The following is a 55,800-nucleotide window of genomic DNA, read 5'->3' on the forward strand; positions in this document are numbered from 1 at the left end:
CAGCGGCCGGACGGTGACGCTCACCTACAGCAACGGCCAGAAGAAGCAGATCGCCATCCCGCAATCGACGCCGATCGTGAAATTCGCAACCGCCAAACCGGCGGATCTCAAGCCGGGGACGGCGGTGTTCGTCACCGCCTCGCGCGGCAGCGACGGCAAGCTCGTTTCGCGCCGAGTGGTGGTCGGCAATCATGGCGTCGCCCCGCCGATGTGAGGCGAAGAAGCCGGCGAGTTCCAAAAGACCACGATAGCGCTTCGCGCCCTGCGCGTCCGACGGGGCGCGCGGGACCGTCATGGTTCAGTCGGAAACAATCCAGCAACAAGAATCTATAGTCCGGAAAAATTGTCAAAAAAAACCAGGAGGATAGTCCCGATCGCGAGGCTTGGGTCACCGATTTGGTCCGGTGAATCTCGGAACGCCCGCGAAAGGAAACGAAGTCATGAAGAAGTCCCTCCTGTCCGCGCTCGGGCTGGCTCTGGCCCTGGCGTTCACGATGCCGATCCTTGGCGCGACCAGCGCCGACGCGGCTCCGATGAAGAAGCATCATCACCATCGTCATCATCACACGCATCACCGCCGCGTGCATCATCGCCATCATCGTCACCACCATAAGAAGATGGCCCCGAAGAAGGTCTGATCGTTCCCCTTTGCCGATGGGAAGACAGACCTTCTTGTATTGACCAAGCATGCCTTCCCATCGGAATCTTTCGCTGCACAGGGCAGCGCTTGCCTCGAGCAGCTACCGGCCTTGATGGGACGCGCGGTCGCGTTCGATCTTCTGCGTTGCAGTCCAACCACAATCTGCCCGACGAAAAAAATCGTGCGGGACTATGAACCTTCCCCATTGGAGGCCGCACCAAGCGGTCATGGACGCCACGAAGGCGCCCCTCGGCCCAACCGGGACGCCAGGAAGGCGATCCCAACAACCAATGGAAAGAAATGCTCAAATGACCAACTTCAAGCGTATCTCGCTCGCCGCCGCCCTCGTCGTCTCGGCTTTCGGCTCGGTCTCAGCCCCTGCCTTTGCCGGCACGCATCCCACCGGCGACGGCGGCGCCGTCTGCAAGGGCTCGGGCTCCTGTCTGGTGCTGCAGCTCGACTGCAAAGGCACCTATACCGACGCGACCGACAAGAACGGCACCGTCTACGGCAAGTGCAGCCAGGTCATGAAAGTCGATCCGAAGAGCCGGATCAAGCTCGCGAACTGATCGCTCCCATGGCACGGAGGTGGCGTAGACGCGCCGCCTCCGTTTCGTACGCCTCCAAGATCAGCGCCGGCTGATGAGTAGGCCGGCAAGCAGCCCGACCACGACCAGCCCTACCGCTGCCGCCGTGGCCGGATGATCACGCGCGGTACGCTCGAGCGCCCTGCCCTTGTGCCTGATCGCCGGCAGCACCTCGTGGAGGCGGTCGGCGAGCTGCGAATAATAGTCGGACGCGGCCTCGCGGCCATCCTCGTAATAGGCATCGCCGCGTTTGGCCAAGGTTTTCCTGAGATCGTCGAGTTGCCGCGAGAGCGCCGCAAACTGCTTGTCCAGATCATGATCGGTCGCGAACAACGCCATGCCAACTGTCCTTCTCCTGCAGAGGAGGCCTAACGCGTGGGCTTGACGGCAGTTCCGACCTTCAGAGCCGCTGACGGCTCAAGCCCGCAGGACCGGCAACCGGAACTCAACGCACCTGGTCGAGCAGGCGCTTGCACTCCAGGAGGTCGAAGAGCGCCTCCTGCAGCAAAGCCCGGTTGTCACGCGACAATTTCGAGGAGTCCGGCTGTACGGGGCCTTCGTCGTCGCTCTTGCCGAGGCCGAAGAAACGGCGGCTGGGTTTCACCTTGGGCTGGCCGACAAGCGCATCCTCGTCGCCGCGCGGCTGGGCAGCCGCCGTCAGCGGCACCTGATCGGCCTGCCGGCGCTGCGCGATCGCCTCGACCGCGGCCATGTCGCCATTGCCGATGGCGACCAGGAAGTGATTGCCGTTCTCGCGCAGCAGCTTCTGCACGCCCTTGATCGTGTAGCCTTGGTCGTAGAGCATGTGCCGGATGCCCTTGATCAGATCGACATCCTGCGGCCGGTAGTAACGGCGGCCGCCGCCACGCTTCATCGGCTTGATCTGGTTGAAACGCGTTTCCCAAAAGCGCAGCACATGCTGCGGCAGGTCGAGATCTTCCGCGACTTCGCTGATGGTGCGGAACGCATCGGGGCTCTTGTCCATGGGCGAATCCTCACGCTGGACGACGATCCGGCATTTATGCCGAATCGGGTCTTATTTCAGCGATTTATGAAACAATATTCAAGCCCGGCGTCAAAGCCGATGGCGTTTTTCAACCGTATTTGCCGTCGCGCTATTTGCCGCCCTTGGCCTTGCTGTTCTGGTGCGAGCGCAGGATGCGGTTCTTCAGCACGTTCGACGATTTGAAGGTCATCACGCGGCGCGGCAGGATCGGCACTTCCTCGCCGGTCTTCGGATTGCGACCGATGCGCTCATTCTTGGAGCGGACATGGAAGGTTGCGAAGGAAGACAGCTTCACCGTCTCGCCGCGAACGATGGCTTCGCAAATTTCATCCAGAACGGCCTCGACCAGCTCGGCCGATTCAGTTCGCGACAAACCAACCTTGCGGTAAACGGCCTCGGCTAGGTCGGCACGCGTAAGTGTCTTTCCCCCCATGCGACCGTCCCATCAGCTCAAAAAACGTAAATCGATACAGGCAACGGCAGAGCCTAAGTAATTGATCCGGCAAGGTCAAGGACCGAACCCGTGCGTTCGGCACTTACCAGCGGAGCAACACCGCGCCCCAGGTGAAACCTCCGCCCATCGCCTCGAGCAGGACAAGGTCGCCCTTCTTGATGCGACCATCGGCGACGGCCACCGACAAAGCGAGCGGCACGGAGGCAGCCGAGGTGTTACCGTGCAAATCGACGGTGACCACCACTTTCTGTTCGGCAATCCCGAGCTTCTTGGCGGAAGCGTCAATAATCCGTTTATTGGCCTGATGCGGCACGAACCAGTCGAGGTCTTGCGCCGTGATGCCGGCCTGGGCGAAGGTCGCCTCGATGACGTCGGTGATCATGCCGACCGCGTGCTTGAACACCTCGCGACCTTCCATCCTGAGATGGCCGACGGTGCCCGTGGTCGACGGGCCGCCGTCGACGAAGAGCTTGTCCTTGTGGACGCCGTCCGAGCGCAGGCTGGCCGCCAGCACGCCGCGATCGGCGATGCCGCCCGCCCCTTCCTGCGCTTCCAGAACGACCGCGCCGGCGCCGTCGCCGAAGAGCACGCACGTCGAGCGATCGCTCCAGTCGAGGATGCGCGAGAAGGTTTCGGAGCCGATGACCAGCACGCGCCTTGCCAGCCCGCCGCGGATGTAGAGGTCGGCGGTGGCGACCGCATAAACGAAGCCGGAGCAGACGGCCTGCATGTCGAAGGCAAAGCCGTGATGCATGCCGAGCCGGTTCTGGATATCGACGGCGGTCGCGGGGAACGTGTTGTTGGGGGTCGATGTCGCCAGCACGATCAGGTCGATGTCGGCAGGCGTCAGACCCGCGCTGTCGAGCGCGGCGCGCGCCGCGGCCTCGCCCAGCGAAGCCGTCGTCTCGTCATCGGCCGCGACGTGGCGCTGGCGAATGCCGGTGCGCTGGACGATCCACTCGTCGGAGGTCTCGACCATGCCTTCGAAGTCGGCATTCTTCATGATGCGGCGGGGCAGCGCGGCACCGTTGCCGCGCACGACTGATCTGATCAAGGTTCGTTCCTATTCCTCGGCGTCGACGGCGACGCCGGATTTCCTGTTTGCCTGGGCATTCGGATTGCGCGCATGGAACAGATCAAGGTCGGCCTCGATCCGGTCAAGCAGATTGTTGCGCACCATATCGTAGCCGAGCTCGATCGCCGCCGCGAAGCCATCCGAATCGGCACCGCCGTGGCTCTTCACGACAATGCCGTTCAGGCCCAGGAAGACGCCGCCATTGGAGCGGCCGACATCCATCTTCTCGCGCAGCCGGTCGAAGGCGCCTTTGGCGAAGACATAGCCGATCCTGGCCATCAGCGTGCGGCTCATGGCGGCGCGCAAATAGCCTGCGATCTGCCTTGCCGTGCCCTCCGCGGTCTTGAGCGCGATGTTGCCCGCAAAGCCCTCGGTGACGACAACGTCGACCGTGCCCTTGCCGATGTCGTCGCCCTCGACGAAGCCGCGATAGTTCATCGAGGCCATGTTGGCCTCGCGCAGCATGCGCCCGGCCTCCTTGACCTCTTCCTGGCCCTTGATCTCCTCGACGCCGACATTGAGCAGGCCGACACTCGGCCGCTCGATGCCGAACACCGAGCGCGCCATTCCGGTGCCAAGGATGGCGAAATCGACGAGCTGGTGCGCATCCGCGCCGATGGTGGCGCCGACGTCGAGCACCACGCTCTCGCCACGCGTCGTCGGCCAAAGCGCCGCGATCGCCGGACGGTCGATGGTGGCCATGGTGCGCAGGCAGAATTTCGACATCGCCATCAGCGCGCCGGTGTTGCCGGCCGAGATGCAGGCCTGCGCAGCGCCGTTCTTCACCGCCTCGACCGCCTTCCACATCGACGACTTCCAGCGGCCGTGGCGCAGCGCCTGGCTCGGCTTGTCGTCCATCCGGACCGCGATCTCGCAGTGGACGAACTCGCTGACCTCGGCAAGCTTCGGGAACTTGGCCAGTTCGGGACGCACGGCGTCCTTGCGACCATAGATGACGAAGCGGATGTCAGGGCGGCGGATGGCGACCGTCATCAGCGCCGGGATGACCACGCCTGGTCCGTGATCACCGCCCATGGCATCGATGGAAATCCTGATCACTCGGTGTTTTTCTCACGGTTTGCCTGGCTAGCGGCGTGCGCATGCCGAGGTAAGGGGGCTCGCGAAGGTTCGGCGAAAATAGCGGTTTTGGGCTGTCGCACAACCAACTTTTCCAAAATCCAGGCCGCCTTCAGGATTTTCCGAGCAGCGAACGCAGCTTTTTCTGGAATTCGCTTTCCTCCGGCTGATCCTCGCCGGTGGCGTCGAGCGAGGCACCGGGCTTGCGCGGATAAGGATCGATCGCCAGACCGAAAAACTGCTCGGCGAGCGCGCCGACATCGATCGTTTCGCCGGAAAATGTTTCCGGGCTGTCCGGCCCGTCGGCATCGAGGACGATCTCACCGCCGCCCTCGAAGCCTTCGCGTCCGAGCTTCGACTGCTCCGGCAGGAACAACGCCTCGACTGGCTCGTCGATATGGGCCGCGATCGGATCGAGCGTGACGATGCAGGCCTGCGTGATGTCGGCCTCGACGCGGCCGCTGACCTTGACGCCGTTGCGTTTCCAGGACGCCACCAGCAGCTCGGCGCGGTAGCTCTCGACCGAAAGCAGGTCGTATTCGGCGGCAAGCGCCGCGCGCTGCCGCTCATCGGCCTCTATCAAAACCGGCAGGCCCTTTTGCGGCAGATGGGCGACGTTGGCGACGAAGGATACGGGGCTTCGCTGTTCGGCGTGTTGTTTCATTCTCGCCTCCTTCACGCGGCTCCGGCGACCGGGAACACCACGGTGCCGGACACGATCGATTCGGTCGGCTGCGCGGCAAGCTGCCCGGACGCCGCGGAAACATAGCTCGCCAGCAGCGGCGCTTCCGGCCACTCGCCGGCATCGGGCCTGACATTACGGGCGAGCGCCGCAGCAAGGGCCACGCCGTCGTCGCCCCGCAAGGCCTCGTCGTAGGCCGCGGTGCGGCCATAGAACATCTTTGCCAGCTTCTTCATGCGCTTCGGCACGCCGACATCGCTGATGCCGAGCTCCCTCAGCGAATGATCGACGTCGAGGAAGAACTCGTCGATCAGCACCTGCGCGACCTCGGCGGCCGGCCCGCCCTCCCCGCGCAGCCGATGCTGGATGAGATACATATGCAGCGACAGCATCTCGAAGCGGCCGAGCGGCGTATCCGGCACATTCCAGTCGGAATAAAACACGATTTGCCGCGCCGCCGCCACGATTTGTTCGTAGAGCGCCTCGGTGATGGCGCGGTTGGCGTGACGTTCGCGGCCAAAAAGGCGCTGGAACATTGAGGGTGGTCTCCCGGGGACCTTTTGTTTGATTTGGCCTTGTTGCATCGGCATGCAAGCTGGTTTACCGGTTTTGCGGCCCAGCGCAAGTTGCGGGGATGTGATGGAGAATTGTTGTTGGGTGCGCTGAAATTCAAGTCGTTTCTCACGCCTGTGCCGGCGGGCGTGGCCTCTCTGCTGGTGGCGGTATCCGCGCTTTCCGGCTGCAATTCGTCCAAGATGTTCGGTGATCTCCATCCGAGCGAAACGCTGACGAAAGGCTACGTCATCGATCAGGCGGCAATCGACTCGGTGCCGGTCGGCTCGAGTCGCGAGCAGGTGCTTCTGGCGCTGGGCACGCCGTCGACGACGGCGACCTTCGACAACGAGGCCTTCTACTACATATCGCAGACGCGCAAGCGCTATGTCGCCTTCGACAACCCGCACATCATCGACCAGCACGTGCTGGCGGTCTATTTCGGCGCCGACGGCCGCGTCACCCAGATCGCCAATTACGGCCTGAAGGACGGCAAGATCTTCGACTTCATCTCGAGGACGACGCCGACGGGCGGCAAGGACCAGAACTTCCTCAGCCAGGTCATCAACGGCGCCAGCAAGCTGGCGCCCGGAATCCCGGGCGGTGGGGGCGGTACGCCCTGAACCCGGCTTCCGGGAATTCAGACAATCAAGACCCGCCGGAGCGATCCGGCGGGTCTTTTGCTCACACCGCGACCGGGCGATTGCCAAATGCTTGCTTGCACCCGAGCGTCCCACTATCAATCCTTGCGGGTATCGGGGCTGGACATGAGCAAAAGCAATCGCGCGGAGCCGCAGGGCTGGATGGCGACGGGAACGCCGGATCCGCAGACCGTGACACCGGACTGGCTTGCCATAGACCCTCCGACGATCGACGGCGTCTCATTCAAGGAAATCAGACCTGTCGCGACATCGACCGGCTACCTGACCGAAATCTTCCGCGAAGAGTGGAACCTCGACTTGCTTCCGGTTGGCCAGGTTTTTCAACGCACCTTGTATCCCGGCGCGGTGACGGGTTGGCACGCGCATGCCGTGACGCAGGACCGGCTGTTCTGCTCGATCGGCAGCGTCCGCATATCATTGTTCGACGGACGCAAGGCATCGCCGACTTTCGGTGCGGTCTGGCACAAGATCCTCGGCGCGCTGCGACCGGCCATCGTCATCATTCCGCCGGGCGTGTGGCACGGCGTCGTCTCGCTTGGCCCGGAAACGGCTTTGGTGCTCAACATGGTCGACAAGGCCTATTCGTTCGAAAGCCCCGACCATCGCCGCCTGCCGCCCGATACCGAGCACATCCCCTATAAACTGGTGTAAAGTGGAGCGGCCCGCCCAGCTCGCTTCGACCGCACCGACCGAGCCGCTCGTCTCGGTCGTGATTGCGACGCACAACCGCCCCGCGGCCTTACGGCAGGCCCTGAGAAGCGTCCTTGCCCAGACCTTGCCGGACTGGGAGACGATCGTCGTCGGCGACGCTTGCCGGGCGGAGACCGCGGCGACGGTCGCCGCATTCGGCGATGCTCGTATCGCCTATGTCGATCTGCCTGTGAATTTCGGCGAGCAATCGGGACCGAACAATATCGGTTTTGCCAGGGCTCGCGGCCGGTTGGTCGCCATCCTCAATCACGACGATCTATGGTTCCCGGACCACCTCGCATCGATGGCCGGCTGGATCGACGCGACCGGCGCCGATGTCGTCATCGCTCGAGGCGCCATCATAGAGCCGACCTCGATGAGAGGCGATCCTCTCAGAACCTCGATTTACGGGATGGGCAAGGACGGTTTCTACGATCCGGTGGTCACGGCGGGATACGGGTCGGCGCAGATGGTGAGGCGCGCATCGCTGAGCCGGCTCGGTCCCTGGCGCCCCGCCAGCGAGTGCTGGTGCGAAAGTTCGCAAGACTGGCTCTTTCGGGCCTGGCGCAAGGGCGCCGTCATCGCGACCATGCCGCATTTGACCGTTCTGAGCATCTTCTCGGGCCAGCGCCGCGGCAGCTATACCGAGGACACGGCAACCGAGCAGGAGGACCTTGCCAACGCCATGCGGATGCCCGATGACCTTCGCGTCAAAATTCTCGCGGCGGCCGCGGCTCCGCCGCGTCTGAAGAGATCGAGCTACCTGAAACGCAGGCTTTGGGCCGCGTGCGGCATCCATCCCAGGTCCCTCGAGTTTCGCCGCAAATACGGTCGTGGAACCTTTGTCTCCACGCTACGCGAAACCCGTGGCCTACCGCCCATGCCTGAGCGGGAACCGGGCGTGGATGATCTGCTTGCCGTCTACCGTGGGCGCGCCAAGCCGGAAGACAGGGGAGAATAAGTCCGCATACCCGACCGATGCCAAGACGGTAGCGTTCAATCGATCCTCACCCGAAATGCAAAACCCGCGGGGTCGCTGCCCGCGGGTTTCTCATTTGCAGTCGTGCGGCGGCTTACGAGGCGCCGTGCGCGAGCACGGCAAGCAACAGCAGCGCGACGATGTTGGTGATCTTGATCGCCGGATTCACGGCCGGGCCGGCGGTGTCCTTGTAGGGGTCGCCGACCGTGTCGCCGGTGACCGAGGCCTTGTGCGCCTCTGAGCCCTTCAGGTGCTTGACCCCGCTCTTGTCGGTAAAGCCGTCCTCGAACGACTTCTTGGCGTTGTCCCAGGCGCCGCCGCCGGAAGTCATCGAGATGGCGACGAAGAGACCGTTGACGATGACGCCGAGCAGCGAGGCGCCGAGAGCCGCGAAGGCCGAGGCCTTCGAGCCCGAGATCAAGAGCACGCCGAAATAGACGACGAGCGGCGCCAGCACCGGCAGCAGCGAGGGAATGATCATTTCCCGGATCGCGGCCCTGGTGAGAAGGTCGACGGCGCGCGCATAATTCGGCTTGGACGTGCCGGCCATGATGCCCTTGTCCTCGCGGAACTGCTTTCGCACTTCTTCGACGATCGATCCTGCCGCGCGACCGACGGCGGTCATGGCGATGCCGCCGAACAGATACGGGATCAGGCCGCCGAAGATCAGGCCGGCGACGACATACGGGTTGGAGAGGTCGAAGGAGATCTCGCCCATGCCCTGGAAGTAAGGGAACTTGTCGCCGTTGGCGGCAAAGAATCTGAGGTCGTTCGAATAGGCGGCGAACAGCACCAGCGCGCCGAGGCCGGCGGAGCCGATGGCATAGCCCTTGGTCACCGCTTTGGTGGTGTTGCCGACGGCGTCGAGCGCGTCGGTGGAGTGGCGCACTTCTTTTGGCAGGCCCGACATTTCGGCGATGCCGCCGGCATTGTCGGTGACCGGGCCGAAGGCGTCGAGCGCCACGATCATGCCGGCAAGGCCGAGCATGGTGGTGACGGCGATCGCCGTGCCGAAGAGACCGCCGAGCTGGTAGGTGGCGATGATGCCGCCGACGATGACGATGGCCGGAAGCGCCGTCGATTCCAGCGAGACGGCGAGGCCCTGGATGACGTTGGTGCCGTGACCGGTCACCGAGGCCTGGGCGATCGAGTTCACCGGCCGCTTGTTGGTGCCGGTGTAGTATTCGGTGATCACCACGATGAGCCCGGTCACCAGCAGACCGATCAGGCCGCAGATGAACAGGTTTTTGCCGGTGATGGCAAGGCCGCCGACATTGCCGATCTCACCCCAGCCCAGCACCGCCGAGGTGGCCAAGGCCAAGCCGACGATGGACAGCAGGCCGGTGACGATGAGGCCCTTGTAAAGGGCGCCCATGATCGAGCCGTTGGAGCCCAGCTTGACGAAGAAGGTGCCGACGATCGAGGTCAGGATGCAGGCGCCGCAGATGGCGAGCGGATAGAGCATGGCGGCGCCAAGCACCGCCGTGCCGCCGAAGAAGATGGAGGCCAGAACCATGGTGGCGACGACCGTCACCGCATAGGTTTCGAACAGGTCGGCGGCCATGCCGGCGCAATCGCCGACATTGTCGCCGACATTGTCGGCGATGGTGGCCGGGTTGCGCGGATCGTCTTCCGGAATGCCTGCCTCGACCTTGCCGACGAGGTCGCCGCCGACATCGGCACCCTTGGTGAAGATGCCGCCGCCGAGACGGGCGAAGATCGAGATCAGCGACGCGCCGAAGCCGAGCGAGACCAGCGAGTCGATGACGACGCGGTCGTTCGGCTGCAGGCCCATGGGGCCGGTCAGGACGGCGTAGTAGATGGAGACGCCGAGCAGCGCCAGGCCAGCCACCAGCAGGCCGGTGATGGCGCCGGACTTGAAGGCGATGTCGAGGCCGGCGGCGAGGCTGTTGGAGGCGGCCTGCGCGGTGCGCACATTGGCGCGGACCGAGACATGCATGCCGATGAAGCCGGCAGCGCCCGACAGCACGGCGCCGATCAGGAAGCCGATCGCGGAAGTGATGGAGAGCAGCCACCAGGCGAGCAGAAGCACGACGATGCCGACGACGGCGATGGTGGTGTATTGGCGCGCCAGATAGGCCTGGGCGCCTTCGCGGATGGCCGCGGAGATTTCCTGCATGCGCTGATTGCCCTGATCGGACGCAAGGACCGAACGTGTCGCCCAGATGGCGTACAGAACTGACAGCAAGCCGCAGGCGATGACGGCGGTAATGATGGTCATTGCCGGATTTTCCTCGATTGATGCCCAGAAGAACCCCTCCCTGGGCCGTTGGAACGGGGATGAAGGCCGCGCACGGAATCCACCCCTTGGCTGCGGTGTATGCGAAACAGGGCTCGGAACGTCAAGATATTGTTCGGTTTTTGCCCGGCTTTCGCCCGAAAGTGGAAGATGGCCGCATCCTTTCCCCTCCAGCCTTCGAATTAGATCGATTGAAATGACGCGAGGGAATTCAGCCCTGGCTGAGATCGCGGCCGATCGCCGATAGGCTACTCCGCTTCCCGCCCCATCCGGCGCGCGGCGTAGCGCTCGATTGCCGACAGGCCGTCATAGATCAGCACCGCCAGCGCGGCGACGATCAGGCCGCCCTGCAGCACGAAGGCCAAATTGTTCGAGATCAGGCCGGCGATGATCACCTCGCCCAGCGTCTTGGCAGCCACGGTCGAGCCGATGGTCGCGGTGGCGAGGCTGATGACCACGGAAAGCCGAATGCCGCCCAGGATCACCGGAGCGCTGAGCGGGAGCTCGACCTTCGTCAGCCTTTGCCAGCCGGTCATGCCGGCGCCGCGCGCCGCTTCCATGACGTTGCCCGGCAGGGTGGTGAGCGCGGTCAGCGCGTTCTCGAAGATCGGCAGCAGCCCGTAGAGGAAGAGCGCGATCAGCGTCGGCTTCTCGCCGAAACCGACCGCCGGCACCGCAAGCGCCAGCACCGCGACGGGCGGAAACGTCTGGCCGATATTGACCAGGCTGCGCGACAGCGGCAGGAATTCCGCCCCGGCGGGCCGAGTGACCAGGATGGCGAGCGCGACGGCGACGATCGTCGCGGCCACCGTGGCGACGAGCACGGTCCTTAGATGCAGCAGTGTCAGCGTCAGCAGGCTGCCCTGGTTGTAGATCGCTGGCGCGCCGTTCTCGGTCAGCGGCCGGAGCAGCGGCTCGAACCAGACCGGGCTGGCGATGAAAACCACCAGCAGTACAAGAAGCGTCAGCCTCAGCAGCGTAGGCGGCCAGGCCTTCATGCCGGCCTCGCGCGTTTCACCAGTCCTTCAACGGTGACGCGCCCGAGCGGCTTGCCGTCGGCGCCTTTCACCGGCAGCGCCGGACGGCCCGTCCACAGAAGCTCGGCGAGTGCATCGCGCTGGCTGGCGTCGCCGGGAATCGCCTCGCCCTCGGCGCCGCCGGGCTCCACGGCATCGCGCACGCGGCCGAGCGACAGGAGCCGGAACGGCCGTTCGCTGGAGCCGACGAGGGTTTCAACGAAGCCATTTGCGGGCTTCGCCAGGATCTCCGCCGGTTTGGCGTATTGCAGCACCTTGCCGGCATCCATGACGGCGATCTTGTCGCCCATATGCACGGCCTCCTCCATGTCATGGGTGACAAGGACGATGGTGGTGCCGAAGCGCTTCTGGATCGCCAGGAGATCCTCCTGCGCCTTGGTGCGGATGATCGGGTCGAGCGCGCCGAAGGGCTCGTCCATCAGAAGCACATTGGGTTCCGCGGCAAGCGCGCGCGCAACGCCGACGCGCTGCTGCTGGCCGCCGGAGAGCTCATGCGGATAGCGCGGACCATACGCCTGCGGGTCTAGCTGGTAGAGCGTCATCAGTTCTTCGACGCGAGCGTTGATGCGCTCCTTGTCCCAACCGAGCAGCAGCGGCACCGTGGCGATGTTCTGCGCGACTGTCCGGTGCGGGAAAAGGCCATGGCCCTGGATGGCGTAGCCGATGCTGCGGCGCAGCTCGTATCCGGGCAGGGAGCGATTGTCGGCGCCGTCGATCTTGATCACTCCGGAACTCGGCTCGACCAGCCGGTTGATCATCCTGAGCAGGGTCGTCTTGCCGGAGCCGGAGGTGCCGACGATCACGGCGATGGTGCGCGGCTCGACGACCATCGAGACGTCGTCGACAACGGCAGTTCCGTTATAGCGCTTGGTGATGCCTTCGATCTCGATCATGCGGGGTCCGCCCTGCGCTTGGTGGAGGTCATTTCGATGACCGCGTCGAGGATGATCGCGGCAGCAAAGGCCAGCGCCACGGTGGGCACGGCGCCGAGCAGCACAAGGTCCATCGCCGTCTGGCCGACGCCCTGGAAGACGAACACGCCGAAGCCACCGCCGCCGATCAGCGCAGCGATGGTAGCAAGGCCGATGTTCTGCACCAGCACGATGCGGATGCCGGTCAGGATCACCGGAAAGGCGAGCGGGAACTCGACATCGAACAGGCGCTGGCGGTCGGTCATGCCCATGCCGCGGGCGGCATCGTTGGCGGCGCGCGGCACGCCGGCAAGGCCGACCACTGTGTTCGCTACCACCGGCAGCAGCGAGTACAGAAACAGCGCAACGAAAGCGGGCGCGGTGCCGATGCCCCTGATGCCGGCCTCCGCGGCGCCCGGCACATGCGCGGCGATCCAGCCGAGCGGCGCAATCAGCAGGCCAAAGAGCGCGATCGACGGGATGGTCTGGATGATGTTGAGCACGTTCAGCACCCCTGCCCGCAGTGCCTCGACGCGGTGGCATAGGATGCCGAGCGGAACTCCAGCGACCACCGCGGCTGCCAGCGAGCCGAGCGCCAGCGTGATGTGCTTGGAGCCTTCCGCCCAGAAACTGTCGGCGCGGCTGGCATATTCCTTGAGGATGGAAAGGCTGTTCCAGCTTCCTGATACGAGCAACGCGCCGATGGCGAGCGCGGCGACGGCAAGAACGCCGACGCGCGCCAATGGCGAGAGGTTCAGCCGGGTCAGCACATCGGCCAGAAGCAGCGTGAAGGCGAAGATCAGCAGCCAGAAGCCCGAGGCCGGCGCGACGCGGGCGAAGGTGTTGCCGGCGGGCGTCAGGAAACCTCCGGCAACGCCGATCAGGACGGCAAGAGCGACCAACGCAACGACGCTGGCCGCCAGCCTTAGCAAGAGGGGCGTCCTCAGCAGGGCGACGATGCCGCCGACGAGCAGTATCGCCAGCAGCAGGACGCCAAGCGTGGACGGCAGCGCTTCGAGGATCGAGCGCGCCTGTCCGGGCACGATGCGGTTGGCGCGGAAGGTGGCGAAGGGTGCCGCGAAGGCGGCGTAGGCGACGATCAGGGCGATCACCACGCCGAGCTTGTCGAAGCGGGGGATCATAACCGGCCCGCGCGGCTATTTGGAGGGGCAAAATCAGAAAGGCCTCGTTCCGTCGCGCCCCCCTCTGTCCTGCCGGACATCTCCCCCACAAGGGGGGAGATTGGCAGCTTCGTCGCCGCCGCTCTCCAAGCACTGCTGGAGATATGCGAAAGCCTGCGCGAGGTCCGATCTCCCCCCTTGTGGGGGAGATGTCCGGCAGGACAGAGGGGGGCGCCTCGCAACGGCGTAACGTCGATCAACGCGAGAGCTGCCTACTTCAGAAACCCGTTCTTCTTGAGGAAATCTTCCGCCACCGCCTTCGCGGGCTCACCACCCAGTTGGACGCGGCCGTTGAGCTGCTGCAGCGTGGCGAGATCGAGCTTGGCGAACACCGGCTTCAGCAGCGACTCGATTTCCGGATGTTCCTTCAACACCTTCTCGCGGATGATCGGCGCCGGCTGATAGACGGGTTGCACATTCTTGTCGTCTTCGAGCACGACGAGGCCCGAGGGCTGGATACCGCCGTCGGTGCCATAGACCATGGCGGCGTTGGCGCCATTGGTCTGGTTGGCGGCCGCGGCAATGGTCGCTGCCGTGTCGCCGCCGGAGAGCGTGATCAACTGGTCCGGCTTCAGCTTGAAGCCGTAAGTGGTCTGGAATGCCGGCAGGGCCGCCGCCGAGTTGACGAACTCGGCCGAGGCAGCAAGAACGACCTTGCCGCCGCCGGAGACATACTTGCCGAAGTCCGACAGGGTGGTGAGCTTGTTCTCGTCGGCGACCTCCTTGCGCAATGCAATCGCCCAGGTGTTGTTGGCTGGCGACGGCGACAGCCAGACGATCTTGTTGGCGTCATAGTCGAGCTTCTTGGCGGTCTCGTAGGCCTTGGCGGCATCCTTCCAAACCGGATCGTCCGCCTTCTGAAAGAAGAAGGCGGCGTTGCCGGTATATTCGGGATAAATGTCGATCTCGCCGGCGGTGATCGCCTTGCGCACCACGGGCGTGGCGCCAAGCTGGATGCGATCGGTGGTCTTGATGTTGTTGGCGTTCAAAACCAGCTGGATGACGTTGCCGAGCACACCGCCCTCGGTGTCGATCTTCGAGGAAACCACCACCTGCGCGTAAGCCGAAGCCGAGGTGATGCCGAGCGCGATCGCTGCTACGGCGAGCTTTCTGATTGAAAACATGTGAAAATCCCTTGTTGTGAACCGATGGGTCGGTGGCCGCATATGAGCATGGCTTTAACGCGCCGTCGGGGTACACGGTTTCATAACTAGCGGGATGCACGCAATAATTTTGTTCCCGGCGCGAATGCCGCGCCGCGCCATGTCCAGACAGCGTAATGTCAGTTGGCTCTGCGCAAGCCCGGCAGCTTCAAGGCGCCCAGCGCGACGAAGCAGAGCGCGACAACCGGGAACACGACCCAGTTCAACATCGTCCAACCCCAGGCGTTGTAGATCGCGCCCGACATCAGCGACGCGAAGGCGACCGAACCGAACAGGACGAAATCGTGGAAGCCCTGCACCTTGCCCTTTTCGGACGGCCGGTAGCAGGCCGCGACCATGGCGGTCGCGCCGATGAAGCTGAAATTCCAGCCGAGGCCGAGCAGGATAAGCGCGGTCCAGAACTGCCAGAGCGCGAGGCCGGAAAGCGCCACCGCCCCGCAACCGATGAGCAGGACCAGCCCGATGGCGACGATGCGCTCGGCGCCGAAGCGGTGGATCAGCGAACCGGTGAAGAAACTCGGCCCGAACATCGCCATGACATGCCAGGAAATGCCGAGCGTCGCATCGTCGGTCGAGAGCCCGCAGCCGACCATGGCGAGCGGCGCGCCGGTCATGACGAAGCTCATCAGCGCGTAGCTGCCGACGGCGCAGAACAGCGCCGCGACGAAGCGTGGCTGGATGGCGATCTCGACCAGTGGCCGAGCGTCGCTTTGCTCGGTTGTCGCGACCCTGCCCGCCGGCATCGACATATGCAGGAAGGACAGGACAACCGCGCCGACTGCCGCCAGTACGAGGATGGAGGCGAAGGATCCGGCAAACATCACCGGAGCCAGAAGCTCACGGGTGTAGATGACGATCTGCGGCCCGAGAATGGCGGTGACGATGCCGCCCGCCAGCACGAAGGAAATGGCACGCGCCTTGAATTCAGGCGATGCGTTGTCGGCGGCGGCAAAGCGGAACTGCTGGACGAAGGCACCGCCGACGCCGATCACGCCGAGACCGAAGGCAAAGAGCCAGAAGCTCGCCTGGAAGAGCGCAAGCGTCGCGATCAGGCCGCCGAGCGCCGTGACGACGGTGCCGGCCATGAAGCCGCCGCGGTGGCCTAGCCGGCGGATGATCGCGGCTGCCGGCAGCGCGCCGAGCGCCACCCCGAGATTGAAGCCGGTGACAGGCGCCGTCGCCAGCGATTTGTCGGGCCCGAGCAGATAATGGCCGGCAAGCGCCCCGAGCGAAATGGCGATCGGCGCGGCGGAGCCGACGATCGCCTGGGCAGCCGCCAGGAGCACTGCCGTGCGGCGCGCTTCCCTACCGGGCCTGGCGACAACTGCCGTGGCGGTCACGATGCGTCCTTGCCGCGACCCTCGCCACGCACCCGGCGCGAGACACGGTCGAGAACGGCGTTGACCAGCTTCGGCTCATCTTCCTCATAGAAGGCCTTGGCGATGTCGACATATTCAGAGACGATCACGGCCACCGGCACGTCCTCGCGCTTCATCAATTCATAGACGCCGGCGCGCAGGATGGCGCGCAGCGTCGAATCCAGCCGCGAGAGCGGCCAGTCTTCGGTCAGCGCCTGTCGGATGACCGGGTCGATGGTCTTCTGGTTCTCGACGACGCCGGTCAGGATGGCGCGGAACCACTGCGCGTCGGCCTCGCGATAGAGCGCGCCGTCGACTTCCTTGCCCAGGCGGAAGGCCTCGTATTCGGCGGTGATCTCGAAAACGCCGCTGCCGGCCACATCCATCTGGTAGAGCGCCTGGACGGCGGCAAGACGGGCGGCACCCCGCTTGTTGGCTTGGCGCACCGCACCGGTGGAGGCAGGATCGCTCACGATTGGGCTCCGAATTTCTCTTTGAGCGCGATCATGGTCAGCGCCGCGCGCGCCGCGAACCCGCCCTTGTCGCCCTCCGTGCGCTTGGCGCGCGTCCATGCCTGCGCATCGTTCTCGGTGGTCAGAATGCCGTTGCCGATCGCGATCGCTTCCTGCACGGAAAGGTCCATCAGCGCACGGCTCGATTCATTGGCGACGATGTCGAAATGATAGGTGTCGCCACGGATGATCGTGCCGAGCGCGACGAAGCCGTCATAGTGCGTCCCACCTTCGCCGGCGCCGTCCAGCGCGAAGGTGATCACGGCCGGTATTTCGAGCGAGCCGGGAACGGTGACGACATCATAGGTGGCGCCGGCTTCGTCCAGCGCGCTGGTCGCGCCTTCGAGCAGCGCGTCGGCGAGGTCGTCGTGAAAGCGCGCCTCTACAATGAGCAGATGCGCCTTCGCCTTCGGACGAATGAACGCTTTGCCGTGTTCGGATATGCCAGCCATAAAAGTCTCCGGGGGGTTGCCGGTGACTTAGGCCGAAGCCGGATTGATCGCAAGCACAAGATTGGCAGTGGTGACGGCTTGCCTATCGCATCTTTGGGTAAGGCGCCGGGAGCGGATGGCCAGTACCGAGGCTTTCAGCCCAGGCGAGAACAGCTCCGTGGTCCACCACGCGGCCGGCATCTACATCGGCCATTGCTTCGCGCGTCAGCCGCTCTTGCCATTTGGAATTCTCACGCTCCATTGACCTCCCCTCCTCATTTGAACAACTCCGCGATATCGGCCATTGGCCGAAACAGCTTCATTGGCTGATCCGGAAATGGTAGAAAACTCTCGCGTTCGTAGAAGAGCCGCGCGTTCTCGTCCTTTGCATCGACAATGACGGCGAACGAGGCAATCTCGCTGCTGAGCGACCGAAGCAAGGCATCGGCAAGGAGGTATCGGCCGTAACCCCGGCCCTGTAGCCGTCGATCGACGGCCAAGCGACCGAGCAGCGTCGCTGGGATGAGCGGATAACGCGGCAGCTTGCTGACAATCTGGGCAGGCCATTCGCCGACATTCACCGCGGTGGATGAAAGCGTGTAATAGCCGGCGATAGCTCCATCCGGCATGACCAGCACGAACGGCGCTGCAATGTTCTTGCGGGCGTCTTGCCCCGCCTGCATCCGGAGATACCGATCTAGCGGTTCTGCGCCGCTCTCGAACAAGGTCCTGTCGTGCTGCGGGCCAAGCACCTCAACTCGTAAGGAACCCTCGGTCGAGCCCGTCACCTCAGGTGGCAGTGGCTTGGCGATACCGACGCACCGTATCGCGCAGACGATCGTTCACCGGCTTCGGATTGATGAGGGCATCCACGAAGGCCCTGCTGTCGCGAACAGACAGATCGAGCCGCTGGTGCTCCTCGATGGTCCGGCGCGCAGCTTCCTGGACGCTGGTCAGCACGAAATCCGTCACGGTGCGACCCTGAAGCGCCGCAGCATGTTCGATCAGGCTCTTCTGATCCGTCGTGATGCGTGCCTCCAGACGTTCGCCACGGGCGCGACTGCGAGGTGGATGGGTATGTGCCGTCATCGTCATATCTCCTGAAAACAATGTACGGCCAACAGCCGGCAGCTTCAAGCCCTGCTCACAGCCCCTCCTTAGCTGCCTCCGCCAGGCGCGCCGCGTAGCGGGCCATCGTATCGATCTCGAGGTTGACGCGGTCGCCGGCCTGACGCTCGCCCCAGGTGGTGACGCTCAGCGAATGCTGGATCAGAAGCACGTCGAAGCGGGTCCCTTCGACATTGTTGACGGTGAGCGAGGTGCCGTCGAGCGCGACCGAGCCCTTCGGCGCGATGAATTTTGCCAGATGCCGCGGCGCTTCCAGCGTGAAGCGCACGGCATCGCCCTCCTCCTTGCGCTCGACGATCTCGGCGGTGCCGTCGACATGGCCGGAGACGATATGACCGCCGAGCTCGTCGCCGATCTTCAGCGCCCGTTCGAGATTGATCCTGGTGCCGGATTTCCAGCTCGACGCCGTGGTCAGCCGCAGCGCTTCCTCCCAAGCCTCGACCTCGAACCAGCGGGCGTTCGAGCCATGCTCGGGCAACGCGGTGACCGTCAGGCAGACGCCGCCGCAGGAAATCGAGGCGCCGATCGCAATGGTTTCGGGGTCGTAGGCCGTGTCAATGCGCAGGCCGACGCCTTCGCTCAGAGGCTTTGCCGTCGCGACGGTGCCCACATCGGTAACGATCCCGGTAAACATCACAAATCCCTTATCCACTCGGCGTAGCTGTCCTCGCCGAAGCGCATCTGACGCAACTCGCGGAACCCTGCCGGGATATGGTCGGCGTCGATGGGCGATGCAATGCCGTCCTCGCCGATCGCTTCCGGGCCTTGGAACAGGACGATGCGGTCAACCAGCTCTTCCTCCAGGAAGGCTCTAGCCACCTTGGCGCCGCCCTCGACCAGCACGCTTGCCATGCCGAGCGCCGCCAGATCCTCCAGCAGTTCCGGCAGGGCCACTTCGCTCTCATACGTTTCCGTGCCGATGAAGTGCACGCCTACACGTTCGAGCGCGGTCCGCCGATGCGGATCTGCCTCGGGGCACGCGGCGACATAGAGCGGAACACGGTCAACGCCGGAAACAAGCTTGGACGCCTCCGGCAACCGGATCTGGCGATCGAGGATGATGCGCGCCGGCGAGCGGTTCTCCAGGCCGGGCAGCCGCACGGTCAGCGCCGGGTCGTCCTCGAGGGCAGTGCCGATGCCAACCAGGATGGCGTCGGCCTCGGCGCGCATCAGATAGACTTCGCGCCTGGCGATCTCGCCAGTTATCGCGACCTGGCCGGCGCCTCTCCTGCCGATCTTGCCGTCGCTGGAAAGCGCAAGCTTCAGGATAACTTCCGGGCGTTTTTTCAAAGATCGAATCAAATAGCCGGCCATCTGCTCCGCGGCTTCGGTGGCCAGCACCTTCTCCACCACTTCGACGCGGGCGGCGCGCAGGATGGCGTAGCCCTTGCCGGAGACGCGCGGATCGGGATCGCTTGCCGCGCCGACGACGCGCGCAATGCCGGCATTGACCAGCGCGTTGGCGCAAGGCGGCGTGCGACCATGATGGGCGCAAGGCTCCAAGGTGACATAAGCCGTAGCACCTCGCGCGAGCTCGCCGGCCTCGGTCAGCGCCTCGGTCTCGGCATGCGGCCGGCCGCCGATGGCGGTGACGCCCGTGCCGACGATCATCGGACCGGCGCCGTCGTCGCGCACGATGATCGTACCGACGGAAGGATTGGTCGAGGTGCGGCCGGCGTTGCGGCGCGACAGCCGGATGGCCGCGGCCATGAAACGGCGATCAAGGGCCGCCTGTTCGGCCTCGCTCAATCGGGATTCCGCCATGATCAGCCGGCGTCCTCTTCGGTCTTCTCCTCGTCGCCCTTCAGCTCGCCCAGCAGCTCGTGAAAATCCTTGGCCTCACGGAAATTGCGGTAGACCGAGGCGAAGCGGACATAGGCGACATCGTCGAGCGACTTCAGCGCCTCCATGACCAGGCGACCGACCTCGCCCGAAGCCACTTCCGTTTCGCCCGAGCTTTCGAGCTGCCGCACGATACCGGTCACCGCGCGGTCGATGCGCTCGGGATCGACATTGCGCTTGCGCACCGCGATCTCGACCGAGCGCAAAAGCTTGTCGCGGTCGAACGGCACCTTGCGGCCGGACTTCTTGATGACGACGAGGTCGCGTAGTTGCACACGCTCGAAGGTGGTGAAGCGGCCGCCGCAATCCGGGCAGACGCGGCGCCTGCGGATCGCCGCGCCGTCTTCGGCGGGACGCGAATCCTTCACCTGCGTATCTTCGGACTGACAATAGGGGCAGCGCATGGAGAGCCTTGGGTTCGCGATTCTGTGGCGAAAGGATTAGAGCCTTTTGTGCCTCAGAGATAGCGAGGCGCGAGCAAGATTGCCAGCGCCCGCCCCGACCGCCCGGTCGGTGTCAGGGCGCAACGTCCTTGGTCGCGAAGCCGCAGGAGGTGCCGAGATTGCGATAGGCCTTGGTGAACCCATCCATCGGAATGCTGACAACAGCCTGCTTACCGAAGGCGATGTCGAGCGAGGTGACTTTGCGCATGGCGCGTAACAGCGCCAGGCTGGTCTTGGCCTTGTTGTCGACCATCCAGCTCGGGCGGCCGTTGACGGCATCGGCGGAGGAAACCGTCGCCGAAACCTTGACGCCGGGATCGCCGAAGGTCGCCGCGATGTTCTTGCCGGTCGGCAGATCCTTGTTGTCGACGGTGATCATGACGGCGGGGTAGGCATCGGGCGGCAACGCGTCACCGGTCGAGATCGACAGCGTCAGCGTGCCGGCATTGCCGTTGCCGTCGACGAAGGCCGTCGAGGCGGCGCAGGTCTTGTGCGCGTCCTGCCCGGTATCGAGCGTATCGATGATCGTGGTCCATCTGCCGAAGGTCGTGGTGGCCGGCATGTCGGCGCTCGGCTGCGTCTGCTCTTGGGCAGCCACGCCGGATACAGCGAAAGCGGCCAGCGAGCTGAACAGGGCCAGGGTGGCAGGATGGAAATTGCGCATCATCAAGTCTCCAGTAAGCGGCGCCGCCCGATCAAGGCGGCGCCTAGCGCAGGATAAAAGATGACGCGAAGCGCGTGGTCAACCAAGCAAGGGGGTCAACCGAGATAGGGGTAGAGCGGGAACCGATCCGTCAACGCCGTGACCTTGGCCTTGACCGCAGCCTCGACCGCCGCGTTGCCCTCGTCGGAATTCGCCACCTTCAGCCCGTCCAGCACCTCGGCGATCAGCTTGCCGATCTCGCGGAATTCGGCCTGGCCGAAGCCGCGCGTCGTGCCGGCCGGCGTGCCCAGACGGACACCGGAGGTGACGAAGGGCTTTTCCGGGTCGAACGGGATGCCGTTCTTGTTGCAGGTGATGTTGGCGCGGCCGAGAGCCGCCTCGGCGCGCTTGCCGGTGGCGTTCTTCGGGCGCAGGTCGACCAGCATCAGATGGTTGTCGGTGCCGCCCGAGACGATATCGAGGCCGGTTTCCTGAAGGCTCGAAGCCAGCGCCTTGGCATTGGCGACGATGCTTTCGGCGTAGGCCTTGAAGCTCGGCTTGAGCGCCTCGCCGAGCGCCACCGCCTTGGCGGCGATGACATGCATCAGCGGACCGCCCTGCAGGCCCGGGAAGACCGCCGAGTTCATCTTCTTGGCGATCTCCTCGTCGTTGCACAGGATCATGCCGCCGCGCGGGCCGCGCAGCGACTTGTGTGTCGTCGTGGTCACGACATGGGCATGGGGCAGCGGCGACGGGTGCATGCCGCCGGCGACGAGGCCGGCGATGTGGGCCATGTCGACCATCAGATAGGCACCGATCGAATCGGCGATCTCGCGGAAACGCTTCCAGTCCCAGATGCGGGAATAGGCGGTGCCGCCGGCCAGGATCAGCTTCGGCTTGGTCTCATGCGCGGTCTTCTCGATCGCGTCCATGTCGAGCAGATGGTCGTCCTTGCGCACACCGTAGGAGACGACCTTGAACCACTTGCCGCTCATATTGACCGGCGAGCCGTGGGTGAGATGGCCGCCGGAATTCAAGTCGAGGCCCATGAAGGTATCGCCGGGCTGCAGCAGCGCCAGGAACACGGCCTGGTTCATCTGGCTGCCCGAGTTCGGCTGGACGTTGGCGAAGTTGCAGCCGAAGAGCTTCTTGGCGCGCTCTATGGCCAGTTCCTCGGCCACGTCGACGAACTGGCAGCCGCCATAGTAGCGCTTGCCCGGATAGCCCTCGGCATATTTGTTGGTCATGATCGAGCCCTGCGCTTCGAGAACGGCTCTGGAAACGATGTTTTCCGAGGCGATCAGCTCGATCTCATGGCGCTGACGGCCGAGCTCGTTGCGGATGGCGCCGAAGATTTCCGGATCGGCATCGGCAAGCGTGGTCTCGAAGAAGGATTCGAATTTGCTGGAGGCTACCGCGGCGTCTGACATGGCTTGCTTTCCCTTGGGGCCGGAGGTCTGCGAGGTCGCCGCGCCATTAACACAGTTGTTTCGAGCCCGCCACGTTTGCGGCGCGAAATTTGCTAGCCGGATTGCGCCAAGCCAATCGGCTGAACCGTTATTTCCTGTCCCGTCGGCTCTTGAGCAGGGCCTCGGTCAGCGTGATCTCGGAAAGCAGCGCGCGCATCGTGTGGTCGTTGATCTCGCGGCTGCGGAACATGGCGCGCACGGCAGCGCGCTCCGCCTCGATGCCGGCGTGCCTAAGCTCGAGCTCCAGCCGCCCTGCTTCGCGCGCGTCGGCACGCGCCTCATCGGCTTCGTCGGAGGCCGCGATGCGGCGCCGGTAGCCGGCAACGATGCTGTCGGCGACCGCAAGCCGGGCTTCGGCCGCTTCGCCTTCCTCGCCGCCTTCACCGGCGAGACTCTCGATCGTGGCGATGGCCGCGTTGGCCGCGCCTACACGAGCCCGGCGTTCTTCGGCCGCGCCCGGATCCTCGCCCGGCTCCACCAGCCCGCGCGCGATCCTCGGCAGGGCAAGGCTGGCGATCACCAGCGAGCAGATGATGACGCCGGCTGCGAGAAAGATCACCACGTCTCGCGCCGGAAAGGGCGAGCCATCCTGCAGCGCGAGCGGCAGCGACAGAATACCTGCCAGCGTGATCGCGCCACGCACGCCGGCCACCGATCCGGCAAGCCTGACATGGAAACCAAAGGGTTCCGCCTTGCGCTTGCCGAACCGCGCGGCGATCACCGACGCGATGTCGCCGATCCAGATCCAGAGGAAGCGCAGGCCGATCAGGCAGAGCGTCAAAATGAGCACGGTCAGCGCCGGCTCGAACAGCCAGTGCCGGCTGGTGAGCTCGGGCGGAACCCTGCGGATGATGTCGGGAAGCTGAAGGCCGAGCAGGATGAAGAGAGCGCCGTTGAAGATAAACGCCAGCGTCGACCATAGCGACATCGCCTGGATGCGCGCCGAGACCGACAGATGGCGGAAAATGCCCGAGGTTCCGGTGAGCAGACCGGCGGTGACCGCGGCCAGGATGCCGGAGGCGCCGACATGCTCGGCGATGAGATAGGCGACGAAGGGCAACAGGATCATGACCAACACCTGCGCCTCCGCCGGTGTGCCGCCGATGCGGCCGAGCACTTGCAGCGCCTTGGCGGCGATGAACAGCGCGCCGATGCCGGCAAGGATGCCGGCTGCCACGGCATAGAGGAAACTCAGCGACGCGTCGGCGAAAGAGAAGCTGCCGGTCAGCGCGGCCGCAACGGCGAAGCGGAACATGACCAGGCCGGACGCATCGTTGAGCAGGGATTCGCCTTCCAATATGTGCATCAGCCGGGCCGGAACGACATTGCGGTCGACAATCGACGACACCGCGACCGCATCGGTCGGCGACAGCACGGCGGCCAAAGCGAAGGCGACCGTCAGCGGGATGCTCGGCACCAGCCAGTGGAGCGCGTAGCCGAAGCCGACGATGGTGAAGAAGACCAGTCCGATCGCGAGATCGAGGATCGGCCCGCGCAGCTCGATCAGCTCCCGCTTCGGCGCGGCGAAAGCGTCGCCGAACAGAAGCGGCGGGATGAACACCAGCAGGAAGAGTTCCGGATCGATCTCGACATGCAGGCCGCCCGCCGGCCAGGCAAGGGCTGCGCCGATGGCGATCTGCAGCACTGGCAGAGGCACGCGCACCAGCCGCACCAGCGCCCCCGAAAGCGCCACGAAAGCGAGCACGACGAGAATGAAAATGGCGACTTCCATGGTGCGATTCCGGCTCTCCGGCCGACCATGCGCAATTGCCGGCGCTGCGTCCAGACAGGCGGCCTCAACTGGCTGATCTTCCCGCTGACAGGTGCCGCGGTTACAGTCCAGTCCCCCGTGCCTGACGACAAAAAAGGCCGCTCCAGGAGCGGCCTTTTGTTCGAAATATCAGTTGTTTACAGTGCAGACGTAATCTGCAGCTCGCTGTTGCCGTCGAGGCCGTAGATGTCGTCGCGGAACTGGACGACGCCAGGCCCGGTCGACCATGCCGACAGGTAAAGGAAATGGACCGGCACCGGATTGACGACCTGCACCGGGGTGTTCTCGCCGGTCTTGATCGCCGCCTCGAAATGCTGGCGGTCCCAGCCGGGCGTGTCGCGCAGGATCCAGGTGACGAGGTCGCGCACGTTCTGGACGCGCACGCAGCCCGAAGAGTCGAAGCGCATCAGCTTGCCGAACAGGCTCTGCTGCGGCGTGTCGTGCATGTAGACGCCGTCCGGGCTCGGGAAATTGATCTTGACCGAGGCCATGGCGTTGCCGGCGCCGGGATCCTGGCGGAAGCGGTACTTGGCGGCATCGTCCGTCGACCAGTCGATGGTCATCGGATCGACCTCGCTGCCGTCCGGCGCGAACAGGCGGATGTGGCTGTCCTTGAGATAATTGGGATCCTTCCGCATCAGCGGAATGATGTCCTTGCGCACGATCGAGACCGGCGCGTTCCAGTAAGGATTGACGATGATCTCGTTGATCTTGGAATTCACGATCGGCGTCTGGCGGTCGATCTTGCCGACGATCGCGGTGTGGCGAAGCACGACGCGGTCGTTCTCCACGGCTTCGATCTGCGCCGCCGGAATGTCGACCAGCACATAGCGGCTGCCCAGCGTGCCGGCCTTTTCCTTCAGGCGCTGCAGATTGGTCTGCAGCTGGCCGAGCCGGATCTGCGCCGAGACGTTCATCGCCGCATAGGTGTATTTGCCCATCGCGCCGTCGGCCGGCAGGCCATGGCGAAGCTGGAAGCGCTTGACCGCGGAATCGACGTAGGAATCGAAGGCCGTCGAAATGCCGGCGCTCTGCGGCAGGTCGCCCGAGATCATCAGCCGCTTGCGCAACGGCACGACATCAGGGTCGTCGACGCCGAGCTGCAATTTCTTGGTCGCCGGAACCTGCTCCCAGCCGCCCTGGCCGACGATGTTCTGGTACTGCGCCACCGCCTGCTCGGTGAAGGCGACGGTCTGCTGGCTGAAGATCGGCAGCGTCGAAGCGACCTTGTTCGTATTGTTGGCGCGGGCGTCGAACTGATCGTCCCAATTGCCGCGGGCCGAGGATTTGAGGATATCCCCGACCACATCCTGCGCGCTGGCATGGCCGGCGACAACGGCGGCGGCGAGCGCAGAGGCTCCGGTAAGGAAGAAACGGCGGCTGGTTCTCATGGACGTTCCAGACATTCTAGCTGTATTCGATCTCGCTCAGTTTTGCTCTACTGGCGGGTTGCCCGCACTCTAGGGTCGGCAATCTTAACAATTAGCCAACCATGTCCCGCATCGCCCGGCTGCCGGAAACGCACAGCCTCGAGGCAGGTTCCAGGAGGCGCAGGGCACAGGCCCGCAGCGTCACCCGCATTCTCGCTTTCACCGTGATTATGGCGGCAACGTGGCCTTGACCCGCGATTTGCCTTCGACGAGACGACGAAAGATGGGAGCGATGCTTTTCTGCACTGGCCCTAAAGCGCGTCACGATCTTTCAGATTCGCTCCATGCGCTTTAGGTTTTTGATTTTACGCATGTCTTTATCCCGAAACCGGTTCCCACTTTCGGGAGACATGCTTTTAGTCGGTTGCTTCCCTTGCAGGGCACCATAGCCGGTACGCACGACTTCTGGGCAAGGCTGGAATTCCCTTGGTGACAGGAAAGGACCGGCGCGTTTCGGCGCCGTCCCATATTCTTCCCCGGGGGACCGCGCTTCTTCGGCGCGGCTTCGATGTCTCAGGTTTGAACGCGCTTACATCCGATAAGCGATCGTGTCGTTCCAGAAGCGGTCGAGACGCTGGAGCGCGCGGTTCATTTGCTTGAACTCGTCGGTGTTGATGCCGCCGACCGCCTCGATCGAGCCGACATGGCGCTCATAGAGCCCGGCTACGACGTCGGCCACCTCGTTGCCCTTCGGCGTCAGCGAGACGCGCACCGAGCGGCGGTCGATGCGCGAGCGCTGGTGGTTGATGAAGCCGAGGTCGACCAGCTTCTTCAGATTGTAGGAGACGTTCGAGCCGAGATAATAACCACGCGAGCGCAGCTCGCCGGCGGTCAGCTCCGAATTGCCGATGTTGAACAGCAGTAGCGCCTGGATGGCGTTGATGTCGGAGCGGCCGTTGCGGTCGAACTCGTCCTTGATCACGTCAAGCAGACGGCGATGCAGACGCTCCACCAGCTGCAGCGATTCCATGTACAGCGAACGGATCGCCTCGCGGCGATCGTCGGATACGTTGGCGGTCTTCGCCGCCGGACGCGAATTGATCATTGTCTTTGCCTCTCGTTTGTCGCCCGGTGATTTTTTGTTCTTCACCTTGATCGCGACACTATCGAATACTCATAAAATTCGACTTAAACGCCAGGGCTAACAAGAGCTTACCGGTAAGAGGTTTCGAAAGAGGCTTAACGAACGGTCACACGAGCAAGAACAATTAACCTAAAGATTTAGCCAACGGTTTTAGGGCAAACCGCCGACCCCGCACCTAGGTTCCCCGAGCCGTTCGGCAACCTAAGGCGCTGCCCACTTTCGGGCGACATGCATTTGCTTTGATGCATATCGTTCTCCCGAAACCGGTGCCCACTTTCGAGCGACATGCATTACTGCCGGAGCTGGCGCTTCTGCAGCCATATGATCACCCGGAAGACGATATAGAGCAGCGCGACACAGGCATGCGAGACGACGATCAGCAGCCTGTGGCCGAAGAGGTCGGGAAAGCCGGCATACATGACGGTCTCGGTCGCCGCGCAGATGAACCAGATCACCGGTCCCCAGGAGGCGAGCATCCAGAGGCCCGCGGCGGCGAAGGGAAAGAAGACGGCAAGCGTGGCCGCGGCCACCTGCCAGTGCACCGGCATCAGGTCGAAGCGCCATAGCTCGCCCGGATAGATGCCGATCAGCCGGATCCAGTAGAGGATGCCGAAGAGCAGGCAATAGCCGGCAATCACGCGCTGGAACCAGGCGAAGATGATCTCGGTGGTCGAGGGCTGCAGCACCACGCGCCTGGAGGTTACCTCGCTCATAGCTCGAGCTCCGCAGCCTCGAGCGGCGCGAAATAGGCGTCGATATCGGCTGCCCTCACCGCTTCGAAGCTGGCTGGCCGCCACTCAGGCTTCGAGCCCTTGTCGATGATGGCGGCCCGGATGCCTTCGTAGAAATCGTGGCCAGCAAGCATCCGGTTGAGGATTCGAAACTCCATCTTCATGCACTCGTCCATCGACAGCGTCACCCCGGCGCTGATCTCGCGCCAGGCGACGTTGAGGCTGGTCGGCGAGCGCGTCCTGATCGTCGCCAGGGTCTTGGCGGCGAAGGCATCGGTGGCGGCAGCCTCCTCAAGGCTGGCGATGATGCCGGCGAGCGAGGCTTGCGAGAAGTGGCGCGCGATCGAATCCAGATCCTGTCGCTCGGTCTCGCGCTTCGCCGGGGTGAAGAAATCGCGCAGCTCCGCGTTCGGATCGCCGCTTGTCGCGAGTTCGTCGAGCAGGCCGGCCTGGTCCTCGGCCTTGATCGTGTGCGTGGCGAGGCCCGACCACAGCGCATCGCCAAAGCGGATGCGGTTTCCCGTCAGCCCCAGATACATGCCGAAGCTGCCGCCGAGATCCGGCAGCAAGTGGCTGGCGCCGACATCGGGGAAGAAGCCGATGCCGACCTCGGGCATGGCGAACTGCGCGTTCTCGGTCAGCACGCGGTGCGAGCCGTGGAAGGAAATGCCGACGCCGCCGCCCATGACGATGCCGTCGATCAGCGCGACATAGGGCTTCTTGAAGCGCGCTATGCGGGCGTTGAGCCGGTATTCGTCGGCGAAGAAATCGACCGGCGGCTTGCCGGCGCGGCCGGCCTCGTAGATGTGCAGGATATCGCCGCCGGCGGAGAACGCCCTGCCCTCGGCCCTGACGACGACGGCGGCGACGCCGGCATCGCCCTCCCAGGCGTCGAGCGCCCTGCCGAGCGCCTTGACCATACGGTGGGTGACGGCATTGAGCGCCTGCGGCCGCGTCAGCGTGACGACACCCGCCTTGCCCAAACGCTCGAAGCGAATCTCGTCGCCTCCGCCAAAATCCATCACCAGAGAATCCTTCTCTCCGCCCTTCCAGGGGGATTGAAGTGCTAAAGGCGGCATAGGGATGCGTCAATGGCGGGATCGCCGCGCTGGCGACCAGCCGCGCCAGGTGTTAGGTAACCGGCAAATGGCTGCGTCCGCGCGGCCCGACAGACTTGCGAGCAAATCGACATGCCTGGATTTTCTCGTTTCGCGGCCGGATTTACATGCCTCCTATGGCTCGGAGCTCCCTCCGGCTTTGCCGCAACGCCGGCGGATCTCTACCAGGCACAGACCATCGTCACCGGTACAGGCGAGCCGAACCGCCAGATCGGCTTCAAGGATTGCCTGGAGAAGGTGCTGGTCAGGGTTTCCGGCGACCAGCGGCTGACGCAGAAATCGGAAATGCTGGCACTGCGCGACAAGGCAGCCGACTTCGTCCAATCCTTCCGCTACCACGACCGGCTGGAAGGCATTCCGATCCATGACGAGCAAGGCACCCATGACAGGCCGCACGACCTGACGTGCCTCTACAAGCCCGCGGTGGTCGACAAGCTTTTGGCGCAACTCGGCAGCAGGCCCTGGCACGGCGAGCGGCAGGCGCTCGCCGTCTTCCTCACGACCGAGCAGGGCGCGAGGCATTTCGTGCTGACGGCCGACGAGGATCGCGGCCAAACGATGCGCGAATCCTTCACCAACGCCACCGGTCCGCTGCTGATGCGCGTCACCTTTCCAAAAGCCAGGCAGCTTGCCGGGCTGGACGAGAAGGCGCTCTCCGCGGCGGATATGGCAAGGCTCGACCGGCTCGCGAAAAATGCGGGGGCGGCCCGGGCGCTTGCCGGCAGCATCGTGTGGAGCGACAAGGAACTCGGCTGGATCGCCGACTGGCGGCTGGCCGATCGCGGCAAGACCTATCAATGGCAAGCGCGCGGCGTCAGCTTCGACGAGGCTTTTCGCGTGGCCGTGAGGGGCGCGGCGCAGATCCTGTCGGGCAACGGGCAGCCGTGAGCCGCCATTCCGGCGGCGTCTTCACCTTGACGATCGCTGCTGCGCGGACCCGCCCCAGGCGCCGCTGCCGACCTTCCACAAGGGCGGCATGACGGCGAAAGGCAGCACCGTGTGCGCGATCGTTGCCGCGACGCGGCCGTTGCTCGATCCGATCGTGCGGTAGATCGCCTTGACATGCGCCTTGACGGCATCGACGCCGATGCCGAGCGCGGAGGCGATTTCCTCGTAGGAGCGGCCTTCGATGAGGCCGGACGCGACTTCGAGCTGGCGCGCGGTGAGGCTGGGAAAAGCGAGCCCCAACCGCTCCGCAGGCTTGACCCTGGCCAGGGTGCGCTGCTGCGCCTGCCGGTAGCTGCGCAATATATGCGGGCGATAAGCCTGCAGCCGGTCACGCTCCTCGTCGCTGAAGGGCGGCCGGCCGACGACGCGATGGCCGACGATCAGAAGCGAATAGCCCTCATGCTCCATCACCACGGCCATCATGCGGTGTGCGCCCGATGGCAGGAACGCTTCCTTCGCCATCGGCAGACCGAAGAACTCCTCGTCGCTGAAGAAGTCGGATTCGCGCAGCGCCCGCTCGCCATAGAAAGCCGGATCGTACTGCCAGAACGGATGGCTGAGCATGTGGCGGGCGAACGCCTCGACCGCGCGAGCACGGTTTTGCGGATCGTCGTCCACCGAAAGCAGGCTGCGGAATTCGCGGCTTCGGTGATGGTGTTCGGCATAGGAGACGACATCCGCGCCGATCAACCGGGCGACGCTGCCGAACAGCACGGCCGGCAGCTCGGCCAAATCCGGCTCGGCGGCATAAAGCGCGATGATTTCGTCCTTTAGAAGTTCGTCAGCCACGCTTACGCCACCGCTACATTAGTCCATTGAAAAATAACGGAAATCCGTTGTTGCTAAGGTGCCACAGATACGACCGAAAAGCTACAGGCAGCGGGACCTTGGACATGCTTTCGGCCGCCTCTATCCGTTCGGGTAATGGCCAATTCCCCAAGCACCGTGTCACCGGTTGCGTCGAGGCGAATGCGACCGCCGAGCATTGGCCCCGGGGGGTGTTCCCGCCGGCGGCCGGGACCTCGGACGGACACTGTCAGGGGTCAGAGCGGAGGGCGGCCGATGCGATGGAATTGGACGCGGGCATGAAGGCAAATGTCCTCTGGCGATCTTCTGCTGCCTCATTGCTGATCGGCGGCACGGTGTCCGTCTTCGGCTTCGCCTCCATTGAGCCGTCGCCGGCATTCGCGGCGGGGGGTGCGGGCGGCCCCGGCGTTGCCGGCGGCGTCAACCCGGGCGATCCCGGCCAGGATGCCCCTGTTGGCTCCGGCGGTGGCGGTGGCGGCGGTGGTCCGGGTGCGGCCGGTGGCACCGGCGGAGGCGAATTTTCCGGAGGCATTCTCCAGCCGGGAGCCCTGGGAGGAGCAGGCGGAACCACGCCTGGAGCGGATGGCGAGGATGGCGACACCGGCTACAGCCGCGGCGGGCCTGGCGGTGGTGGCGGCGGCGGCGGCGCGCATGGCATTGAGAGCACCACCACGATCGACAACCAAGCCGGTCAGACCCTGGCCGGCGGCAAAGGTGGAAATGGCGGCATCGGCGGTGCGGTCGGCTACGGCGGAGGCGGCGGCGCCGGCGGCTATGGCGCGGTGCTGAGCGCGCCCGGCCGAGTCAGCAATGCCGGCACAGTTACGGGCGGCGACGGCGGCAATGGGGCGACGCATGACTACGCCGGCGGCGGCGACGGCGGGACCGGTGTTCTCACAGGCGACGGCGCGACCGTCACCAACCAAGGCAACGGGTTGCTGCAAGGAGGGGCCGGAGGCTGGGGCTTCTATATCCTCGACTCAGGCAAGGGCGGCAGCGGCCTCATAGGTGGCAACGATGCAAACGTCACCAACCTTGACGCGGCTGCTATCGTCGGAGGCAATGGCGGCAGCACGCCCGTGGACAGCACCGGCAGCGTCGTCACAGGAGACCGGGGCCGCGGCGGGGATGGCGGCGCGGGTATCGAGCTCGGCAACAATGCGGTCATCTTCAATCGGAATGCAGCCACGATCGCTGGCGGCGATGGCGGCGACAGCCGACACGGCGATGGCGGCAAGGGAGGCTCCGGCATCAGCGTCGGGCTGGGGGCGACGATCGGCAACAGCGCATCGATCACCGGCGGCGACGGCGGAAACGCCGGCAGTGTTCTTGACGGGGTGCCTACGTTCGGGGGCGCGGGCGGCGCCGGCGTAAGCGGTTCCGGCCTTCTGACCAATACCGGAACGATCACCGGCGGCAATGGCGGCGCGGCCGGCGGCGCGAGCACTGCCGGCCAAGGTGGCGAGGGCGTCTCGGGATCGAATCTCACCATCATCAACAGCGGCACGATCAGCGGCGGCTTTGCCGCCGATGGCCTCGGCGTGCGAGCCAACGCCATCAGCTTCACCGGAGGCGTCAACCATCTGGAACTGCATGGGGGTTTTGCCGTCAACGGAAACGTGGTCGCGGCCGGCATGCAAGATACGCTGGCGCTTGGCGGCGCCGCCGACGGCGTCTTCGATGCCTCCGCCATCGGCTCGCAATACCAAGGCTTCGAGATATTCGAGAAAACCGGCTCGAGCACATGGAGGCTGACCGGCGCCACGGACGCGGTCACGCCGTGGATCATTGCCGGCGGCACTCTGTCAGTCTCTTCGGACGCCAATCTCGGCGATCCCGGCGGCAGTCTCACATTGGACGGCGGCACGCTGCAGAACACGGCTTCATTCACAAGCGCGCGTCAAGTCGTCATCGGCGACAACGGCGCCACGTTCCAGACCGACGCCAATCTTGCTTTGGCCGGAGCGATCAGCGGCGATGGCCTCTTCAACAAGAGCGGCGCCGGCACGCTGACGCTGTCGGGCACCAACAGCTATACCGGCGGCACCCGCATCCTCGCCGGCACGCTGGAGGCGGCCGGCGGCCACGCGATCGGCGACGCCTCCTCCGTTTTCCTGCTCGGCGGCAACTTGCGAATCCAAAATGACGAGACGATTGCCACGCTATCCTCGGGGGACACGGCTTTCGGCAATGTCGAGCTTGCCGGCGGCAATCTGACGGTCAGCCAGAACTCGGCCAGGGTCACCAGCTATTTCTACGGCGGCATCACCGGCAGCGGCGGCTTCATCAAGGACGGAACTTTCCGCCAAGTGCTGGCCGGCGACAGCAGCTACGCCGGTGCGACCCAGATCCTTGCCGGCACGCTGTTTGCCGTCGGCGCCGGGCGCGATTCCATTCCCGACGGTTCCGCGGCGACGATTGCCGCCGGCGCCACGTTGTCGCTGGTCCGGCCGACGACCGTGCTGCCCGGCGTGGAGAGCGACGACGAAACCATCGGCTCGCTCGCGGGTGCCGGCACTGTCCTTCTCGGCGGCAGCACGCTGACCGTGGGCGCCGACGGCACCAGCACGACTTTTTCGGGGCTCATCTCCGGAACGGGCGGCCTGACAAAGACAGGCGCCGGCGCGTTGAACCTCACCGGCGACAATTCCGGCTTCAGCGGCCCGACCTCGATCGAGGGCGGCACACTGCGGGTGAACGGCAACATCGGAGGCAATGTTGGCGTCGAGATCGGCGGCACGCTCGGCGGCTCGGGGACGATCGGCGGCAACGTCAGCGTCGCCGGCGTGATCGCGCCCGGCAATTCGATCGGCACGCTGACGGTGGACGGCGACTATGTTCAACTCGGAGGCTCGACATATGTCGCCGAGATCGACCCCGCCGGGAATTCCGATTTGATCGACGTAGGCGGCGTGGCGACGATAGAGGGCGGCACGGTCTTCGCACTGAAGGCACCAGGCGGCTACGCGGTGGGGACGCGCTATACGATCCTGACCGCCGATGGCGGCGTCACCGGCACCTATGGCGCGCTGACCCAGAACGCGCCCTTCGTCAGTCTCGCGCTGGTCTACGATCCCGGGGCCGTCTATCTCGATGTCACGCGCAACCAGGTCGCGTTCTGTGACGTCGCCGCCACCCGCAACCAATGCGCCACCGGTCAAGGCGCCGAGAGCCTTGGGCAGGGCAATGCGGTCTATGACGCGATCGCCGGCCTGCCCGACAGCGAAACCGCGCGCGCCGCCTTCGACCAGCTTTCCGGCGAGGTCCATGCCTCGATCAAGGGCGCGATGCTGGAGGACAGCCGCTTCGTGCGCGAGGCGGCAACGGCACGGGTGCGAAGCGCTTTCGAGGGTGTCGCTGCCTCGCCACTGCCGGTTATGGCCTACGGCGACGGTGGACCGGTATCGGCGCCAGCCGATATCGGTCGCTTCGCCGTATGGGCCCAGGCGTTCGGCTCTTGGGGCAAGATCGATGGCGACGGCAATGCGGCGGCTCTGGATCACGATACCGGCGGCCTGCTCGTCGGCGCCGATGCGCCGGTCGGCGACTGGCGCGTCGGCGCGCTGGCCGGCTACAGCCACTCGTCCTTCGACGTAGATGATCGCGCCTCTTCGGCATCGAGCGACAATTATCACCTGGGCGTCTATGGCGGTCGGCAATGGGGCGTTCTCGGCCTCAGGGCCGCCGCCGCCTATAGCTGGCACGATGTGGAGGCGGCCCGATCGGTCGCCTTCACCGGTTTCGCCGATGCACCGTCGGCCAGCTATGACGCGGGAACGGCACAGATATTCACCGAACTCGGCTACAGGATCGAGCCCGGCAACATCGGTTTCGAGCCGTTCGCCGGCCTCGCCTATGTCAACGTCCATACCGACGGCTTCACCGAGACGGACGGCCCGGCGGCGCTCGCCAGCCAGGCCTCCAATACCGACGCCACCTTCACCACGATAGGCCTGCGCGCCTCGACCGCCTTTGCGCTTGGCACCGTCAGCGCGACGGCGCGCGGCACACTCGGCTGGCGTCACGCCTTTGGCGACACCACGCCGCTGGTGGTCAACGCCTTTGCCGGCGGCAATAACTTCACCATTGCCGGCGCGCCGATCGCACGGGATGCCGCCGTTGTCGAGGCTGGTCTCGACCTCGACATCGCGCCCGAGGCCAGTTTCGGCCTGTCCTACTCCGGCCAGATCGCAAGCCGCGCCCGCAACCACGGCTTCAAGGCTCAACTCGGCTTCAGGTTCTGACCGCCTGACGAGGATCCGGCGTGGCCGTACGATGATGCCCGCGCCACACCACCGCGACAGCGCGCTCGCCTGTTTCACCGCTGCCATGGGCGTTCCGATTGCTGGCACAATCGTGTCGCATTGGTCAGCGGCAAACGCGCGTGATAAAAGCGCGGCCAAAAGAGAGTTTTGGCGATGAACAGATTCACCCCCGCAAAGCCTGCCGGCGCGCGCAGCGTCGACGAGATCACTCACAGCCGGCGGCTGCGGCGCATGCGCAAGGCCGACTGGTCGCGCCGTCTGGTGCAGGAGAACCAGCTGTCGGTGAACGACCTGATCTGGCCGATCTTCGTCGTCGACGGCAAAAATGTGCGCGAGCCGATCGCCGCCATGCCCGACGTCTATCGCCTGTCCGTCGACCTCGCGGTCAAGGAAGCCGAGCGCGCCGCCAAGCTCGGCATCCCGGCGATCGCCACCTTCCCCAATATCGAGCTTTCGCTGCGCGACCAGACCGGCTCGCACATTCTCGATCCGGAAAACATCATCAACCGCACCACGCGCGCCATCAAGGAGGCGGTGCCGGAGATCGGCATTATTACCGACGCCGCGCTCGATCCGTTCACCAGCCACGGCCATGATGGCATTTTGCGCGACGGCATCATCGTCAATGACGAGACCGTCGAGCAGGTCGCCGCGGCGGCCGTCATCCAGGCGGCGGCCGGCGCCGACATCATCGCGCCGTCCGACATGATGGACGGGCGCATCGGCGCCATCCGCGACGCGCTCGACGCCAACGGTTTCCAGGACGTCGCGATCATGTCCTATGCGACCAAGTTCGCGTCGGCCTTCTACGGCCCCTATCGCGAGGCGGTGGGCACTGCCGGCCTGCTCAAGGGCGACAAGAAGACCTATTACGTCGACCACGCCAATTCCGACGAGGCCATGCGCGAGGCCGAGCAGGACCTCGCCGAAGGCGCCGACATGCTGATGGTGAAGCCGGGGCTGCCCTATCTCGACATCATCCGCAGGCTGAAGGACGAGCTGCAGATGCCGACCTTCGCCTACCAGGTATCGGGCGAATATTCGATGATCAAGGCAGCCGCCGCCAATGGCTGGATCGACGGCGAGAAGGCGATGCTGGAATCGCTCCTCGCGCTCAAGCGCGCCGGCTGCGACGGCATCCTCACCTATTTCGCGCCGACCGTGGCCGAGATGCTGAAGGGCTGACCTCCTCCCCATCGCCTTTGAGGTCTTGCTGTCCAGGTAAGCCCACCGGGCGATTTTGGGCGTCCAGAGAAATTCCGCTTGCAAATCGCAATCAGTCAAGCTATTCCGTAACTGATTGCACATTACAACTGGTTTAGGAGGCAATCATGTCCAAGCTGCGTGTCAACGCTTTCACCCTGTCGCTCGACGGCTACGGCGCCGGTCCGGATCAGACTCTCGAAACCCCGCTCGGCGTCGGCGGCGAAGCCCTGCATAAATGGATGATCGGCACCCGCACCTTTCGCGAGATGGTGATCGGCAAGGAGGGCGGCACCACCGACATCGACGATAGCTTCGCGGTGCGCAGCTTCGAGAATGTCGGCGCCTGGATCCTCGGCCGCAACATGTTCGGGCCGATCCGCGGCGAGTGGCCGGACGAGAACTGGAAAGGCTGGTGGGGCGACAACCCGCCCTATCAGGTGCCGGTCTTCGTGCTCACCCATCACAAGCGCGCGCCGATCGTCATGGAAGGCGGCACGACGTTCCATTTCGTCACCGACGGCATCCATTCGGCGCTCGAACAGGCGAAGGCGGCGGCCAACGGCAAGGACGTACGCGTCGGCGGCGGCGTTTCGACTGTGCGGCAATATCTGCAAGAGAGGCTCATCGACGAGATGCATCTGGCCATCTCGCCTCTCCTGCTCGGCTCCGGCGAGCATCTTTTCGCCGGTCTCGACATGCCGAAGCTCGGCTACCGCTGCACCAGCCAGGTCGCGACGGCCGATGCCACGCATGTGATGATCGGGAGGGATTAGGAAATAGACCCAACGTCTTGTGATGATTGGCGAAACCCTTGGGGGCAGGCCCTTTCTCCCCGTCACTATACGGGGAGAAATGCCCGGCAGGGCAATGAGGGGCGGCGCTACCGATCCAGTTATTTTGCCGACAATACGACCGACTGCAGCGATTTACCGACTTCAATTTTCGAGGTGGGCGCCGCCCCCTCATCCGCCATTCGGGCACCTTCTCCCCGTGAACGGGGAGAAGGCAATACGCCTCAATACTTCGCCGGTACATAAAGCTCGCGCGGCAGCACCTGGCGCTCGTAGGACGGGTTGAAGACACGCTCCGGCAGCGTGATCTCCTCATGCGGCACGTCCTCATAGGGCATCTGCTGCAGCAGATGGTCGATGCAGTTCAGCCGCGCCCGCTTCTTGTCGTTGCCTTCGACGATGAACCAGGGCGCCTCCTTGATGTTGGTGCGGGCGAAGGTCTCTTCCTTGGCCTTGGTGTACTGCTCCCAGCGCACGCGCGACTGCAGGTCCATCGGCGACAGCTTCCACTGCTTCATCGGATCGTGGATGCGCATCAGGAAGCGCATCTGCTGCTCCTCGTCGGTGATCGAGAACCAGTATTTCACCAGCGTGATGCCGGAGCGCACAAGCATGCGTTCGAATTCCGGCACGTCGCGGAAGAATTCCTCCACCTGCTCGGGATTGGCAAAGCCCATCACGCGCTCGACGCCGGAGCGGTTGTACCAGGAACGATCGAATAGCACGATCTCGCCGCCCGCCGGCAGATGCGGCACGTAGCGCTGGAAATACCATTGCGACTTCTCGCGCTCGGTCGGCGCCGGCAGCGCCACGACGCGGCAGATGCGCGGGTTGAGGCGCTGGGTGATACGCTTGATGACGCCGCCCTTACCGGCGGAGTCGCGGCCCTCGAAAATCACCACCAGCTTCTTCTTGTGGTAGGCGACCCAGGACTGCAGCTTGATCAGTTCCGACTGCAGCCGCAGCAGCTCGCGGAAATAGGTCATCCGCTCGATGGAGGGCGGATGCGACTTCTTGTAGATCCTGGCGATCTCGAGCGAGAGCGCGGGCTCGGAAATCTCCAGCTCATAGTCCTCGTCGAGCGTGTCCTCGAGCTCGGCTTCCAGCCAGTCCTTGGCTCCGGAATTCGTTTTGAGTTCGTTCATCGCGCAGCTCCTGCCTGCCAGCCACTTTCGCCTCGGATGCGTTCCGGCCCGGGAAACGCAACTCCGTAAGCCGACTGAGATACAGATGCGCAATGACGGTTTTATTGCAAGCGCGGACCAGCATACTGGACTAGCTGATATGTGATCGGCCCGTATCGATGGCGGGGCGACAAGCCGCCGGAATTGTCCTACAAATACCCTCCGCCTCTTTCCGGCGCCCGCCACGTCGCGCCTTTTCAAAACAAATCGCGAGGACCTGACATGGAATACCGCACGCTTGGCCGTTCCGGCCTCAAGGTTTCGACACTGACGCTTGGCACGATGACCTTCGGCGGCACAGGCCCGTTCGCCGCCGTCGGCAATTCCGATCTTTCGGAGGCCAGGCGCATCATCGACACCTGCATCGATGCCGGCATCAACCTCATCGACACCGCCAACGTCTATTCGAGCGGCCTGTCGGAGGAGATCGTCGGCGAGGCGCTTGGCGGCAAGCGTAAGAACGATGTGCTCATCGCCTCCAAGGCGCGCATGCGGATCGGCAGCGGCCCCAACGACGAAGGCCTGTCGCGCCATCACCTGATCCGCGAATGCGAAAGAAGCCTGAAGCGGCTCAAGACCGATGTCATCGACATCTATTTCCTGCATGAGTGGGACGGCGTCACGCCGCTGGAGGAGACGATCGCCGCGCTCGACACCTTGGTCGGCCAGGGCAAGGTCCGTTATGTCGGCTGCTCCAACTATTCCGGCTGGCAGGTGATGAAGGCGCTCTCGATCAGCGACAGCCATCATCAGCCACGCTTCGTCACCCAGCAGATCCACTACACGCTGGAAGCGCGCGAGGCGGAGTACGAGTTGCTGCCGATCTCGGTCGACCAGGGCCTTGGCGTGCTGGTGTGGAGCCCGCTGGCCGGCGGCCTGCTTTCCGGCAAATACCGCCGCGATAGCCCGACGGCGCGCCAGCTTGGCGGCTGGTCGGAGCCGCCGATCCGCGACGAGGACAGGCTGTGGCGCATCGTCGACGTGCTGGTCGAGATCGGCAAGGCGCGCGGTGTTTCGGCGGCCCAGATGGCGCTTGCCTGGCTGCTCGGCCGCCCGGCCGTTTCTTCGCTGGTGATCGGCGCCCGCAACGAAACCCAGCTGAAGGACAATCTTGCCGCGGCAAGCCTGACGCTGTCGTTGGATGAGCGCTTGCGGCTCGACGCCGTCAGCCGGCCACCGGTGCTTTACCCATACTGGCACCAGCAGTTCACCGCCAAGGACCGGTTCGGCCCGGCCGACCTGGTGCTTGATCGCAGTGTCATCTGAGAACCGTCAACCTGTGATGTAGCGCCAGACTTCCGGATCGGGTTCGATCTGGCCGCTCAGCACGAAATATTTGTAGAGGACGAGCAGCGAGACCGCCCGCTCGTCCTTTTCGTTGCTGAACCGGCGGCAGTAAGCGTTTGCCGCCGTTATGATGCGTTGGGCTTCCGCCGGACGCTTTTCGAAATAGGCGATCTTGTCGGCGGCATCCGAAAAATCCGGCGCCAGCGGCACGTAGTGGACATTGGCCTCGAGCTCAGCTTCGGCGAACCATGTCTCGTAGGTCGGAGGCGGCATCAGGCAGAGCGAATTCGAGCTCATGATCCATTTCAGGTTCGTCGCCACGTCGTTGCCTTCGAGCGAGACGATGTAGCGGAACTGCAGCTGCTGCGGGATCGTGAGGTAGGGCTTGCGGTAGTTCTCCGGCGCGCTCGGCTTGGGCGAGCCCGCATCGCAAACCGGCAGACCGCGCACGGCATCGACGAACCGCTTGCGGATCGGATTGTTGAGATCGCCGCGCCAGACCGCCATCGGGCGCTTGTCGGCGAAGGACAAGCTGTCGCGGGGAAACCGGAAATGACGGAACTTGTCGAGCTTCATGATCACGGCGTTGCCGTTGTCGTCACGGATCGGCCGATCCTTGACGATCGCCGGCATCCTGGGCACGTTGACGACATCGCCAAACTCGAGATCGATGAGCAGGCCGCGATCGAAGTAGCGCGCGAACTCCTTCAGATCGTAATAATACATGCTGCCGAACTTGGGTATTTGACCGGCCGGCACGGCCGCCGCGCTCGGCACGAAGCTATGGTCGAGCCTATTGTAGTAGTTGACCCGATCGCGGACCGTTTTGCCGGAGAGCTTCGCCTGCCGCAGGCGGCCAGCCAGGCGCTGGCGAAAGAGAGCCTGCGGCACCACATCGCGCGTGATGTTGCGTATGAAATAAAATACCCGCGCTGCGGTGCGTAAGGGCGAGGCCATGCGTCCGTCGTTTCAGTAGTGGCGTGTTGTTCCCCGCACCTCCTACAGCATTGCGCCGCACATCTTGCAAGTCCGCGCGCCGTGACGAACTTGTGAGAGTCCTTATATTCGGGCGACGGTAGAGGGTAATCAGGCAGCGACGATGGCGAAACCCCTGGCGCGCAGGCCGCGCCGATCCTCATGCAGCGATGTCACCAGCCGGTCGCGGCTGCCCGCGATATGGGCCGAGAGCAGCCGCGCCGCGTCGTCGGCGTCCCCGTTCCGCACGGCTGCCAGGATGGCATGGTGCTCGGCCCAGGCGCGCCCCAATGCCGCCTCGTCGCGCACTTCCAGCCAGCGGGCGCGCGACAGTCTCGTCATCGCGTCGCGCACGGCTCGCAACAGGAATTCATTGCCGGAGAGCCTGGCCAGCTCGATGTGAAAATCCATGCCGACGCGGTGCCATTCCTCGCGCGGCGTCGAGGCATCGCAGGAATCGAGCATCGCCGCGATCACCTCGACCCCGCTGCGGTCCTGAAGCGCCGCCGTCAGCCTCACCGCCGCCACCTCGACCGCCTCGCGATAGACGGCGATCTGGCCAAGCTCGGCAAGGTTGATCGGCGCCACGGTCCAGCCGCGGCCGTCGCGGCCGATCAACCCTTCGGTCTCGAGCCGCAGCAATGCGGCCCTGACCGGGGTGCGCGAGGCGCCGAAGCGGCTTTCGATCCAGCGCTCGGTCAGCCGCTCGCCCGGGCCGATCTCCAGCCCGAGGATCATCTCGCGAAGCTGCCTTTCGACGTTCTGCATCTGCGACATCGTCGTTCCACTTTTCGGACGCCGCATTGACAGCGGCTGGGTTCGGGTTCATGACGGATACCGGTTTGGTATCCCAAAATGGTATCCGGAGCAATCCCGGATGACCGGGCAGGCATGACATGGCAGACGACACTTCGGAACAGAGCGGCTACAGCATCCATTGGCGGCGCAATCTCGCCGTCTGCTTCGCCGGCTCGTTCAGCACGCTCATCGCCATGACGCTGCTCTTGCCCTTCCTGCCGCTTTACGTCGAACAATTGGGTGCCGAGGGGCACGCGGCGATCGTGCAATGGTCGGGAATTGCCTATGGCGCCACCTTCTTTGCCGCGGCGTTGGTCGCCCCTTTGTGGGGGCGGCTCGGCGACCGTTACGGCCGCAAGCTGATGCTGGTGCGCGCCTCGTTCGGGATGGCAATCTGCATGTCGCTGACAGGCATGGTCGAGAGTGTCTGGCAATTGGTGTTGCTGAGGCTCCTGATCGGCTTTGCCGGCGGCTATTCCTCGGGATCGACGATATTGGTGGCGATGCAGACGCCGAAGGACCGCTCCGGCTGGGCGCTCGGCGTGCTCTCGGCCGGCATCACGGCGGGCTCGCTGGTCGGCCCGCTGCTCGGCGGCGTGCTGCCGCCGGTGATCGGCATCCGCGCCACCTTCCTGCTCTCCGGCGGTGTGATTTTCCTTGCGTTCCTGGCCACGACTTTCCTGATCAAGGAAAACCCGCCGGCGCGCAAACCCGTCTCGGCGGCAAAACCGAAAAGCGGCTGGTCGCAGATCCCCGACAAGCGCCCTGTCGTCGCCATGCTGACGACCGGCATGCTGCTCGCCTTCGCCACCATGTCGATCGAGCCCATCATCACCGTCTACGTGCAGCAGCTCGTCGAGGACCAGAGCAAGGTGACGATGGTCGCGGGCGTGGTAATGTCGGCGGCCGCGCTCGGCACCATTCTTTCTTCGTCATGGCTGGGCAAGCTCGCCGACCGCGTCGGCCACTGGAATGTCGTCGTCGGCGCGCTCGCGGTCTCGGCGCTGCTGCTCATCCCCCAGGCTTTCGTCACCGACGGCTGGCAGCTCATCGGGCTGCGCTTCCTGATGGGCCTGGCGCTCGGCGGCCTGCTGCCCTGCATCACCAGCGTCATCCGCCACAACATCCCGGACGGCGTCGGCGGCAATGTGCTCGGACTGTCGATCTCGGCGCAATATGTCGGCCAGGTAGCGGGGCCGCTCGCCGGCGGCTTCGTCGGCGGCCATTTCGGCATGCGGGCGGTGTTTTTGGGCACGTCCATGCTGATGGCGCTGGGCGCGGTCTATAACTGGATTGTCCAGTCGCGGCGGGCGCGGCATATGCTGGTCGAGGCCGGCGAATCCTGATTGGCGCGCCTGCCTGCCGAAACACGGAGCATTGAAATGAGCCTTGCCGGGCAATCCTCGAACGGCGCCAGCCGTGTCCTCGTGCTGGCGGGCGGCCTCGTCGGTGCGGCAGGCGTGGCGCTGTCGGCCGCCGCCGCGCATTTAGGCGGCGCCTTCACCGGCACAGCCGCATCCTTCCTGTTGATGCATGCGCCGGTCTTTCTCGGCATCGGCCTTATCGGCGGCAACCGGTATCTCCGGATCGCAAGCCTGGTGCTGCTCGTCGGCCTGCTGCTGTTCTCGGGCGACCTGCTCGCCCGGGATTTCCTCGGTTCGCGACTGTTCCCGATGTCGGCGCCGATCGGCGGCACCCTGCTTATCGCCGGCTGGCTGGCGATCGCGGTTTCGGCGCTACTGCGTCCACGGCCCTAGACTGACCCGCCTCGTGGCGGGGCTCGCCGCGAATGAAACGGCGGGATTACTTGCGCCCCGGACGCAGCTTCAATCTGCGCGTCGCCGGCTCCGCCGCGCGCTGCCGTTCCGGGCGGTCGGTCGCCGGCGATATGCCCCAATAGTTGCGATAGATGTCCTGGAAAAGATGGCTGATCGGATGCATGACTGGCCCCTTGGATTGAATCGATCCAATCGATCGACGCGAAAAAGGCTGATTTTTCAGGCGCGCTTGCGCTTCACGATGAAATGGGGTTCGCGCTTCCACGGGCTTGCACTGCCGCGGCGCCGCTCGCTCCGCGCGGCCGAGGCGATGCCCCAATCGTTGCGGTAGACGTCTTCAAACAAATAGTTGACCGGATGCATGGCACCCTCCTTCGAACTTTGCTCCCAATCGCCGAAGCGACCTTGGATCGATTCAAATCATATGCCTCGCACCACTGGAGTCAAGCGAAAATTTGAATCGATCCAAGAAAAATGTTAGATGACCGGCGACCATTCCACGGTCATGTTGGCTGTGTGACCGGATTCGGAGGAACGACATGGCATCACCTATCGAAGGCCAAGCACGACCCATCCGGCTGGCGGACATCGCCAAGGCGGCCGGTGTCTCGCACGGCACGGCCTCCAACGTCTTCAGTCGCCCGGAGATCGTGCGCGCCGAGGTGCGTGAAAAGGTCAAGGCGGTGGCGGAAGCGATGGGTTATGCCGGCCCCGATCCGAAGGGCCGGCTGCTGCGTGCCGGCAAGGTCAACGCCATCGGCGTCGGCACGACCGAACCCCTCTCCTATTTCTTCGAGGATCCCTTCGCCCGCGTCATGATGGCCGGTATCTCCGAAGCCTGCGACGCAACCGGCGCCGGGATCGCCCTGGTTTCAGCCGCCAACCAGGAAAAACTCGCCTGGAACATCCAGAGCGCGCTGGTCGACGGCTTCATCCTGTTCTGCATCGAAGGCGGCTCGCGCCTCGTCGATCTGACGCGCGAGCGCAGGCTGCCCTTCGTGGCGCTGGAACTCGGCTTTCACGATGAGACCATTTCGGCGATCGGCGTCGACAATGTCGCCGGCGGGCGACTCGCCGCGCGCCATGTCGCCGAACTCGGCCATCGCCGCTTCGCGGTTCTGTCGCTGACCCTCGGCGAGGAACGCACCGGTTTCGTCACGCCGGAAATGGTCCGATCGGCGGTCTATACAGGAACGCGTGATCGTCTCGCCGGCTATTTCGAGGAACTGTCCCGCTTCGGTATCGACACGACAAAGATCCCGATCTTCGAGACCGAGAACGAAGAAAAAAGCACCAGGGCCGGGCTCGAAGCGATCTTCACCGGCGGCGAGCGGCCGACCGCCATCCTGGCGATGTCCGACAGGATGGCCTTGATCGCCATCGAATGGTTGGCCAAGCGGGGCCTCAAGGTGCCGGAGGATGTTTCCATCGTCGGCTTCGACGGCGTGCCGGACGGCGCGCTAAGCGACCCGCCGCTGACCACGATTGCCCAGCCGATCACCGAGATCGGCCGCCGGGCTGCTCACATGATCCTCGACTTCGACGGCACGGTGCGGCGTGAGACGATGGGCGTCGAGCTCGTCGTCAGGGCCTCTACCGGCCCTGCGCCGAAAAGCTGAACAATTCCCAGCAGTTCAGCTAGGTAGCTGAACTACTGCTTTCCTGGATTTTATTTCAGTACCCGCCAATCCTCGCCGGTACCGGTTGTGCGCCGAACGCGGCGCGCGCGGACTCCCCGCGTGCCGGCTTGGCGCGAGCCGGACCGAGACCGGCGAACCATTCGAGATAGAGCGCCAGCGCGAACTGCATGGCGATGCCGGCCGCGATCAGCAGCGTGTCAAAGGCGAGCCCGCCCGGATTGATCAGCTTCAGCACCTGCGCAACCATGGCGATCAGCGTTCCGGCAATGAACACCGGCAGCGAGCGCTTGCCGAGGATCGCCAGCGGATTGTCGGGCTTGGCGCGGAACAAGTTCGACACGGCCGGCAGAGCCACGATCAGGTAGCTGACGGCCAGGATGTGCAGCAGCCGCGGCAGCGACAGGAAGGTCTTGTCGAAACCGCCGATCACAACCGGCAGGTTGAACCAGGTGATATGACCCCAGAGCGGGCTGTGCACCCAGATCGCCGCGCCGGCCACGTAGACGCCGGCGAAGCCCACCAGCCACCGGTTCACGGGGATGGTGCCGCCGCGCTTGACGTGCAGCATGGCGGCAAGGCCGATATTGAACAGGAATTGCCAGGACAGCGGGTTCAAGAACCAGAGACCCGGTTCGGGATAGTTCGGCGGCGCGATCTGCCAGATCCCGGCAACCAGCCACAGCAGGCCGGACACCGTCAGTGCCGCCACGGGCCTGCAGCTGACCAACAGCACGAAGGCCGGCGCCGCCAGAAGCAGCGCGGCATAAACCGGCAGGATGTTGTTGTAGCCGAGCTGGTGACCGAGCGTGACGATGCCGAGCAGCACTTCCGGCGTGTTCTTCATCAGCGGCTCGATGTTGATCATCTTCAACAGCTCCGGGCGGTGGGCAAACACCGCCGTGGCGCAGAACAGGGCGATCACCGCCATGGTGATGACGATATGCGTGACGTAGAGCACGCCGGCGCGCCGCCACATCTTCAGGGTCGCCAGCAGCCTGCCGCCCGGCTTGAACTTGCTGCCATAGGCGAGCGCCACGGAGATGCCGGAGATCAGCACGAAAGCCTCGGCCGCGTCGGAAAAGCCGATATTCTTGTAGGTCAGGTTTTCGAAGATGGTGCCCGGCACGTGGTCGACGAAAATGGTGAGCAGGGCGAGCGCGCGCAGCACGTCGATACGCGTATCGCGATCGTTGATACGCGTGTCGCGCTGGTTGACGTGCTTATCGCGATCTTTTGTAGGCGTGTCGCGATCGTCGGCTCGCGTATCGCGCTGAGAAAGGGGGATGGTCATCGACAAAAGGCCTCAGAGCTGGTGTTTCATGTCCAGCAATGCGACCCCCGACGCACCGCTTCGATTCCTCCCGTCGGGAGGGTATCGGCGCAGAAACGGCCTGAAATGCGCCCGGTTCAATCAACTTTCGCGGAGCTTGAAAACATTCCGTTTTGAAGCCGGCAAATCAACGAAATCACCATAAAATCAACAGGATGTGATCATGTCCGAACATGCCAATAAAAACAGCGTGCTGCATCATGATCTGCCTTTTTCCTACCGCTTGATGAGACCGGCAAATGCGAGCTGCGACTGCCTTTTCGTGCTGCATGGATCGGGCGTGGACGAAACGACGCTGGCGCCGCTGGCAAGGCAGATCGCGCCGCGCGCGGTGCTTGTCGCCGCGCGCGGCCGCATCCGGCAGGAGGACGGTTTTCGCTGGTTCGAGCGAATCACGCCGACCAGCTTCGAGCAGTCGAGCATCCGCGCGGAGACGGCCGCCTTCGCTGAATTCGCAACCGAAGCCGCCGAGCGCCACGATCTCGATCTTTCACGCGCGACCTTCCTCGGCTATTCGAACGGCGCCAATCTGGTTTCCACGCTCATGCTGCTTCATCCCGGGCTGGTGCGGCAGGCGGCATTGTTGAGAGCGATGCCGGTGCTCGACAACGCGCCGGCGACCGATCTTGCCGGAACGCGGGTGCTGATCATCGCCGGCGCGACAGACCAGACCTACGGCCCCTTCGCGCCGGCCCTGGTGACGATGTTCGGCCAACGCGGCGCCGAGGTCGATGCGCGCATCGTCGCCTCCGGCCATGAATTCGGCGATGCCGATGCCGCGATCGCGCGGCAATGGCTCGCCGGGCCTACGCCGGCTGGCTGACGGCACTCCCGATGCGGAATTCGCGTGCCGACATGACAGCCGACTCCGGTATAGCCGGCTCCGTCTAGGCCACTCAGCCCTGCCCCATCCGGTTCCAGGCATCCAGGCCGGCGATCTTGTAGGCTTCGGCCAGCGTCGGATAGTTGAAGGTGTTGTTGACGAAGAAGTCGACGGTACCGCCGAGATTGATCACCGCCTGGCCGATATGGATGAGCTCGGTGGCGCCCTCGCCGACGATATGGGCGCCGAGCAGGCGGCGCGTCTCGACCGAGAACAGGAGCTTCAGGAAGCCGGAGTTGACGCCCATGATGTGACCGCGTGAGGTTTCCCGGAAGCGCGCAACGCCGACCTCATAGGCGATCCCGCTCTCGCGCACCTGTTCCTCCGACTGACCGACGGTCGAGATTTCCGGCACGGCATAGATGCCGTAGGGGAAGGTTTCCGGCGCCGGCGGCAGGGTGACGCCGAAAGCGTGACAGGCAGCCACCCTGCCCTGCTCCATGGAGGTCGAGGCCAGGCTTGGGAAGCCGATGACGTCGCCGGCGGCATAGATATTCGGCGCACTGGTCTGGAACGTTTGCGGGTCGACCTTGATGCGACCTCTCCCATCGGCTTCGATGCCAACCATCTCCAGGCCGAGGCTGGCGACGTTGCCAGTGCGGCCGGCGGCGTAGAGCACCATCTCGGAACGGATGGTGCGGCCGTCGGCCAGCGTCACCTCGGCATGATCCGGCTTTGAAGCGATTTCCTTGACCGTGCTGCCGAGGCGGATGGTCATGCCGCGATCGCGCATCTGGTGGATGAAGTCGTCGACGATCTCGCGATCGATGAAATCGAGGATGGTGCTGCGCGGCTCGACCAGCGTGACCGGCACGTCCAGCGCCGAGAAGATGGTCGCGTATTCGACGCCGATGACACCGGCGCCGATCACCGTCAGCGTGCGCGGCAGATGGTGGAGTTCCAGCATCTCGTCGCTGTCGAAGATGCGCTTCCTGTCGAACGGCACGTCCCCTGGACGATGCGGCCTGGTGCCGACGGCGATCAGCGCGTTGGCGAAACCGACTTCGCTGTAGTCACCGTTCTCCGCCGTCAGGCTGACCCGATTGGGGCCAAGGAATTTGACCGCGGCGCGCGCACTCCTCACGGTATTGCGCATGAACTGGTGCTGCAGCACCTCGACCTCGTGGTCGAGCGTCTTGTGCAGGCGATCGACGAGATCGGCGATCGAAATATCCTGCTTGACCCGGTAGCCGCGGCCGTAGAAGCCTCGCTCGCGCCAGCCGGAAAGGTTGAGCACCGTCTCGCGCAGCGTTTTCGACGGAATTGTGCCGGTGTGCACCGAGACGCCGCCGAGGCGACGGCCCCTGTCGACCACCAGCACCGATTTGCCAAGCTTGGCCGACTGCACCGCGGCGCGGCGCCCGGAGGGGCCGCTGCCGATGACAAGCATGTCGTAATCCATATTTCCCCATCCCCTCGGCGTCTTGCTGCGCCGCAGCAAGCTAACGCGATCCGCGCCATGAATTCAACCATAGCGCCCCGGCTCACCACGGCTTGTCGCGCATGCGTCACCAGTCGTCGATCTTGATTCCGCCGCCGGCTTTCACCATTTCAGTGGCGAATGGCCGACACCTATTTCGGGCCAATTACGAGGATATGACATGAACGCGCGCGTTCTTGACGGCGAGATCATCACCACGAGGTTCGAGGACACGCGCGCCTATCGCAGCGTGCGCACAAGGCGCATCTTCGCCTTCATCCTCGACTATTTCATCGTTGCGCTGCTCACCATCCCCTTCGCGATACTGGTCGCCGTGCTTGGCCTTTTGACCTTCGGCCTCGGCTGGGCACTGTTTTCCGTGCTGGTGCCGGCGGTTGCCATCCTCTACATCTGGAATACGTTGGGCAGCCGCGACCAGGCCACGACCGGCATGAAGATCATGGGCATCCGGCTCGACAAGCTCGACGGCACGCGCATCGACGGCCTGACAGCGGTGGTGCATTCGGTGTTGTTCTGGGCCGCCAACGTCATCCTGACGCCGCTGGTGCTGCTGGTCACGCTGTTTTCGGATCGTAAGCGCACGCTGCATGACCTGCTTCTGGGCACCGTCGTCACGCGCACCGACATTTAGCGGTGTCCGCGACCGCCATCACCACGGCGGTTATGCTAAAATATGAACACCCTGGACCGGCCGCGGCCGCACAATCCTGTTGAATTTTTCCCCGGTCGGGCCAAAGGTAGGGCGATTCGCAGGAGCGTTTCCAAGAATCGATGACGCAGCATCCGACCCAGTCGCCGCAGTTCTTCCTGACCGCGCCGTCGCCGTGCCCCTACCTGGAGGGCCAGTTCGAGCGCAAGGTGTTCACGCACCTTGTCGGCGACAAGGCGCCCGAGATGAACGACCTGTTGACCCAGGGCGGCTTCCGGCGCTCACAGAATATCGCCTACCGGCCGGCCTGCGAGTCCTGCCGTGCCTGCGTGTCGGTGCGGATCCTGGCGCAGGAGTTCACCGCCAGCCGCAACATGCGCCGCGTGGTCCAGCGCAATGCCGATCTGATCGGCGCCATGCACGACGCCCAGCCGTCGACCGAGCAGTACTCGCTGTTCCGCGCCTATCTCGACGCCCGCCATCGCCGCGGCGGCATGTCCGACATGACCGTGCTCGACTATGCGATGATGGTCGAGGACACGCATGTCGATACCAAGATCATCGAATACCGGCGCCGCGGCCCGGACACCTTCATCACCGGCAAGGGTCAGGGTGAATTGATTGCGGTTGCGCTGACCGACAAGATGGCCGACGGTCTGTCGATGGTCTATTCCTATTTCAATCCCGATTTCGAGGACCGTTCGCTCGGCACTTTCATGATCCTCGACCACATCGCCCGCGCCAATGCGATGGGACTGCCCCACGTCTATCTCGGCTACTGGGTCAACGGCTCGCGCAAGATGAGCTATAAGATGCGCTTCATGCCGCAGGAGCATCTCGGCCCGAAAGGCTGGGAACGCTACGACCACGAAGCGGTCAGTCGCTGATCCGCTTCATCTTTCACCCTTAAACTGTTTCAGGGAGGAGGATGCCGGCCTTTCGGTCGTCAGGCTGAAAGGGCCGACGCATGGCCGCCGTGCGCCTCCTCAAGATTATTGCGAGATTGCCGAGTGTCCACCCATACCGATCACCAGAAGGGCCTGCTGATCACTGCCTTCGGCGGATTGACGCTCACCGTCGACATCCCGCTGATCCGGCTGGCCGACGGCAGCCCCTGGACCATCATGATGCTGCGCACCGGCACCACGCTCGTCGTCGCCTTGGTGGTCTGGGCTGTCTGGCGTGCACTGCGCAGCGATGCGCCAAAGCTCATTCCCGGCTGGTCAGGGCTTGCCGCGGCGCTGTGCTACGGTTTGACCGGCGTTACCTTCGTCACCGCCGTCTACCACACCTCGACCGCCGATCTCGTCTTCATCCTCGCCTTCAACACGGTGTTCGCTGCGCTGCTGTCGTGGCTATTCCTGCGCGAAAGGCCCCGGCTCGGAACTGTAGTCGCCATGTTGGCAATGATCCTTGGCGTGCTGATCATCGTCGGCGGCTCGGTCGGCACCGGGCATCTGTTCGGCGATTTCATGGCGCTGTGCTCGGCTTTCTTCGTCGCTTTGGCCATCACCATCTCGCGCGCCAGCGGCAAGGACATGGGCTTTACCGCGCTCGTCGGCGTCGTCCTGCCGCTGGGGGTCGCCTTGTTTATGGTCTCGGGCGAAGGCCTTCACGTCAACCAGCCATGGTGGATCATCGTCAATGGCGCCGTGATCATGCCGATCTCGTTCTTTTGCCTCGCCAATGGACCGAAATACATCTCAGGGCCGGAGGTGGCGATGTTCTATCTGCTCGAGACCGTGCTGGCCCCGATCTGGGTGTGGCTGATCTTTGCCGAGACGCCGTCGCGCAACAGCCTGATCGGCGGCACGATCCTGATTGTGACGCTGGTTGCCCATTCGCTCTGGCAATTGCATGAGGGCCGCAAACGGCGCGCGGCGCTGGCCGTGGTTCACCCTGCCTGAATTTTCCTGGCTTCGGGCGCCGCCTCGATCCGTGGCGGCCCTCTCTCTTCGTCGGCGGCGCGCGCCTGTTCGTCCATCATCTCGACCTCGCGCAGCCATTCGCGCCAGATGGCGACGAGCAGCGCCATCAGCACCGGACCGATGAACAGGCCGAGGAAGCCCATCGTCTTGACGCCGCCGATCAGGCCGAAAAAGGTCGGCAGGAACGGCAGCTTGATCGGCCCGCCGACCAGCTTCGGGCGCAACGTCTTGTCGACGACGAAGAGCTCGACCGCGCCCCAGACGAACAGCGCCATGCCGGCGAACAGCTTGCCGCTGGCGGCGAGATAGATCGATACCAGCGTGAAGGAAAGCGGGGCACCGCCCGGGATCAGCGCCATGATGCCGGTGAGCGCGCCGAGCGTCACCGGCGACGGCACGCCGGCCAGCCAGTATGCGATGCCGAGCACCAGGCCTTCGCCGATGGCGATGATGGTCATGCCGGTGACGGTCGACGAGATGGTGGCCGGCACGACGCGCGAAATGCGCTCCCAGCGCGCCGGCAGGATGCGCTCGCCGAGACGATCGACCTGGGCCGCGAAAGCCTCGCCATCGCGATAGGCGAAGAACAGTGCGATCAGCATGAACAGCAGCGTCAGAACCAGGCCGAAGGCGCTGCCGCCGGCCGCCAGCGCGCCGCGGTAGATGGTGCCGATATTGGAGCCGCTCACCATCTGGATCAATTCGCCGATGCCGCCGGGATGGCCGAGATTTTCCGTCCACTGCTCGTTCAACCACTCGCCGATCACCGGCATGGTGGCGATCCATTGCGGTGTCGCCGAGCCATGGCGATTGGTTTCGATCGCCCATACCACCCATTCGCGAAGCTCGTTGATTGCATAGGTCCCGGCAAGCGCGATCGGCACCACCAGGAAGGTCAGGATGAAGAGGATGGCAAAAGTCGCGCCGATAGTGCGGTTGCCGCCGACGGCGGTAAGCAGCCTGCGGTAGAGCGGCCAGCTGGCGAAAGCAATGACGAGCGCCGCAAGCACAGGGAACAGGAAGCCGTGGAAGAAATAGACGCCTGCGGCAACGATCAGCACCAGGAGCCAGCGCGCCGCCGACAGCGGCGGGATGACGGCCGCCCTGATCGGTGTCGACAGACCGAACAGGCGCTGTCCCGGCTTCTGGATTTCAGCCCGCTTCAACCCGGCGTTTCTCCCCTGCCCGACAAATTCGATAAAGGCTTATGCACCATGATAGTGCAGCAATCGTGACGATAGTCCAAATAGCTACTTTTCCTTCTCCCCTTGTGGGAGAAGGTGGATCGGCGCGCAGCGCCGAGACGGATGAGGGGTGCTGGACGGAATGAGACGTTGGCGTTCCCTGGAACACCCCTCATCCGACCGAGCTTCGCTCGGCCACCTTCTCCCACAAGGGGAGAAGGTTGGGCGCCTCGCTACCCAAACTTACCCGTCCTCGGGAAACCCTTCGGCACCATGCGGCCGGCGGCGGCGCGGGCGCCGATCCATTCGGCCAGTTCCTCGCGCGACTTGGTGAAGGTGCGGTCGGCGGAGTCCTGCCAGGTCAGCCCCGCTGCAATCGTGAAGGTTTTCAGGTCCAGCACGCCGCCATCCTTGTATTTCTGCAGGCGCACGCCCTTGCCGCGCGCCATCTCCGGGATTTCGGCGAGCGGGAAGATCAGCATCTTGCGGTTCTCGCCGACAATGGCGAGGTGGTCGCCCGCGACCGGAACGCAGCGCTTGGCCTCGTCCGGCGCCTTGACGTTCATCACCTGCTTGCCCTTGCGGGTGTTGGCGACGACCTCTTCCTCGGAGACGACGAAACCGTTCGCATCATATGAGACCAGGAGCAGCTTGCGCTTCGGATCATGGACGAAGGCGGTGACGATGTCCTGGTCGTTCTCCATGTCGACGATGATGCGGATCGGCTCGCCATGGCCGCGTCCGCCCGGCAGCCGGTCGGCGCCGATGGTGTAGAACTTGCCGCCGGTGGTGAAGACCAGGATCTTGTCCGTGGTCTGCGCATGGAAGGCGAGCTTCAGGCTGTCGCCTTCCTTGAAGGCAAGCTGCGAATGGTCGGTCAGGTGACCTTTCATCGCGCGCAGCCAGCCCTTTTCCGAAACCACGACGGTGACCGGCTCGCGCTCGATCATGGCATGCGCGATGTCGGTCAGATCATGCTCCGGCGCGTCGGCGAACTGGGTGCGGCGCTTGCCGAGCTCGGTCTCGGGCCCGAACTGATCGCGGACCTTGGTGACTTCCCAACGGATCGTCGCCCATTGCTTGGCGTCCGACGCCAGCAGCGCCTCGATCTGCTTCTTCTCCTCGGTGAGGCCGTCGTGCTCCTTGCGGATTTCGATCTCTTCGAGCTTGCGCAGGGCCCGCAGCCGCATGTTGAGGATTGCTTCGGCCTGGTTGTCGGTGAGCGACCAGCGGGCCATCATCACCTGCTTGGGCTCATCCTCCTCGCGGATGATCCTGATCACCTCGTCGATGTTGAGATAGGCGACGAGATAGCCGGCGAGGATTTCCAGGCGCTTCTCGATCTCGCCCAGGCGATACCGCGAGCGGCGGATCAGCACCTCGCGGCGGTGGTCGAGCCATTCCTTGAGCACGCCCTTGAGCGAGAGCACGTTCGGCACCTTGCCGCGCGACAGCACGTTCATGTTGAGCGGGAATCGGCTTTCGAGCTCGGTGAGCTTGAACAACGATTCCATCAGGATGCCGGGATCGACGGTGCGGCTCTTCGGCACCAGCACGATACGGATGTCCTCGGCGCTCTCGTCGCGAATGTCTTCGAGCAGCGGCAGCTTGCGCGCCATCAGGAGCTCGGCGATCTTCTCGATCAGCCTGGCTTTCTGGACGCCGTAGGGAATTTCGGTGACGACGATGCTCCAGGTGCCCCTGCCCTGGTCCTCCTGCCCCCACTTGGCGCGCACGCGAAAACCGCCGCGGCCGCTCTCATAGGCTTCGAGAATCGAGGCGCGGCTGTCGACGATGATGCCGCCGGTCGGGAAATCCGGTCCCTGGACGAAATCCATCAGCTTCGCCACCGGCGCGTCAGGATGCTCGATCAGATGCAGCGCCGCGTCGCAAAGCTCGGCGGCATTGTGCGGCGGGATCGAGGTCGCCATGCCCACCGCAATGCCGGACGAGCCGTTGGCGAGCAGGTTCGGGAAGGCGCCGGGCAGAACCGACGGCTCCTCGTCCTCCTCATTATAGGTCGGCCGGTAGTCGACGGCGTCCTCGGTGATGCCGGCAAGCAGCTCGGTCGCCACCTCCGTCATGCGCGCTTCGGTGTAGCGCATGGCGGCGGCGTTATCGCCGTCGATATTGCCGAAATTGCCCTGCCCGTCGACCAGTGGGTAGCGCATGGAAAAATCCTGGGCGAGGCGCACCAGCGCGTCGTAGATCGACTGGTCGCCATGCGGATGGAACTTGCCCATCACCTCGCCGACGATGCGGGCGCATTTGGCGAAGCCCTGATCGGGATTCAGCCGCAGGAGCCGCATGGCGTGCATGATGCGGCGATGGACCGGCTTCAGCCCGTCGCGCACATCCGGCAATGCCCGGTGCATGATGGTCGACAGCGCATAGGCCAGATAGCGCTTCTCGAGCGCTTCCTTCAGATCGACCGGTTCGATGTTGTCGCCGCCACCATCTTCGGGCGGCAAATGCCTTTTTCCCATGGATTTGGACTAGCCGAGCGGGTGATTCGCGGCAAGCGCCGGGTTGGGAGTCGGCGGATTCGTCGCGCGCGATGCGGGCAGGCGAAACCGCAACCGGCGATGTGAAGGATTTCACGGAAGCGGCAAGGCGAACATTCCAGTTTGCCGGCAATCTGCAACCGGCATCGGCTGTGCCGGGGCGCGGCCAACATCAATCTGTTACATGCGCCCTCTATCTGGGCAAGCAACGCGATCTGAGCATGCAACGCGGGCGGAGGAGAGCCGCGGTCTTCATGACAAATTCACCGCACCATGCAAAGCGTGCCGGCCGGGTTTGCTTTTCATCGCCCTTTTCGACAAATGTGCCGGGAAACGCCTTTTTCCCGTCCCGTTCGTCGCGGAATGGTGATGGGGCAGGAATTAAAAACACTTTTCAGGACAGGGAACTCGCCAAATGACAATCCAACGCTCAATGCTCAAGAAACTGGCTTTTTCAACCTTTCTGCTGACCCTGCCGCTCAACGCCGCCCTCGCCGCCGATCCGGCCGTGGCCGAGCGCGTCAAGGCAACGCTTGCAGCCCAGGGCGTCGATATTTCCTGGACCGGTGTCACGGGTGACGATTCGAACGTCGTATTACAGGGCGTCTCCATCAAGCCGGCTGCCGAGAAGGAGGCGCTGCCGATCGGCGACGTGAAGCTGGAGGGCGTCACCGAGGCCAATGGCGGCTTCGACATCGCGACCGTCTCGACCTCCGCCTTCGAGCGCACCCAGGACGGCGTGACGCTCAATCTCAGCCCCTTCATCATCCACGACATGAAGGTGCCGCCCGAGGGCAGCACCGACCCGCTTGGCTCGCTGGTGATGTACAAGTCGGCCGAGCTCTCCAACTTGACGGTCAAGGTCGGCGACAAGACGGCCTTCTCGATGGATGAGCTTGCCGTCCAGATCACCCCACCGGCCGACGGCAAGGCGATGGACTTCACCGCCAACACGGGAAAGTTCAATGCCGACCTGACGCTGGTCGACGACCCGAAGTCGAAGGAAGCGATCGAGGCGCTCGGCTACCAGAACATCTCCGGCAACATCTCGATGGCGGGCACCTGGCAGCCCAGCGACGGCAAGATGGAGCTATCGAAATATGACATCGCCGTCGACAATGCCGGCAAGCTCGGCATGACCTTCAATCTCGGCGGCTACACGCTCGACTTCATCAAGTCGATGCAGGCCATGCAGAAGCAACTCGCCGCGCAGCCCGAGGGCGCCGACAACTCAGCGCAGGGCATGGCCATGCTCGGTCTTTTGCAGCAGCTTTCGTTCAACGGCG

At 64.3% G+C, this 55,800-nt stretch carries 58 protein-coding genes (2 of these 58 cut by a window edge); 21 read left to right on the forward strand and 37 right to left on the reverse strand.

Translation table 11 applies throughout. From position 1 onward, the window contains the following. The 3 genes from QAZ22_RS22015 to QAZ22_RS22025 all read left to right on the forward strand — a co-directional run. On the forward strand, positions 1-214 hold the 3' portion of the coding sequence (locus QAZ22_RS22015) for a hypothetical protein (protein WP_278202796.1). Its footprint begins 386 nt before the window's first position; 214 of the gene's 600 nt are visible here — the last part of the coding sequence; its start codon lies off the left edge, out of view; the stop codon is at positions 212-214. 226 nt (positions 215-440) lie between these two features. Further along, a complete protein-coding gene (locus QAZ22_RS22020; protein WP_278202797.1) occupies positions 441-638 on the forward strand; it encodes a hypothetical protein in 198 nt (65 codons plus the stop codon). 310 nt (positions 639-948) lie between these two features. Then, complete coding sequence (locus QAZ22_RS22025) at positions 949-1,209, forward strand: hypothetical protein (RefSeq protein ID WP_278202798.1); 261 nt, start codon at positions 949-951, stop codon at positions 1,207-1,209. 60 nt (positions 1,210-1,269) lie between these two features. On the opposite strand, the gene QAZ22_RS22030 is transcribed toward QAZ22_RS22025, so the two are convergent. The 7 genes from QAZ22_RS22030 to QAZ22_RS22060 all read right to left on the reverse strand — a co-directional run bounded on the left by QAZ22_RS22030 (position 1,270) and on the right by QAZ22_RS22060 (position 6,057). Continuing rightward, the gene (locus QAZ22_RS22030) at positions 1,270-1,566 is read right to left on the reverse strand and encodes a hypothetical protein (protein WP_278202799.1); all 297 of its coding nucleotides are present in this window, start codon (positions 1,564-1,566) and stop codon (positions 1,270-1,272) included. Between the two features lie 106 nt (positions 1,567-1,672). Continuing rightward, a complete protein-coding gene (locus QAZ22_RS22035) occupies positions 1,673-2,212 on the reverse strand; it encodes a MerR family transcriptional regulator (protein WP_278077717.1) in 540 nt (179 codons plus the stop codon). Between the two features lie 130 nt (positions 2,213-2,342). Then, complete coding sequence (locus QAZ22_RS22040) at positions 2,343-2,666, reverse strand: integration host factor subunit alpha (protein WP_010915609.1); 324 nt, start codon at positions 2,664-2,666, stop codon at positions 2,343-2,345. Positions 2,667-2,769: 103 nt separating this feature from the next. Further along, positions 2,770-3,741, reverse strand: a complete 972-nt coding sequence (locus QAZ22_RS22045; RefSeq protein WP_278202800.1) for a beta-ketoacyl-ACP synthase III — start codon at positions 3,739-3,741, stop codon at positions 2,770-2,772. A gap of 9 nt (positions 3,742-3,750) precedes the next feature. Further along, positions 3,751-4,821, reverse strand: a complete 1,071-nt coding sequence (gene plsX, locus QAZ22_RS22050; RefSeq protein WP_278202801.1) for a phosphate acyltransferase PlsX — start codon at positions 4,819-4,821, stop codon at positions 3,751-3,753. A 130-nt stretch (positions 4,822-4,951) separates the two neighbouring features. Further along, positions 4,952-5,503, reverse strand: a complete 552-nt coding sequence (locus tag QAZ22_RS22055; RefSeq protein ID WP_278202802.1) for a YceD family protein — start codon at positions 5,501-5,503, stop codon at positions 4,952-4,954. A gap of 11 nt (positions 5,504-5,514) precedes the next feature. Further along, positions 5,515-6,057, reverse strand: coding sequence for a ubiquinol-cytochrome C chaperone family protein (locus QAZ22_RS22060; protein WP_278202803.1), 543 nt, complete (start codon positions 6,055-6,057; stop codon positions 5,515-5,517). A 117-nt stretch (positions 6,058-6,174) separates the two neighbouring features. Here QAZ22_RS22060 and QAZ22_RS22065 point away from each other — a divergent pair, with 117 nt between their 5' ends. The 3 genes from QAZ22_RS22065 (at position 6,175) to QAZ22_RS22075 (ending at position 8,386) form a co-directional block, all read left to right on the forward strand. Next, complete coding sequence (locus tag QAZ22_RS22065; protein WP_278202804.1) at positions 6,175-6,696, forward strand: outer membrane protein assembly factor BamE; 522 nt, start codon at positions 6,175-6,177, stop codon at positions 6,694-6,696. A gap of 144 nt (positions 6,697-6,840) precedes the next feature. After that, on the forward strand, positions 6,841-7,386 hold the full coding sequence (locus QAZ22_RS22070; protein WP_278202805.1) for a dTDP-4-dehydrorhamnose 3,5-epimerase family protein: 546 nt from the start codon (positions 6,841-6,843) through the stop codon (positions 7,384-7,386). A gap of 1 nt (position 7,387) precedes the next feature. Next, entirely contained in the window at positions 7,388-8,386 is a 999-nt protein-coding gene (locus QAZ22_RS22075) for a glycosyltransferase family 2 protein (RefSeq protein ID WP_278202806.1), read from the forward strand. 112 nt (positions 8,387-8,498) lie between these two features. Here QAZ22_RS22075 and QAZ22_RS22080 read toward each other — a convergent pair whose 3' ends face one another. Then, complete coding sequence (locus tag QAZ22_RS22080; RefSeq protein WP_278202807.1) at positions 8,499-10,646, reverse strand: sodium-translocating pyrophosphatase; 2,148 nt, start codon at positions 10,644-10,646, stop codon at positions 8,499-8,501. 59 nt (positions 10,647-10,705) lie between these two features. Between QAZ22_RS22080 and QAZ22_RS22085 the strand changes: the two genes are divergently transcribed. After that, positions 10,706-10,864, forward strand: a complete 159-nt coding sequence (locus QAZ22_RS22085) for a hypothetical protein (protein ID WP_278202808.1) — start codon at positions 10,706-10,708, stop codon at positions 10,862-10,864. Positions 10,865-10,912: 48 nt separating this feature from the next. Here the strand turns inward: QAZ22_RS22085 and QAZ22_RS22090 are convergent, their stop codons facing one another. From QAZ22_RS22090 to QAZ22_RS22180, 19 genes are all read right to left on the reverse strand, one after another. Then, positions 10,913-11,662 (reverse strand): ABC transporter permease, encoded by a 750-nt coding sequence (locus QAZ22_RS22090; RefSeq protein WP_278202809.1) that lies wholly within the window; start codon positions 11,660-11,662, stop codon positions 10,913-10,915. After that, positions 11,659-12,594, reverse strand: a complete 936-nt coding sequence (locus QAZ22_RS22095; protein WP_278202810.1) for an ABC transporter ATP-binding protein — start codon at positions 12,592-12,594, stop codon at positions 11,659-11,661. The genes QAZ22_RS22090 and QAZ22_RS22095 overlap by 4 nt, the downstream gene beginning before the upstream one ends. Further along, complete coding sequence (locus tag QAZ22_RS22100; RefSeq protein ID WP_278202811.1) at positions 12,591-13,754, reverse strand: ABC transporter permease; 1,164 nt, start codon at positions 13,752-13,754, stop codon at positions 12,591-12,593. Before QAZ22_RS22100 ends, QAZ22_RS22095 begins: the two co-directional genes overlap by 4 nt. 251 nt (positions 13,755-14,005) lie before the next feature. Then, on the reverse strand, positions 14,006-14,917 hold the full coding sequence (locus QAZ22_RS22105) for an ABC transporter substrate-binding protein (RefSeq protein ID WP_278202812.1): 912 nt from the start codon (positions 14,915-14,917) through the stop codon (positions 14,006-14,008). Between the two features lie 158 nt (positions 14,918-15,075). Next, positions 15,076-16,296: an MFS transporter gene (locus QAZ22_RS22110; protein WP_278202813.1), complete on the reverse strand. Its 1,221-nt coding sequence runs from the start codon at positions 16,294-16,296 to the stop codon at positions 15,076-15,078. Beyond that, positions 16,293-16,787, reverse strand: coding sequence for a transcription antitermination factor NusB (gene nusB, locus QAZ22_RS22115; protein WP_278202814.1), 495 nt, complete (start codon positions 16,785-16,787; stop codon positions 16,293-16,295). Before nusB ends, QAZ22_RS22110 begins: the two co-directional genes overlap by 4 nt. Then, positions 16,784-17,278: a 6,7-dimethyl-8-ribityllumazine synthase gene (gene ribH, locus QAZ22_RS22120; RefSeq protein WP_278202815.1), complete on the reverse strand. Its 495-nt coding sequence runs from the start codon at positions 17,276-17,278 to the stop codon at positions 16,784-16,786. The genes nusB and ribH overlap by 4 nt, the downstream gene beginning before the upstream one ends. Before the next feature lie 254 nt (positions 17,279-17,532). Continuing rightward, complete coding sequence (locus QAZ22_RS22125) at positions 17,533-18,045, reverse strand: GNAT family N-acetyltransferase (protein WP_278202816.1); 513 nt, start codon at positions 18,043-18,045, stop codon at positions 17,533-17,535. A 1-nt stretch (position 18,046) separates the two neighbouring features. Then, the gene (locus QAZ22_RS22130; protein WP_278202817.1) at positions 18,047-18,352 is read right to left on the reverse strand and encodes a DUF1778 domain-containing protein; all 306 of its coding nucleotides are present in this window, start codon (positions 18,350-18,352) and stop codon (positions 18,047-18,049) included. Positions 18,353-18,401: 49 nt separating this feature from the next. After that, positions 18,402-19,019 carry a riboflavin synthase gene (locus tag QAZ22_RS22135; protein WP_278202818.1) on the reverse strand — a complete coding sequence of 206 codons (618 nt, stop codon included), beginning with the start codon at positions 19,017-19,019 and terminating at the stop codon, positions 18,402-18,404. After that, the gene (ribD, locus tag QAZ22_RS22140; protein ID WP_278202819.1) at positions 19,019-20,149 is read right to left on the reverse strand and encodes a bifunctional diaminohydroxyphosphoribosylaminopyrimidine deaminase/5-amino-6-(5-phosphoribosylamino)uracil reductase RibD; all 1,131 of its coding nucleotides are present in this window, start codon (positions 20,147-20,149) and stop codon (positions 19,019-19,021) included. The genes QAZ22_RS22135 and ribD overlap by 1 nt, the downstream gene beginning before the upstream one ends. A gap of 2 nt (positions 20,150-20,151) precedes the next feature. After that, positions 20,152-20,631: a transcriptional regulator NrdR gene (gene nrdR, locus QAZ22_RS22145; protein WP_059184872.1), complete on the reverse strand. Its 480-nt coding sequence runs from the start codon at positions 20,629-20,631 to the stop codon at positions 20,152-20,154. A gap of 112 nt (positions 20,632-20,743) precedes the next feature. Further along, positions 20,744-21,334, reverse strand: a complete 591-nt coding sequence (locus QAZ22_RS22150) for a hypothetical protein (RefSeq protein ID WP_278207905.1) — start codon at positions 21,332-21,334, stop codon at positions 20,744-20,746. Positions 21,335-21,429: 95 nt separating this feature from the next. Beyond that, positions 21,430-22,743: a serine hydroxymethyltransferase gene (gene glyA, locus QAZ22_RS22155; protein ID WP_127860348.1), complete on the reverse strand. Its 1,314-nt coding sequence runs from the start codon at positions 22,741-22,743 to the stop codon at positions 21,430-21,432. Positions 22,744-22,870: 127 nt separating this feature from the next. Further along, positions 22,871-24,514 (reverse strand): Na+/H+ antiporter, encoded by a 1,644-nt coding sequence (locus QAZ22_RS22160; protein WP_278202820.1) that lies wholly within the window; start codon positions 24,512-24,514, stop codon positions 22,871-22,873. Positions 24,515-24,690: 176 nt separating this feature from the next. Continuing rightward, positions 24,691-25,944 carry a L,D-transpeptidase family protein gene (locus tag QAZ22_RS22165; RefSeq protein WP_278202821.1) on the reverse strand — a complete coding sequence of 418 codons (1,254 nt, stop codon included), beginning with the start codon at positions 25,942-25,944 and terminating at the stop codon, positions 24,691-24,693. Between the two features lie 568 nt (positions 25,945-26,512). Then, positions 26,513-27,028, reverse strand: coding sequence for a MarR family winged helix-turn-helix transcriptional regulator (locus QAZ22_RS22170; RefSeq protein WP_040983294.1), 516 nt, complete (start codon positions 27,026-27,028; stop codon positions 26,513-26,515). 329 nt (positions 27,029-27,357) lie between these two features. After that, the gene (locus QAZ22_RS22175) at positions 27,358-27,780 is read right to left on the reverse strand and encodes a DUF6163 family protein (protein WP_278202822.1); all 423 of its coding nucleotides are present in this window, start codon (positions 27,778-27,780) and stop codon (positions 27,358-27,360) included. Next, on the reverse strand, positions 27,777-28,820 hold the full coding sequence (locus tag QAZ22_RS22180; protein ID WP_278202823.1) for a 3-hydroxyisobutyryl-CoA hydrolase: 1,044 nt from the start codon (positions 28,818-28,820) through the stop codon (positions 27,777-27,779). The genes QAZ22_RS22175 and QAZ22_RS22180 overlap by 4 nt, the downstream gene beginning before the upstream one ends. Positions 28,821-28,988: 168 nt before the next feature. On the opposite strand from QAZ22_RS22180, the gene QAZ22_RS22185 reads away from it, so the two are divergent. Beyond that, positions 28,989-29,804 (forward strand): DUF2066 domain-containing protein, encoded by an 816-nt coding sequence (locus tag QAZ22_RS22185; protein WP_278202824.1) that lies wholly within the window; start codon positions 28,989-28,991, stop codon positions 29,802-29,804. Between the two features lie 21 nt (positions 29,805-29,825). Here the strand turns inward: QAZ22_RS22185 and QAZ22_RS22190 are convergent, their stop codons facing one another. Then, positions 29,826-30,653, reverse strand: coding sequence for a helix-turn-helix transcriptional regulator (locus QAZ22_RS22190; RefSeq protein WP_278202825.1), 828 nt, complete (start codon positions 30,651-30,653; stop codon positions 29,826-29,828). A 296-nt stretch (positions 30,654-30,949) separates the two neighbouring features. Between QAZ22_RS22190 and QAZ22_RS22195 the strand changes: the two genes are divergently transcribed. The 3 genes from QAZ22_RS22195 to QAZ22_RS22205 all read left to right on the forward strand — a co-directional run bounded on the left by QAZ22_RS22195 (position 30,950) and on the right by QAZ22_RS22205 (position 36,915). Beyond that, entirely contained in the window at positions 30,950-34,915 is a 3,966-nt protein-coding gene (locus QAZ22_RS22195; protein WP_278202826.1) for an autotransporter domain-containing protein, read from the forward strand. Between the two features lie 174 nt (positions 34,916-35,089). Further along, the gene (gene hemB / locus QAZ22_RS22200; RefSeq protein WP_278202827.1) at positions 35,090-36,121 is read left to right on the forward strand and encodes a porphobilinogen synthase; all 1,032 of its coding nucleotides are present in this window, start codon (positions 35,090-35,092) and stop codon (positions 36,119-36,121) included. A 146-nt stretch (positions 36,122-36,267) separates the two neighbouring features. Continuing rightward, the gene (locus QAZ22_RS22205) at positions 36,268-36,915 is read left to right on the forward strand and encodes a dihydrofolate reductase family protein (protein WP_278202828.1); all 648 of its coding nucleotides are present in this window, start codon (positions 36,268-36,270) and stop codon (positions 36,913-36,915) included. Between the two features lie 242 nt (positions 36,916-37,157). On the opposite strand, the gene ppk2 is transcribed toward QAZ22_RS22205, so the two are convergent. Beyond that, positions 37,158-38,078 carry a polyphosphate kinase 2 gene (ppk2, locus tag QAZ22_RS22210; protein WP_278076991.1) on the reverse strand — a complete coding sequence of 307 codons (921 nt, stop codon included), beginning with the start codon at positions 38,076-38,078 and terminating at the stop codon, positions 37,158-37,160. Positions 38,079-38,339: 261 nt separating this feature from the next. Here ppk2 and QAZ22_RS22215 point away from each other — a divergent pair, with 261 nt between their 5' ends. Next, a complete protein-coding gene (locus tag QAZ22_RS22215) occupies positions 38,340-39,383 on the forward strand; it encodes an aldo/keto reductase (protein ID WP_278202829.1) in 1,044 nt (347 codons plus the stop codon). Positions 39,384-39,389: 6 nt separating this feature from the next. Here QAZ22_RS22215 and QAZ22_RS22220 read toward each other — a convergent pair whose 3' ends face one another. Both QAZ22_RS22220 and QAZ22_RS22225 read right to left on the reverse strand, forming a co-directional pair. Beyond that, positions 39,390-40,361, reverse strand: a complete 972-nt coding sequence (locus QAZ22_RS22220) for a glycosyl transferase family 90 (protein ID WP_278202831.1) — start codon at positions 40,359-40,361, stop codon at positions 39,390-39,392. Between the two features lie 129 nt (positions 40,362-40,490). Continuing rightward, positions 40,491-41,156 (reverse strand): GntR family transcriptional regulator, encoded by a 666-nt coding sequence (locus QAZ22_RS22225; protein WP_278202832.1) that lies wholly within the window; start codon positions 41,154-41,156, stop codon positions 40,491-40,493. Between the two features lie 119 nt (positions 41,157-41,275). Between QAZ22_RS22225 and QAZ22_RS22230 the strand changes: the two genes are divergently transcribed. Then, a complete protein-coding gene (locus tag QAZ22_RS22230; protein WP_278202834.1) occupies positions 41,276-42,523 on the forward strand; it encodes a multidrug efflux MFS transporter in 1,248 nt (415 codons plus the stop codon). A 36-nt stretch (positions 42,524-42,559) separates the two neighbouring features. Then, positions 42,560-42,934 (forward strand): DUF423 domain-containing protein, encoded by a 375-nt coding sequence (locus QAZ22_RS22235; RefSeq protein WP_278207906.1) that lies wholly within the window; start codon positions 42,560-42,562, stop codon positions 42,932-42,934. Positions 42,935-42,980: 46 nt separating this feature from the next. Here the strand turns inward: QAZ22_RS22235 and QAZ22_RS22240 are convergent, their stop codons facing one another. Beyond that, complete coding sequence (locus QAZ22_RS22240; RefSeq protein ID WP_278202835.1) at positions 42,981-43,118, reverse strand: hypothetical protein; 138 nt, start codon at positions 43,116-43,118, stop codon at positions 42,981-42,983. A 56-nt stretch (positions 43,119-43,174) separates the two neighbouring features. After that, complete coding sequence (locus tag QAZ22_RS22245; RefSeq protein WP_278202836.1) at positions 43,175-43,318, reverse strand: hypothetical protein; 144 nt, start codon at positions 43,316-43,318, stop codon at positions 43,175-43,177. Positions 43,319-43,494: 176 nt separating this feature from the next. Between QAZ22_RS22245 and QAZ22_RS22250 the strand changes: the two genes are divergently transcribed. After that, positions 43,495-44,574: a substrate-binding domain-containing protein gene (locus QAZ22_RS22250; RefSeq protein ID WP_278202837.1), complete on the forward strand. Its 1,080-nt coding sequence runs from the start codon at positions 43,495-43,497 to the stop codon at positions 44,572-44,574. A 55-nt stretch (positions 44,575-44,629) separates the two neighbouring features. Here the strand turns inward: QAZ22_RS22250 and opgC are convergent, their stop codons facing one another. Next, positions 44,630-45,886: an OpgC domain-containing protein gene (opgC, locus tag QAZ22_RS22255; RefSeq protein WP_278202838.1), complete on the reverse strand. Its 1,257-nt coding sequence runs from the start codon at positions 45,884-45,886 to the stop codon at positions 44,630-44,632. A 202-nt stretch (positions 45,887-46,088) separates the two neighbouring features. Between opgC and QAZ22_RS22260 the strand changes: the two genes are divergently transcribed. Beyond that, positions 46,089-46,748, forward strand: coding sequence for an alpha/beta hydrolase (locus tag QAZ22_RS22260; RefSeq protein WP_278202839.1), 660 nt, complete (start codon positions 46,089-46,091; stop codon positions 46,746-46,748). 73 nt (positions 46,749-46,821) lie between these two features. Here QAZ22_RS22260 and sthA read toward each other — a convergent pair whose 3' ends face one another. After that, positions 46,822-48,210, reverse strand: a complete 1,389-nt coding sequence (gene sthA, locus QAZ22_RS22265; RefSeq protein ID WP_278202840.1) for a Si-specific NAD(P)(+) transhydrogenase — start codon at positions 48,208-48,210, stop codon at positions 46,822-46,824. Between the two features lie 199 nt (positions 48,211-48,409). On the opposite strand from sthA, the gene QAZ22_RS22270 reads away from it, so the two are divergent. The 3 genes from QAZ22_RS22270 (at position 48,410) to QAZ22_RS22280 (ending at position 50,805) form a co-directional block, all read left to right on the forward strand. Beyond that, positions 48,410-48,880, forward strand: a complete 471-nt coding sequence (locus QAZ22_RS22270; protein WP_278202841.1) for an RDD family protein — start codon at positions 48,410-48,412, stop codon at positions 48,878-48,880. 140 nt (positions 48,881-49,020) lie between these two features. Continuing rightward, positions 49,021-49,785 carry an arginyltransferase gene (locus QAZ22_RS22275; RefSeq protein ID WP_278202842.1) on the forward strand — a complete coding sequence of 255 codons (765 nt, stop codon included), beginning with the start codon at positions 49,021-49,023 and terminating at the stop codon, positions 49,783-49,785. Between the two features lie 123 nt (positions 49,786-49,908). Continuing rightward, on the forward strand, positions 49,909-50,805 hold the full coding sequence (locus QAZ22_RS22280) for a DMT family transporter (RefSeq protein WP_278202844.1): 897 nt from the start codon (positions 49,909-49,911) through the stop codon (positions 50,803-50,805). Here the strand turns inward: QAZ22_RS22280 and QAZ22_RS22285 are convergent. Continuing rightward, the gene (locus tag QAZ22_RS22285) at positions 50,793-51,992 is read right to left on the reverse strand and encodes an AI-2E family transporter (protein WP_278202845.1); all 1,200 of its coding nucleotides are present in this window, start codon (positions 51,990-51,992) and stop codon (positions 50,793-50,795) included. The genes QAZ22_RS22280 and QAZ22_RS22285 overlap by 13 nt on opposite strands. Positions 51,993-52,243: 251 nt before the next feature. Further along, positions 52,244-54,496, reverse strand: a complete 2,253-nt coding sequence (gene parC / locus QAZ22_RS22290) for a DNA topoisomerase IV subunit A (RefSeq protein ID WP_278202846.1) — start codon at positions 54,494-54,496, stop codon at positions 52,244-52,246. A gap of 71 nt (positions 54,497-54,567) precedes the next feature. Here parC and QAZ22_RS22295 point away from each other — a divergent pair, with 71 nt between their 5' ends. Beyond that, positions 54,568-54,933 carry a hypothetical protein gene (locus QAZ22_RS22295; RefSeq protein ID WP_278202848.1) on the forward strand — a complete coding sequence of 122 codons (366 nt, stop codon included), beginning with the start codon at positions 54,568-54,570 and terminating at the stop codon, positions 54,931-54,933. Beyond that, on the forward strand, positions 54,930-55,800 hold the 5' portion of the coding sequence (locus tag QAZ22_RS22300; protein WP_278202849.1) for a hypothetical protein. Its footprint extends 320 nt past the window's final position; the window shows 871 of its 1,191 coding nt (coding positions 1-871); its start codon is at positions 54,930-54,932; the stop codon falls past the right edge of the window. The genes QAZ22_RS22295 and QAZ22_RS22300 overlap by 4 nt, the downstream gene beginning before the upstream one ends.

The sequence above is a fragment of the Mesorhizobium sp. WSM4906 genome (assembly GCF_029674625.1).
Taxonomy (GTDB): domain Bacteria; phylum Pseudomonadota; class Alphaproteobacteria; order Rhizobiales; family Rhizobiaceae; genus Mesorhizobium.

Excerpts from the sequence above, each read along its gene's own strand:
- QAZ22_RS22020 (WP_278202797.1), top strand. The coding sequence starts at position 441 with ATGAAGAAGTCCCTCCTGTCCGCGCTCGGGCTGGCTCTGGCCCTGGCG.
- QAZ22_RS22025 (WP_278202798.1), top strand. The coding sequence starts at position 949 with ATGACCAACTTCAAGCGTATCTCGCTCGCCGCCGCCCTCGTCGTCTCG.
- QAZ22_RS22030 (WP_278202799.1), bottom strand. The coding sequence starts at position 1,566 with ATGGCGTTGTTCGCGACCGATCATGATCTGGACAAGCAGTTTGCGGCG.
- QAZ22_RS22035 (WP_278077717.1), bottom strand. The coding sequence starts at position 2,212 with ATGGACAAGAGCCCCGATGCGTTCCGCACCATCAGCGAAGTCGCGGAA.
- QAZ22_RS22040 (WP_010915609.1), bottom strand. The coding sequence starts at position 2,666 with ATGGGGGGAAAGACACTTACGCGTGCCGACCTAGCCGAGGCCGTTTAC.
- QAZ22_RS22055 (WP_278202802.1), bottom strand. The coding sequence starts at position 5,503 with ATGAAACAACACGCCGAACAGCGAAGCCCCGTATCCTTCGTCGCCAAC.
- QAZ22_RS22060 (WP_278202803.1), bottom strand. The coding sequence starts at position 6,057 with ATGTTCCAGCGCCTTTTTGGCCGCGAACGTCACGCCAACCGCGCCATC.
- QAZ22_RS22070 (WP_278202805.1), top strand. The coding sequence starts at position 6,841 with ATGAGCAAAAGCAATCGCGCGGAGCCGCAGGGCTGGATGGCGACGGGA.
- QAZ22_RS22080 (WP_278202807.1), bottom strand. The coding sequence starts at position 10,646 with ATGACCATCATTACCGCCGTCATCGCCTGCGGCTTGCTGTCAGTTCTG.
- QAZ22_RS22085 (WP_278202808.1), top strand. The coding sequence starts at position 10,706 with ATGAAGGCCGCGCACGGAATCCACCCCTTGGCTGCGGTGTATGCGAAA.
- QAZ22_RS22090 (WP_278202809.1), bottom strand. The coding sequence starts at position 11,662 with ATGAAGGCCTGGCCGCCTACGCTGCTGAGGCTGACGCTTCTTGTACTG.
- QAZ22_RS22095 (WP_278202810.1), bottom strand. The coding sequence starts at position 12,594 with ATGATCGAGATCGAAGGCATCACCAAGCGCTATAACGGAACTGCCGTT.
- QAZ22_RS22100 (WP_278202811.1), bottom strand. The coding sequence starts at position 13,754 with ATGATCCCCCGCTTCGACAAGCTCGGCGTGGTGATCGCCCTGATCGTC.
- QAZ22_RS22105 (WP_278202812.1), bottom strand. The coding sequence starts at position 14,917 with ATGTTTTCAATCAGAAAGCTCGCCGTAGCAGCGATCGCGCTCGGCATC.
- ribH (WP_278202815.1), bottom strand. The coding sequence starts at position 17,278 with ATGGCTGGCATATCCGAACACGGCAAAGCGTTCATTCGTCCGAAGGCG.
- QAZ22_RS22130 (WP_278202817.1), bottom strand. The coding sequence starts at position 18,352 with ATGACGATGACGGCACATACCCATCCACCTCGCAGTCGCGCCCGTGGC.
- QAZ22_RS22135 (WP_278202818.1), bottom strand. The coding sequence starts at position 19,019 with ATGTTTACCGGGATCGTTACCGATGTGGGCACCGTCGCGACGGCAAAG.
- ribD (WP_278202819.1), bottom strand. The coding sequence starts at position 20,149 with ATGGCGGAATCCCGATTGAGCGAGGCCGAACAGGCGGCCCTTGATCGC.
- nrdR (WP_059184872.1), bottom strand. The coding sequence starts at position 20,631 with ATGCGCTGCCCCTATTGTCAGTCCGAAGATACGCAGGTGAAGGATTCG.
- QAZ22_RS22150 (WP_278207905.1), bottom strand. The coding sequence starts at position 21,334 with ATGCGCAATTTCCATCCTGCCACCCTGGCCCTGTTCAGCTCGCTGGCC.
- glyA (WP_127860348.1), bottom strand. The coding sequence starts at position 22,743 with ATGTCAGACGCCGCGGTAGCCTCCAGCAAATTCGAATCCTTCTTCGAG.
- QAZ22_RS22160 (WP_278202820.1), bottom strand. The coding sequence starts at position 24,514 with ATGGAAGTCGCCATTTTCATTCTCGTCGTGCTCGCTTTCGTGGCGCTT.
- QAZ22_RS22165 (WP_278202821.1), bottom strand. The coding sequence starts at position 25,944 with ATGAGAACCAGCCGCCGTTTCTTCCTTACCGGAGCCTCTGCGCTCGCC.
- QAZ22_RS22170 (WP_040983294.1), bottom strand. The coding sequence starts at position 27,028 with ATGATCAATTCGCGTCCGGCGGCGAAGACCGCCAACGTATCCGACGAT.
- QAZ22_RS22175 (WP_278202822.1), bottom strand. The coding sequence starts at position 27,780 with ATGAGCGAGGTAACCTCCAGGCGCGTGGTGCTGCAGCCCTCGACCACC.
- QAZ22_RS22180 (WP_278202823.1), bottom strand. The coding sequence starts at position 28,820 with ATGGATTTTGGCGGAGGCGACGAGATTCGCTTCGAGCGTTTGGGCAAG.
- QAZ22_RS22185 (WP_278202824.1), top strand. The coding sequence starts at position 28,989 with ATGCCTGGATTTTCTCGTTTCGCGGCCGGATTTACATGCCTCCTATGG.
- QAZ22_RS22195 (WP_278202826.1), top strand. The coding sequence starts at position 30,950 with ATGAAGGCAAATGTCCTCTGGCGATCTTCTGCTGCCTCATTGCTGATC.
- hemB (WP_278202827.1), top strand. The coding sequence starts at position 35,090 with ATGAACAGATTCACCCCCGCAAAGCCTGCCGGCGCGCGCAGCGTCGAC.
- QAZ22_RS22205 (WP_278202828.1), top strand. The coding sequence starts at position 36,268 with ATGTCCAAGCTGCGTGTCAACGCTTTCACCCTGTCGCTCGACGGCTAC.
- ppk2 (WP_278076991.1), bottom strand. The coding sequence starts at position 38,078 with ATGAACGAACTCAAAACGAATTCCGGAGCCAAGGACTGGCTGGAAGCC.
- QAZ22_RS22215 (WP_278202829.1), top strand. The coding sequence starts at position 38,340 with ATGGAATACCGCACGCTTGGCCGTTCCGGCCTCAAGGTTTCGACACTG.
- QAZ22_RS22220 (WP_278202831.1), bottom strand. The coding sequence starts at position 40,361 with ATGGCCTCGCCCTTACGCACCGCAGCGCGGGTATTTTATTTCATACGC.
- QAZ22_RS22225 (WP_278202832.1), bottom strand. The coding sequence starts at position 41,156 with ATGTCGCAGATGCAGAACGTCGAAAGGCAGCTTCGCGAGATGATCCTC.
- QAZ22_RS22230 (WP_278202834.1), top strand. The coding sequence starts at position 41,276 with ATGGCAGACGACACTTCGGAACAGAGCGGCTACAGCATCCATTGGCGG.
- QAZ22_RS22235 (WP_278207906.1), top strand. The coding sequence starts at position 42,560 with ATGAGCCTTGCCGGGCAATCCTCGAACGGCGCCAGCCGTGTCCTCGTG.
- QAZ22_RS22240 (WP_278202835.1), bottom strand. The coding sequence starts at position 43,118 with ATGCATCCGATCAGCCATCTTTTCCAGGACATCTATCGCAACTATTGG.
- QAZ22_RS22245 (WP_278202836.1), bottom strand. The coding sequence starts at position 43,318 with ATGCATCCGGTCAACTATTTGTTTGAAGACGTCTACCGCAACGATTGG.
- QAZ22_RS22250 (WP_278202837.1), top strand. The coding sequence starts at position 43,495 with ATGGCATCACCTATCGAAGGCCAAGCACGACCCATCCGGCTGGCGGAC.
- opgC (WP_278202838.1), bottom strand. The coding sequence starts at position 45,886 with ATGACCATCCCCCTTTCTCAGCGCGATACGCGAGCCGACGATCGCGAC.
- QAZ22_RS22260 (WP_278202839.1), top strand. The coding sequence starts at position 46,089 with ATGTCCGAACATGCCAATAAAAACAGCGTGCTGCATCATGATCTGCCT.
- sthA (WP_278202840.1), bottom strand. The coding sequence starts at position 48,210 with ATGGATTACGACATGCTTGTCATCGGCAGCGGCCCCTCCGGGCGCCGC.
- QAZ22_RS22270 (WP_278202841.1), top strand. The coding sequence starts at position 48,410 with ATGAACGCGCGCGTTCTTGACGGCGAGATCATCACCACGAGGTTCGAG.
- QAZ22_RS22275 (WP_278202842.1), top strand. The coding sequence starts at position 49,021 with ATGACGCAGCATCCGACCCAGTCGCCGCAGTTCTTCCTGACCGCGCCG.
- parC (WP_278202846.1), bottom strand. The coding sequence starts at position 54,496 with ATGGGAAAAAGGCATTTGCCGCCCGAAGATGGTGGCGGCGACAACATC.
- QAZ22_RS22295 (WP_278202848.1), top strand. The coding sequence starts at position 54,568 with ATGCGGGCAGGCGAAACCGCAACCGGCGATGTGAAGGATTTCACGGAA.